Origin of the sequence: Mycobacterium sp. 1245805.9, assembly GCF_001672915.1 — a bacterium.
Lineage (GTDB): Bacteria > Actinomycetota > Actinomycetes > Mycobacteriales > Mycobacteriaceae > Mycobacterium.
In genome coordinates this window covers 1-57,671 of sequence record NZ_LZKR01000029.1, presented here as the reverse complement: position 1 = coordinate 57,671, position 57,671 = coordinate 1, and the positions used below count along the sequence as shown (strand labels likewise).

Here is a 57,671-nt window from a genome sequence, read left to right as displayed (position 1 = left end):
GCCGGTCGTGCCCTCTGCGTCGGAGCCGACGTCAACAAGGCCGCCGACCACGACATGGAGAACGCGGCGGGAATCGACAATCAGGGCGAGCCCATCCTCAGCTCGATGCGGCAATGGGACGCACCGCAGGAGGCGACGCCGCCGTGGCTGCAGATGACCAAGCCGATCATCTGTGCGGTCAACGGCATCGCGTGCGGTGCCGGGATGGACCTCGTGACCACCGCGGACATCACCATCGCCTCGGAGCGCGCGACATTGATGGATCCGCATGTCAGCATCGGCGTCACGTCCGGACGCGAAGGGGTCAGGCTCGCGAGGATCCTGCCGCTGCCCGTCGCGATGAGACTGATCTTGATGGGCAAACACGAACAACTCGACGCGCAGCGCGCCTATGACCTGGGTGTCTTCACCGAGGTGGTCGCGCACGACGCACTGATGCCGCGAGCCTGGGAAATCGCCGACATCGTGAACTCCAATGCGCCGCTTGCGGTCCGGGGCTCACGGATGGCTGTGCGCAAGGGCCTGACGCTGCCCATCTACGAGGCCGAACTGCTCGCCGAGAACTACCGCATGAAGGTCGCCCTGACGAAAGACGCCGTCGAGGGGCCGCGTGCCTTCCTCGAGAAGCGCAAACCGGATTGGAAAGCTCGGTAGCGCTACGTGAGGCCGAAGAACCTTTTCGCGTTGGTGGACAACACCTTACGCTTGGTCTCCTCGTCCAAGCCTTCCGTCGCCTTATTGGCCACTTCGAGGCTTCTGGGCCAGTTGGTGTCGTTGTGAGGGTAGTCGGTCTCGAACATGAGCTGGTCGGGCCCCACGAGATCGAGGATGCGGAAGGCGACCGGGTCGCCGAAGGTGGAGAAGTAAACGCGCCCGGGCACCTGGCTGCTTGGCGGCTCGGTCAGCAGGGGATGGATGCCACCCCAGGCCCGACGGTCCTCCCAGACCTCGTCCACACGCTGCAGGTAGTAGGGGATCCAGCCGGCCTGCGCCTCGGCGAATGCGAGCTTGAGGTTGGGAAATTGGACGAGCTTGGCGGAGAACAGCCAGTCGACCAGCGCGATCGTGCAGTTGACGGCCATGAGCGCGCTGGTGACCACGTGCGGAGAGTCGGGGGAGGACTTGGTGAGCGAGGAGCTCGACCCGATGTGCAGCATGATGCCGACGTGGTTTCGCTCGCAGGCGGCGAAGAACGGATCCCAGTAGCCGCTGTGGATGGACGGTAGGTCGAGGCGGCTGGGCAGCTCCGAGAAGCACACGGCGCGCATGCCTTTGGCGGCGACCCGTTCGACCTCCTTGGCCGCGAGTTCGACGTCCCAGAGCGGGATGATGCCGAGGGGGATCAGCCGACCGTTTGAGCTGGCGCCCCATTCGTCGATCTGGAAGTCGTTGTAGGCCTCGACGCAGAGTTTGGCGAGCTCCTTGTCCTTGCCGTACAGGAAACGTTGGCCGCAGAATCGGACGAGGGTGTTGGGGAAGCACGCTGAGGCCTCGATGCCGGCGATATCCATGTCGGCGAGCCGGTCCGCGGGACGAAAGCAGCCTGGGCGCATCTCGTCGTAGGTGATGGGGTCGGTGGTCAGCTCGTCGAGGTCGTAGCCGGCGGCCGCGCTGATGAGCGGGATCGGGATGACCGCATCCTCGTAGCGCCAGATGTCGGCTTCTCGGCCCTCGTCGTCCTCGACGAACGCGACATCGGACGTGACGCTGGGGTCCATGCGCCCGCGGGTGCGAACGATTCGCGGCCCGATGCCCTGATAGCGCTGGGGCAGGCGGCTCGTCCACAGATCGGCGGGCTCCACCAGGTGGTCATCCGGGGAGACGATCAGAATGTCTGCACTCAAGGCTGTACCCCTTCGGCGGCCGCCTGGGGCTTCAGCTGGCGGCACACTGAGACGGAAAAGAGAATCACCGTTTACACCGTACCCCATCAGCTCGCTGAGGCGCACTCGCGCCCCAACTGCTCGACATGCGGTAGGTCGAAATCCAAACGCGCCGTTGGCCGTGCGGCGCGGGCCAGGAATTCCGCAGGACGGTCACTCCGGTGCCGAGGGGGTGCGTCGACAAGCTAATCCGCTGGAAATCCTGACTTGCCGCAGATGGCAATCGACATACACGTGTAGGTAGATACCACGCGTCGAGCGTCGAGGGCGTATTCTAAACGCACTATGGCTGCGAAGAAGACCGCCGGTCGCGACAGCGAAACCGGCTTGGAACTTGTTGAAAACGACCTCGAGGCGCCCAGCACGTGGCAGCAGCGCACGATCGAGCGGCGCCTGAGCACCGCGAGAGCGCGTGCTCTCGCCCGCAGTTCGCGGTTTCTTGCCACCGCGCTGGAGCTGGTAGAGGAGTCAGGCAAGGCTGACTTCACGATCCAGACGCTCATCGACAGATCGAATCTGAGCCTGCGGGCGTTTTACCAACATTTCGCGGGCAAAGAAGAACTGATGTTGGCGCTTTATGAGAACGTCACGAGTCAGTTCACCGAGGACATCCGGCAAGACGTTGCCGCGGCCGACGGTCCGATGGAACAGCTCGAGGCCTTTTGTCGCGGCGTGTTGTCCCGCGCCGAGTCGTCGGAGGCCGTCGGTGGCCGGGTCGTGACGATCTACAACCTCAGCTTGGAGATCGAGCGGCCGGACGACTTCGCCAAGGTGTGGGAGCCTCACCTGAAGCTGCTGACGAAGATCCTCACGTCATGTGCCCGGGAGGGACTGGTGCGCACGGATCTGACGCCCGCACAGCTGACCACGTTGCTCAACACCACGCTCACCGCACTTGCCCAGATCGGGGTCTTCCATCTGGGTGGCAAGAGCCCAAGGCTCACCGAGGACCAGTTGTGGGCGTGGTGCAAGCAGGCCGTCACACCGCCGGCCACCGACGTCGAGGTCAAGCCGGCGCGCAAGGCAGCGCCCCGCGGCGCATCGGGGCGCAGGACCAAGAAGCTAACGGGGTAGGCCGAGCCCGCGCTGGGCGATGATGGTGCGGTGGACTTCGCTGGTCCCCGCATAGATCGTGGTGCCCAGCGAGAACCGCAGTGAGTGCTCGAACCGTCCGCGTTCGGGTGCGGTCGGCTCGAGATAGCTGCGCAAGCCGTCCGCGCCGACGAGCTCTACGACGTCCTGGCTGGCGCGTTCGAGCGCCTCGGTGCTGAATACCTTCGACATGGAACCCTCGGCCACCGGTGTGTCGCCCTGTTCGAGCATCCACACGCACCGCCGCTGCAAGAGCATCGATACCTCGGCCTCCATCGCGACCCGGGCGAGCCGGCGCCGGACGTCGACATTGGCGATGGGCAGTGAGCCATCGTCGGAAATGGTGGTGGTGGCCCAATGTTCGGCATGCTGTAACAGCCTGATCAAGTGTGGACCCCAGCCCGAGGCGTGTTCATCGCGCAGGGACAGCCCAAGCACCGCCCAGCCCCCGTCGACTTCACCGATTCGCCACTCATCGCCGACGCGGACGTCGCTGTAGAAGGTGATGTTGGTGCGCTCGCCAGAAAGGGTCCACACGGCTTGTGCCTCAAACCCGTTGGAGTCACGCGGCACCAGAAACATCGTCAGCCCCTTGTGTTTCGGCTTTTCGGGGCTGGTGCGCGCCAGCAAGAACACGAAGTCGGCGATATGACCGTTGGTGGTGAACATTTTGGAGCCGTTGATCACCCAGTGGTCGCCGTCGCGAACGGCTCTGGTGGCGGCCGCCGCGACGTCGGACCCGCATTCCGGCTCGGTGAAGCCAAAGGCAATGGTGATGTCGCCATTGATCGCGCCGGGAAGGATGCGGTCCTTCAACGCTGGGGTGCCGATCTCTCGGATGATCGACGCGACCATTCTGGTCGTCTCGGAGAGGTACACCGGCGCATCGAAGCGCATCAGCTCCTCTTTGACGACCTGCTCGTCCCACGCGTTGCGGTTCTGCCCGCCGAGCTCGACCGGCCAGCCGGGCGCGAAATAGCCTTTGTCGACTAGGCCTTTGGCGAACTCGTCGTCGTGCGAGACGCCGCTGCGGTAGATGCGTTCCTCGAATTCAGAAGTCAGCACGTCTTGGAGGTGGGCGCGCACCTCGTTGCGGTAGGCCACCGTATCTGCGTCGAGCTGAAAATGCATCTATGCATGCCAATCTGTCGTCGCGCACGCCGGCCGGGCCGGTCGGTAATGATACTCTCAATTTCGAGAGTAACCATATCCGCACGTGATGGGACCGGCGATCGTGGACCTGAGCTTGACCGGCGAGCAGCGACAGTTGGTGGACTCGTTCGGCGCGCTCTTTGCGCGAGAGTCAACCCCCGAGCGCGTCCGGGCGGCCGAGCCGGTGGGGTTCGACCCCAAGCTCTGGAAGGCGCTGCTGGATATCGGGGCGGTGCAAATGGCAGTCGACGAGGCGACCGGAGGTTGGGGCGCCTCGGAACTGGAACTGGCGCTGATCGCAGAACAGTTCGGCCGCACCGTCGCTTCCGCACCTGTCATTGAAGCGCAAGTCGCCGCCCGGCTGCTGGCCGAGTCAGGCGAGTCTGGAGCGGGGTTGTTGAGCACCGTCCTCGCGGGAGAACGGCTGGTCGCATTCGCACCTCGCGTGGGACATGGCCGGCGAGTGGGGCTGGCGCCCGCAGGGGCGGTGGCAGAGGACGTCATTGTCCTGGCGGAGGGGCGGCTGCTCGCAGTGCCGATCGGCAATAACCGCACAGTGGTGGCAAACCTCGCATCAATGCCCTTGGCGGACATCACAATTGGCAATGACGCTGTGGTGCTCGCCGACGGAGTGCGGGCGCTCGAGATGTTCTCCGGTGCGCTTGACCTGTGGCTCGCCCTGACCGCTGTCGCGTTGGCGGGTGCGGCCAAGAAAGCCGTCGAGATCGGCGTTGACTATGCCAAACAACGGCACGCGTTCGGAACCGCGATCGGCTCTTTCCAGGCGGTGTCGCATCCACTCGCCGACAGCGCCACCGCCGCCGACGGGGCCCGCCTGCTCGGACTGAAGGCGGCGTGCGCATTCGCCGACGAGCCCGATCGCGTTCGCGAACTGGCCGCCATGGCCTTTGGGTTCGCCTACGAAACGGCGCGGGACGCGACGCGGCGCAGCCTGCACATCCACGGCGGCTACGGATTCGGTATGGAGGGTGACATTCAGTTGTATTACCGCCGGGTCCGGGGCTGGGCCATGGTCTTCGGTGATCCCGTCGGCGCTTTGGACCGCGTCGCCGATGCGCGCTACGGGCCGGTGGCCGGGTGATCGCGGGTTACTGGCTGTTGTGTGGCGTCGATTGCCCGGACGACGCGACAGCGGTCATGCGCCGGACCGGACCTGGTCTTTGACCGCCAGGACAACCGGGGGCGCGGTGCGCCAGTTGGGGACGCCCTGCTCCTCGCCGGCGGTGGGAAGTTTGTCGTCGCGGATCTGGGCCCAATGGGAGTGATTGAGTTGGTGCAACGCGAAACATGATTGCAGTGCGTTGTAAAAGCCCATGTTGTCGACGGACTGGTTCACGGATTCCTTGATCAGCAGGGCCGCCATCGTCGGCACTTTGGCGATTCGCCGGGCCAGCTCGAGGGTGCGCTCGGCGAGTTCGTCGCGCTTGAAGATCTTGCTGACCATGCCGAGCCGGTAGGCCTCTTCGATCCCGATCGCGTCGCCGGTCAGCATGAGCTCCTTCGTGCGCCGCGGCCCGAACTCCCAAGGATGGCCGAAGTACTCCATTCCGCACATCCCCAATCGCGTACCGACGACGTCGGCGAAGCGCACCTCTTCGCTTCCGACGATGAGATCACACGCCCAGATCAGCATGAGTCCTGCCGAGAACACGTCGCCGTGTACCTGTGCGACGGTGATCTTGCGAAGGTTGCGCCAGCGCAGGTTGTTCTGGAAAAAGTAGTGCCATTCCTGCAGCATCGTTCTCTCCGCGCCGTCGCGCGTGCCGCCGTTGATCGTCACAGTCCGGTGCTGTTCCGGGCCCGGGCTGAACTCGGCGCGCGCCTGTTTGGAGCCGATATCGTGGCCGGACGAGAACATCGGCCCCTCGCCGGCGAGGATGACGACGCGGACGGTGTCATCGGCCTCGGCGCGGGCAAACGCTTGATCGAGTTCGACAAGCATGCCGCGGTTTTGGGCGTTGCGCTGGTCGGGCCGGTTGAGCGAGATCCGAATGATCATGCCGTCGTCGAAGGTCTCCCACTTCAAGAATTTGTAATCGCTCACCACTGACTCCTGCTTTCTCGGCCGTGTCCGGTAATGGAGTTATCCCTATATGAGAAGATATGTTCTCACGGCTGTGGCCGATGACGGCTGGAAGGGGTGCGGATGGCGGTCGGTCAGCGAAAGCCGCAGGTAATTCTTTGGGGTCCGGGGCAGGTCGGTGTTGGGGCGTTGCGCGCGCTCATCGCACACCCGGGCCTGGCGTTGGCCGGGGTGGTGGTGCACTCGGAAGCGAAGGACGGCAGGGACGCGGGGGAGTTGTGCGGGATGCCGGCGACCGGCATCATCGCCACGCGCGATATCGATGCCGCGTTGTCGACGGACGCGGACGTGGTGGCCTATTTCGCCTCGGGTGACTATCGCTACCGCGAAGCGGCGCAGGACATAGCGCGCTGCCTCCGCGCGGGAAAGGACGTGGTCTGTACCTCCTTGGTGCCCATGTGTTACCCACCGGCGGCCGACAAGGAAACCGTCGAACTGCTTGAGGCGGCTTGTGCTGTGGGCGGCGCCAGCTTCTTCAATAGCGGCGTCGACCCGGGTTGGGCGAATGACGTGATCGCGCTGACCATGACCGGGTTCAGCAGCCGTGTCGACAGCATCACCATGCTCGAGATTCTCGACTACGGCCCGATCAACCAACCCGACATCATGTTCGATTTCATGGGGTTTGGACATGCGCCGGACCATCCGGCGCCTCTATTCGACCCGTCGCGCCTGGCCGCGTTGTGGGCGCCCGTCGTCCATCTGGTCGCCGACGGCGTCGGACTTCCGCTGGACCACGTCGACACATGCATCGAGAAATGGCTGGCCACTGAACGATACGAGGTGGCGTCGGGCTGGATCGAGCCGGGCACGATGGGAGGTATGCGTTTCAAGCTTGCCGGCATCGTAGGAGGCGAGGAGCGTGTCGTGCTGGAACACATCACTCGCATGGGCGAAGCTTCCGCGCCGGATTGGCCGCGGCACCCATCACCGCACGGTGGCTACCGGGTCGTCGTCGACGGTCTGCCCACCTACACCGTCGACATCGACATGCATGGCCGTGGGAACAACATGCGCGGCCTGACCTACGCGACTGTCATGCGCGAACTCAACGCCATCCCCGCCGTGATGGCCGCCCCACCCGGTTTGCTCTCCTCCCTCGATCTGCCTCTGGTCACCGGTCCCGTGCGCGGCGGAACCTGGCGGGGTGTGCCGCCTGCGCGGGTGAGCCCGTGAGCGCGCAGCACGTCGCGCGGACGTCGGCGGACCTCTGGGAGGTCATGCGTACCGCGTCGGCCGTCCGGCGTTATCGCGACGAACCCGTCTCCGACGAAGTGATCGATGCCTGTCTACGCGCGGCGAGTTGGGCTCCGTCCGGCGGTAATCAGCAGCCGTGGAAGTTCGTCGTACTCCGATCAAGTAGCGTGCGCGACGTGATCACGGCAGCGGCCCACCGGACGTGGGACGTGATGACCGAGTTCTATCGGTTTTCGATGCCGGAGGACGAGGCCGACGACCCCAAGTCGCGCGTGCTGCGAACGATGGCCGAGCACATGCGCGTCGGTGGGGCCGCGCCGGTGCTATTGCTGTTCTGCGTACAGCCGCAGCGAGGAACCACCGAACTACAGCAGGGCGGCTCGATCTTTCCCGCCGTGCAGAACTTTCTGCTGGCCGCCCGCGCGCAAGGCCTCGGGGCGGCGATCACCCTGTGGCACGGGTCCTGCGAGGACCAGCTGCGGGCGATGGTCGGAGTTCCCGACGACTGGAAGATCGCGACGTTGCTTACGGTGGGCTGGCCCAAGGGCCGGCACCACCCCGTGCGGCGCAAGCCGCTCGACCAAGTAGCGGCGACCGATCATTGGGATCAGCCCTGGAGGAAGACGACAGGATGAGGACCCGCAGCCCGGAGATCTCCCTCTATCTCCGAACTTTCACCGATGGCCCGCAACATGATTGGCGCGCGATGCTGGCATCGGCACAGGCGATGGACATTGCCGGCATCGACCGTGTCGTGGTTTCCGATCATGTGGTGTTCGGCGAGAACTTGGGGGCCTACGCCGACCCGTCGGTGGGCGGTGCGACCGGCGGTCGCCAGCCCACCGGCCCGGACGGAAGCTGGCTGGAACCCCTTGTGGTCCTGACGGCGATTGCGGCAACCACCAAGCGAATCAGGCTCGGGACGTCGATACTGCTGGCAGCCCTGCGGCGGCCCGCGGTCCTCGCCAAACAGCTCGCGACACTGGACGTGCTTTCCGAGGGCCGCGTCGATCTCGGGGTCGGGGTGGGTTGGCAACGAGAGGAATACGTCGCCGCCGGACTGTCTTTCGCTCGTCGCGGGCGACTGCTGGATCACACGCTCGAGGTCTGCACGACGTTGTGGACCGAGCAACGCGCGTCCTATCAGTCGCCCGAACTGTCCTTCGACGCGATCCACCAGATGCCGAAGCCGGTGCAACCCGGCGGCGTGCCGTGTTGGATCAGCGGAACGGTGAACGACGCAGTCGCACGGCGAATTGCGCGGTTCGGCAGCGGTTGGATTCCTTGGGGCTCGGCGTTCGCCGACCTACCAGCCGCAATCGTGGCGATGAAAGACAAGGTTATCGCCCACGGTGGCGACCCTAGCGATCTCCAGATTCAAGGCGCCGCGCGCGCCGTGAAGGCCGATGACGGCACACTCGACTATTCCGCATCGGTCGCGTCGGTGCCGGCACTGGTCGCCGCAGGCGTCACCGATGTCCGCTTCACCGTCGCGGTGCCAGAGGACGGCGATCGAGCGGTCGAGGTGCTGTCGCCGCTTGTGAAGGCCTTCCGCGACGTCACCCGGTGATGCAGTCGCGGCGCCGCCTGTTCGCACGGAGGTTAAGGATCCGGCATGCAGTTGCGTGATCACGCAGGTTCCGCGAAACCTGCTGTGATTCTTTATCCTTCCGGAACCGTCGTGAGCTTCGCGGGCCTCGAGGCGGGCGCGAACAGACTCGCCCATTTCCTGCGACGGTCCGGTCTCGTCGCCGGTGACACCTTGGCTATTTTGATGGAGAACAACGAACACATCCACGCCGCGATGTGGGCGGCCAAGCGGAGCGGGCTGTACTACACGCTGGTCAATACGCATCTGAGCCACGCCGAGATCGCCTACATCGTGGCGGACAGTGCGGCCACGGCCATCATCTCCTCACGGGCGATGCGGGATGTCTGCCGGGAACTGTCCAACCACCTCGCGGCCGGCCTGCCGCCGATCGCGCTGCTAGCCGACGACGACCTCGGCGGCTGGCGGCGCTATCCCGAATGCGTCGCCCGGGAGCCGTCGACACCTGTCACCGATGAGTGCGACGGGCAGCTGCTGCAGTACTCCGCGGGCAGCACCGGCCGTCCGAAGGGGATCCGCCGCCCGCTGAATCCACCAGGCTCCGGTGTGTCGAGTTCGTCGACACCCGTCTTTGAGGCGCTCGGGGTGAGAAACGACTCGGTGTACTTGAGTCCCGCACCTACCTACCACACCGCGCCCGCCATGTGGACCATGGCCGCGCAAGCCGCCGGCGCGACAACGGTTCTCATGCAGAAGTTTGATGCCGAACATGCCCTGGACTGCATCCAGCGCTACGGTGTGACGCACGCCCAGTTCGTGCCGACGATGTTTGTGCGGATGTTGCGGCTGCCTGAAGAAACCCGGAGCCGCTACGACCTATCGACGTTGCAACGCGTCGTCCACGCCGCCGCGCCATGTCCACCGGAGATCAAACGTCAGATGATCGACTGGTGGGGGCTGATAGTCGACGAGTACTACGGGTCATCGGAAGGGGCGGGTATCTCGTTTATCCGCGCCGAGGAGTGGCTTGCCCACCCGGGTTCGGTGGGCAAGCCCATGCTTGGTACACCCCACATTCTCGATGACGCCGGCGTCGAGCTCGGACCCGGCCAGATCGGTGAAATCTATTACGAGGGCGGCTATCCGTTCGAATACCTCAACGACGAAGCGAAGACCGCGGCGGCTCGAAATCCACGCGGCTGGGTCACCGTTGGCGACATCGGCTATCTCGACGACGAGGGCTACCTGTATCTGACCGATCGCCGCAACCACATGATCATCTCCGGCGGGGTGAACATCTATCCGCAGGAGACCGAGAACCTTCTCGTCAGCCACCCGCTCGTGGTGGACGCCGCCGTGTTCGGCGTGCCGGATCCGGTGATGGGTCAGTCGGTGACTGCCGTGGTGCAGTTGGCGGATCCTCCCCTTGCCTCCACCGCACTGGCCGAAGAGCTAGTAGCGTGGCTTCGCGATCGCCTGGCGCACTACAAGTGTCCGCGGGCCCTGCATTTCGAGGCCCAGTTGCCGCGGACTGATGCCGGCAAGCTCTACAAGCGCCAGCTCATCGCGAAATACGCTCCCGCCGACAGCAAGTCGTAGGCCCAGGGGTGTTGCCGCGCTTGACAATTGGGCGCGGCCGATATCGCTAGTGAAGAGTCGGTAATCGACGCGGGCGTGCCCAAGGGGTACGTTTTCGCCCATGACGTCGCTGCACGGCAAAGTCGTGTTCATCACCGGTGGCGCACGGGGAATCGGGGCCGAGGTCGCCCGCCGGTTGCGCAACAAGGGCGCCAAGCTGGTGCTGACCGACCTCGACAGGCCCGGACTGGCGGCGCTCGCCGCCGAACTCGGCGACGAGCGAGTGCTCACCGCGGTGGCCGACGTGCGCGACCTGCCCGCCATGCAGGTCGCGGCCGCCAAAGCCGTCGAACGCTTCGGCGGCATCGACGTCGTCGTGGCCAACGCCGGCATCGCCAGCTTCGGCTCGCTGTTGCACGTCGACCCGGAGGCGGTCAAGCGGGTGCTGGACGTCAACCTGCTCGGCGTCTTCCACACCGTGCGGGCCACGCTGCCCGCGGTGATCGACCGGCGCGGCTACCTGTTGGTGGTTTCGTCGTTGGCCGCATACGCGGCGGTCCCGGGGTTTGCGCCGTACAACGCGTCGAAGGCCGGCAACGAGATCCTCGCCGACGCGCTGCGGCTCGAGGTCGGCCGCCTCGGTGTCGGTGTCGGCTCGGCGCACATGTCGTGGATCGACACCGCCCTGGTCCGCGATAGCAAGGCCGACATACCCTCTTTTGGCGAACTCATCGCGAAGCTGCCGTGGCCGCTCAACCAGACCACGACCGTCGATCGGTGTGCGGACGCGCTCGTCAAGGGCGTCGAGGGCCGCCAGAGCCGCATCTACTGCCCCCGTTGGGTGCCTCTATTCCGGTGGCTCAAACCGGTCCTGCCCAGGGTCACCGAACTTCTTGTCGGCAAGACCATCGCGGAGCTGTTGCCCCGGATGGACGCCGAGGCCGGCGCGCTCGGCCGCTCGCTCTCCGCGTTCAACGTCGAGTCGCTGCGCGAAACGCGCGATTCGGTGGCTGAGTAGCGCGACTAGTCAGGGGACTATTTGCGACGCCGGCGCAGGTAACGCTCGAACTCGGCGGCCAGCGCGTCGCCGTCGATCTTGCCCAGCGCCTCGTTCATGTCGACCTCGGCGTCGCCGCGCTGCTCCAGCGACGACACGTATTCGGCCAGGTCCTCGTCCTCGGCGGCCATCTCGGTGATCGCCTGTTCCCACTCCTCGGCCTGCGCCGGCAGGTCACCCAGCGGGACCTCGATGTCGAGGACGTCCTCGACGCGGCGCAGCAGTGCCACCGTCGCCTTGGGGTTCGGGGGGTTCGACACGTAATGCGGCACCGCGGCCCAGAACGTCACCGCCGGGATCCCGGCGGCCACGCAGGCGTCCTGGAACACCCCGGCGATGCCGGTCGGTCCCTCGTAGCGGGTCTCCTCGAGGCCGAAGCGTTTCGCCGACTCCGGGGAGTACGCCGCCCCCGAGACGGGCACCGGCCGGGTGTGCGGCGTGTCGGCCAGCAGCGCCCCCAGGATCACAACGGTGTCGACGTTGAGCTTGTCGGCGATGGCCAGCAACTCCGCGCAGAACGTCCGCCAGCGCATGTTGGGCTCCACGCCGTGCATCAGGACGACGTCGCGGTCGCTGCCCGGGGGCCGGCAGTGGGTGATCCGCATCGCCGGCCACACCAGCTCCCGGGTGACCCCGTCGATTTGCCGGATGACCGGGCGATTGACCTGGTAGTCGTAGTAGGCCTCGTCGTCGATCTCCACGATCGGGTCGGCCTCCCAGATGGCGTCCAGGTGTTCGATCGCGTCGCTGGCCGCGTCGCCGGCGTCGTTCCAGCCCTCGAACGCCGCCACGACGATGGTGTTGTGCAGTTCGGGCAGCGCACGGGCTTCCGGGCCACGATCCGGCAGAGTCACAGAAATCAGCGTACGGCCTGCCGCAAACCGCCCGCGCCGTTCCGCCAGGCTTGCCTGGCAGAGACTTTTCAACCGCTGGGCGTATTGCATAGGGCGACTATCCTTATGGCGTGAGTGCCGCCAACGAACACACCTCAGAAATACGTTCGGCTGCAAACTGGTTAACCTGGGTAACTATCACGTCGCCGACGAATTCTGCGAGCTGTCAATCGCGGCGATGAGTTGGGCGTCCAGACGTCGATCGGGTGACGACGTAGACTTTCCTGGTCGAGAGGCGTTGCAACGGCTATTTAGGGGCCCCGGGGCCCCTGGTATCCGCCACGCTCGGCAGAGTCAAGGACGCCTTCCGCTACGGAAGGAATGCACGTGAACTCCTCTGAGCCGAAAACCTTCGCGCCGAACATCCGCCCCGACTGCACCGACGCACTGACGGCCGCTCTGCGCCAGCGGATCGTGGTGATCGACGGCGCGATGGGCACGGCGATCCAGCGGGACCGCCCGGACGAGGCCGGCTACCGCGGCGACCGGTTCACGGAGTGGCCGACCGCCCTACAGGGCAACAACGACCTGCTCAACCTGACGCAGCCGCAGATCATCGCCGGTATCCACCGCGAGTACCTCGAGGCGGGCGCCGACATCCTGGAGACCAACACCTTCAACGCGAACGCGATCTCGCTCTCCGACTACGGCATGCAGGAACTGGCCTACGAGCTGAACTACGCCGGCGCCGCCCTGGCCCGCAAGGCCGCCGACGAGTACAGCACCCCGGAGAAGCCCCGCTACGTGGCCGGGGCGATCGGGCCGACGACACGGACCGCGTCGATCTCGCCGGACGTCAACGACCCTGGGGCCCGCAACGTCACTTACGACCAGCTGGTCGCCGCCTACCTCGAAGCCGCCAACGGCCTGGTCGACGGCGGTGTTGACCTGCTCATCATCGAGACGATCTTCGACTCACTGAACGCCAAGGCGGCGGTGTTCGCCGTCGAGACGCTGTTCGAGGAGCGTGGGCGCCGCTGGCCGTTGATCATCTCGGGCACCATCACCGACGCGTCCGGGCGGACGTTGTCCGGGCAGGTCACCGAGGCGTTCTGGAACTCGATCCGGCACGCGAAGCCGCTCGCGGTCGGCCTCAACTGCGCCCTGGGAGCCCCGGAGATGAGGCCCTACATCGCCGAAGTGTCGCGGATCGCGGACACCTTCGTCTCCTGCTACCCGAACGCCGGCCTGCCCAACGCCTTCGGCGAGTACGACGAGACCCCGGAGCGTCAGGCCGGCTACATCGCCGACTTCGCCGACGCCGGCCTGGTCAACCTGGTCGGTGGTTGCTGCGGGACGGCGCCGCCGCACATCGCCGAGATCGCCAAGGTGGTCGAGGGCAAGCCGCCGCGCGAGGTGCCGAAAATCGAGGTGGCCACCCGGCTTTCGGGCCTGGAGCCGCTCAACATCACCGACGACTCCCTGTTCGTCAACATCGGTGAGCGCACCAACATCACCGGCTCCGCGCGGTTCCGCAACCTGATCAAGGCCGAGGACTACGACACCGCGCTGTCGGTCGCCCTGCAGCAGGTCGAGGTCGGTGCGCAGGTCATCGACATCAACATGGACGAGGGCATGATCGACGGCGTCGCCGCGATGGACCGGTTCACCAAGCTGATCGCGGCCGAGCCGGACATCAGCCGCGTCCCGGTGATGATCGACTCCTCCAAATGGGAGGTCATCGAGGCGGGCCTGAAGAACGTGCAGGGCAAGCCGATCGTCAACTCGATCTCCATGAAGGAGGGCGAGGAGAAGTTCGTCCGCGAGGCCCGGCTGTGCCGCAAATACGGCGCCGCCGTCGTCGTGATGGCCTTCGACGAGCAGGGGCAGGCCGACAACCTGGAGCGCCGCAAGGAGATCTGCGGGCGGGCCTACCGGATCCTGACCGAAGAGGTCGGCTTCCCGCCCGAGGACATCATCTTCGACCCGAACTGCTTCGCGCTGGCGACCGGCATCGAGGAGCACGCCACCTACGGGATCGACTTCATCGAGGCCTGCGCCTGGATCAAGGAAAACCTGCCCGGCGTGCACATCTCCGGCGGTATCTCGAACGTGTCGTTCTCGTTCCGCGGCAACAACCCCGTCCGCGAGGCGATCCACTCGGTGTTCCTGTTCCACGCCATCAAGGCCGGCCTGGACATGGGCATCGTCAACGCCGGCGCGCTGGTGCCCTACGACTCGATCGATCCCGAGCTGCGGGACCGCATCGAGGACGTCGTCCTGAACCGTCGCGAAGACGCGGCCGAACGACTGCTGGAGATCGCCGAGCGGTTCAACAGCAAGGGCACCGACGAGGACCCCAAGGCGGCCGAGTGGCGCAGCCTGCCGGTCCGGGAACGGATCACGCACGCCCTGGTCAAGGGCATCGACGCCCACGTCGACGCCGACACCGAGGAGTTGCGCGCCGAGATCGCCGCCGCGGGTGGTCGTCCGATCGAGGTGATCGAGGGCCCGCTGATGGACGGCATGAACGTCGTCGGTGACCTCTTCGGCTCGGGCAAGATGTTTTTGCCCCAGGTGGTGAAGTCGGCCCGAGTAATGAAGAAGGCCGTCGCGTACCTGCTGCCGTTCATCGAGGCGGAGAAAGAAGAGTCCGGCGCGGCTGACTCCAAGGACACCAACGGCACGATCGTCATGGCGACCGTGAAGGGCGACGTGCACGACATCGGCAAGAACATCGTCGGGGTTGTCCTGCAGTGCAACAACTTCGAGGTGATCGACCTCGGTGTGATGGTGCCCGCCGAGAAGATCCTGCACGCGGCCAAGGAGCACGACGCCGACATCATCGGGCTGTCCGGACTGATCACCCCGTCGCTGGACGAGATGGTCAACTTCGCCGTGGAGATGGAGCGCGAGGGTCTGGAAATTCCGCTTCTGATCGGTGGTGCGACAACCTCGCGCGCCCACACGGCCGTGAAGGTGGCGCCGCGTCGCAGCGGTCCGGTGGTCTGGGTCAAGGACGCGTCGCGTTCGGTGCCGGTGGCCGCCGCGCTCCTCGACGACAAGCAGCGTCCGGCCCTGCTGGAGGCCACCGAGAAGGACTACGCATCGCTGCGCGAACGGCACGCCCAGAAGAACGAGCGGCCGACGCTGACGCTCGAGAAAGCCCGTGCGAACCGGACGCCGATTGATTGGGACGGCTATACGCCGCCGGTCCCGGCTATCGGTGTGGGAGTGCGGGAGTTTCAGGACTACGACCTCGCCGAGTTGCGCGAATACATCGACTGGCAGCCGTTTTTCAATGCCTGGGAGATGAAGGGCCGGTTCCCCGACATCCTCAACAACCCCACCTCGGGTGAGGCGGCCCGCAAGCTCTACGACGACGCCCAGCAGATGCTCGACACCCTGATCAAGGAGAAGTGGCTCACGGCCAACGGGGTCATCGGCTTCTTCCCGGCCAATTCAGTCCGGTCGGGTGTTGAAGACATCGAGGTCTACACCGACGACACCCGCACCGAGGTGCTCACCACGCTGCACAACCTGCGCCAGCAGGGCGAACACCGGGACGGCATCCCGAACCGGTCGCTGGGCGACTACATTGCGCCCAAAGAATCGGGGCTCCGGGACTACATCGGCGCCTTCGCGGTCACCGCGGGGCTGGGCAGCCAGGACAAAATCGCGGAGTTCAAGGCCGCCCTCGACGACTACAGCGCGATCCTGCTGGAGTCGATCGCCGACCGGCTGGCGGAGGCGTTCGCCGAACGGATGCACGAGCGGGTGCGCAAGGAGTTCTGGGCATATCAGCCGGACGAGCAGCTGGACAACGAGGCACTCATCGACGAGAAGTACGTGGGGATCCGCCCCGCGCCGGGCTACCCGGCCTGCCCGGAGCACACCGAAAAGGTGACGCTCTGGAAGTTGATGGACGTCAAGGAGCGGACCGGTATCGAGCTGACCGAGTCGATGGCGATGTGGCCCGGTGCCGCCGTCAGCGGCTGGTACTTCTCGCACCCGCAATCGCAGTACTTCGTGGTCGGGCGGCTGGCCCAGGACCAGGTCGCCGACTACGCCAAGCGCAAGGGCTGGACCCTGCAGGAAGCCGAGCGCTGGCTCGCCCCCAACCTCGGCTACAACCCGGAGGACTGACGCACGACGTTCAGGACGGCCGTCCCGGTGGCCGACCGGAGGTCCACGTGACGTGCATGGCTGTCCGGGCGATGCGCCAGCCGGCGGGTTCGCGGACGAACTCGGCCTCACACCAGGTGCCGCTGGTGAACAGATCGCCTTCGGGGTGAACGTGATGGTTGACCTGGTTCCAGCGCGCCGATGCTCCACTGCCGCCAGGGTCCGCGTCGACGAGATAATTCAAGCCGAGGTGTTGGGTGCGGGCGAACTGCAGCACGCCGCGGCGTGTGTTGGCGACGATCGAATCAATCCCCTCGGCGTTCCCGATGGGAAACGTGACGACCGCATCCTCGGTGAAAAACCCACGCGCCCAGTCCTCGTCGAATTTGCGCTCGTCCAGTGAGCACAGGTATCGGTCCACCAGTTCGGCGATTTCGCTCTTGATGCCAATGTCCATGAGGGCGAGGCTAAAACTTCAACAATGCTTTAGGTCAAGTCGCTACTGAGGTGCTTCGTCACTCCACGTCTGCGGCAGCATCGGCTCCCGCACGGCGTCGCCGAGATCGCCGCCTTGCAACCGGGTGAGTCCTTTCGCTTCCGCCGCAACCGGATTCGGGACGGTTCCGGCGAAGCCCAGCGTCCCCGAGCCGGCTGCGGAGACGACGACGGCCTCGGCTTCCGGCGGGTCGGCCGATAACGTCCCGCGCCCGTCGTCGTCCAGGTATTCAAAGCGGTACTTGCGGGCCTGCCGGCGTGCGGTGGCGGTTCGCTTCGCCCTCGCCTGGTCGCTGTCCGTCGCAACAGAGGCGGCGGCCGCGGCGGCGCCCGCGCTGAGGGCGGCAGCGGCTCCGGTCCTGGAGACCGGAGTGAAGCCCTCGCCGTCGGGGCCGCCGCCGACCACATAGCAGCCTTCGGCGGCCGGCAGGCCCGCGGGCGTGGGGGAGGCCGGCACCGCGGAGCTGCCCGACGCACCGGTCGGGGCCTTGGCCGGCGCGCCGGTTTCCGCGCCCGCCAGCGTGAATCCGGTCGTCGCCGGCCAGCTTTGGCGCGCGGCGGAGCCCATGGCCAGCGGCCCGGAAGCGCCCGTGGCGTCGAGGCCGGCAAGGCCGGCCAGCCCGGCGAGCCCGACGGGCAACAGAAAGGGCCCGAGCGCCGGGGTGAACGGTCCGAAGTAGATCAGCGGGTCCAGCACGGAGTACGCGAGGATCGTGAAGACTTCGCTGGACACCAGGGAGATCAACGCGTCGAGCGCCTGGGTGACGACGCCGCCCAGCGGACCCGGCAAGATTTGCCCGGCCACGCTTTGCAGGCCGTTGAGCAAATCCTTGAGGAACTGGAGGATCAACTTCGTCGGGTCCGGGAAGCTGCCGGCGCCGGACGTCGCGGCAGCGCTGACGATCCGCGGCGCAGGTGAGGTTGCGGGCGTCGCCGCGAGGCTTTCCGCCGAGACCGCTTGATAGGCGCTCATTGCGGCGGCCGCCTGCACCCACATGCGCAGGTAGTCGGCTTCGTTGAGCGCGATCGGGATGGTGTTGACCCCGAAGAAGTTCGTGGCGACCAAAACGGCGTGCACCGCGTGGTTGGCCGCCAGCTCGGCGAGCGTGGGCATCGCGGCCAACGCGGACGTATACCCGGCGGCCGCCGATTCGTGCCCGGTTGCCGCTGCCGTCGCCACCGCGTTCGCCTCACTCAGCCAAAACAGGAACGGTTGGTGGGCCGCGACGAATCGCTCGGCGCTGGGCCCCGCCCACGCGGCGCTCCGCACCGCCGCCAGCAGCCCGGTGAGCTCGGTTGCGGCGCAGTCATATTCGGTGGCCAAGGCGCGCCATGCCGCGGCCGCACCTAGCAGCGGCCCGGGACCCGCGCCCGTCGAGAGCAGCGCCGAGTGCACTTCAGGGGGAAGGGCGAACCACATCGGGAAGGTCACGGCCGACCAGCTCCTTCGACATGCGGACAATATGGTTAGGCTAACCTACATTAGGTTGCCCTAACTTGTCGCGCGTCCGCGTGAAACCGCCGTGACTTCGCCGGCCGGCACGTGGAACAATCGCTGGCCGTGAAGACCTTCGAGGATCTGTTCGCCGAACTCGGCGATCGCGCCCGTACCCGACCGGCAGGCAGCGCCACGGTCGCGGCGCTGGACGGCGGCATACACGGGCTGGGCAAGAAGATCCTGGAGGAGGCCGGCGAGGTGTGGCTGGCCGCCGAACACGAACCCGACGACGCGCTGGCCGAAGAGATCAGCCAGTTGCTGTACTGGACGCAGGTGCTGATGATCGCGCGCGGACTGACCCTCGACGACGTCTACCGGAAGCTGTGAGCATGCTGCGCGTTGCGGTTCCCAACAAAGGCACGCTGAGCGAGCCGGCCAGCGAGATCCTCTCGGAGGCCGGCTACCGTCGCCGCACCGATTCCAAGGACCTCACCGTCATCGACCCCGTCAATCAGGTCGAGTTTTTCTTCCTGCGGCCCAAAGACATTGCGATCTACGTGGGTTCGGGGGAGTTGGACTTCGGCATCACCGGTCGGGACCTGGTGCGCGATTCCGACGCACCGGTGCGCGAACGCCTGGCGTTGGGTTTCGGGTCGTCGAGCTTCCGCTATGCCGGTCCGGCCGGGCGTGACTGGACGACGGCCGACCTGGCCGGCAAACGGATCGCCACCGCTTACCCGAACCTGGTCCGAAAAGACTTGGCGGAAAAGGGCATTGAGGCCACCGTCATCCGGCTCGACGGCGCGGTGGAGATTTCGGTGCAGCTCGGCGTGGCCGACGCCATCGCCGACGTCGTGGGCTCGGGGCGCACCCTGAGCCTGCACGACCTGGTGGCGTTCGGTGAGCCGCTGTGCGATTCGGAGGCGGTGCTGATCGAGCGCGCCGACGACGACGGACACGGCGAGACCAAGGCCGTCCGCGATCAGCTGGTGGCGCGGGTCCAGGGTGTGGTGTTCGGCCAGCAATACCTGATGCTCGACTACGACTGCCCGCGTTCGGTGCTGGACAAGGCCACGTCGATCACGCCGGGATTGGAATCGCCCACGATCGCGCCGCTCGCCGATCCGGATTGGGTGGCGATCCGCGCCCTGGTGCCGCGCCGTGGCGTCAACGAGATCATGGACGAACTCGCCGCCATCGGCGCCAAGGCGATTCTGGCGTCCGACATCAGGTTCTGCCGGTTCTGAGCATCGTGCCGCGCCCGCGGCTGTGTTAGCGTCCGCTCTGGGGCTGATGAATAACCAACGCCCGTTTTCTCCGTGGGCTGTCATCCCTTACCGTTGCCGCGCTGTTCGTCCCCCAGGAGGGTCCTCGTGACACATGCGCTTATTCTGCTGCTGGCTTTAGGGATTGGTGTCGTCGCCGGGTTGCGTTCGCTGACGGCTCCCGCCGTCGTCGCCTGGGGTGCGTACCTCGGGTGGCTCGACCTGCACGGCACGTGGGCGTCGTGGATGGGCAACATCATTACCGCGATCGTCTTCACGGTGCTCGCCGTCGGGGAACTCGTCAACGACAAGCTGCCCAAGACGCCGGCCCGCACGGCGCCCCCGATCTTCGCCGCCCGGATCATCACGGGCGGGCTGGCCGGCGCGGTGCTGGGCGCGTGGCCGCACTGGACCTTCTCCGCGCTCGGCGCCGGCATCATCGGGGCGGTGCTCGGCACCTTCGGCGGCTATCAGGCGCGCAAGCGGCTGGCCGCCGTGGCCGGCAAGGATCTGCCGATCGCGCTGCTCGAGGACGCGGTCGCGATCTTCGGCGGGTTCGCCATCGTGGCGGTGACGGGTCACGTTCTGACGGAATACATCCTGACGGCGGTTAAGTGACGGAGCGCTTCGACGCGATCATCGTCGGCGCCGGGCAGGCCGGCCCCCCGCTGGCGGGCCGGCTGACCGCGGCCGGGCAGCGCGTCGCGGTCATCGAGCGCAAGCTCGTCGGCGGCACCTGCGTCAACACCGGATGCATCCCGACCAAGACCCTGGTGGCCAGCGCGCACGCCGCCCACTTGGCCCGGCGCGGCGCGGAATACGGCGTGGGGACGGGGTCGATCAGCGTAGACATGGCGAAGGTCAAGGCGCGCAAGGACGACATCATGCTGGCCGACCGCAAGGGCGTCGAGAGCTGGCTGGAGGGCATGGCGGGCTGCACCCTGATTCGCGGTCACGCCCGCTTCACCGACCCGCACACGATCAGCGTGAACGGCGACCCTCTGCACGGCGAGCGGATCTTCCTCAACGTCGGCGGCCGCGCCGTGGTGCCCGACATCCCGGGACTGTCCGACGTCGACTACCTCACTAACGTGTCGATCCTCGAACTCGACACGGTGCCATCGCATCTCGTCATCGTCGGCGGCAGCTACATCGCGCTGGAGTTCGCGCAGATGTACCGGCGCTTCGGGGCCCGGGTGACCGTGGTCGAGCGCGGGCCGCGGCTGGCGTCCCGCGAGGACGAGGACGTCTCCGCCACGGTCCGGGAGATCCTCGAGGCCGAGGGCATCGACATCGTCGCCGGCGCCGACGACGTGCGAATCACCAAGACGGACAACGGTTTTGAATTGACGCCCCGAGCCGGTGCCGAGCCCATCGCCGGCAGCCATCTGCTGGTGGCGGTGGGGCGGCGACCCAACACCGACGACTTGGGCCTCGAGGCGGCCGGGGTGCAGACCGACCGCGGCTACATCGTCGTCGACGACCAGCTCAAGACCAACGTCGACCACATCTGGGCGATGGGCGACTGCAACGGCAAGGGCGCCTTCACCCACACCTCGTACAACGATTTCGAGATCGTGGCCGCCAATCTTCTCGACGACGATCCCCGCCGCGTGAGCGACCGCATCACCACCTATGCGCTCTACATCGACCCGCCGCTGGGTCGTGCGGGCATGACCGTCAGCCAGGTCCGCGCGTCCGGGCGCAAGGCGCTGGTCGGCAAGCGGCCGATGACCCGCGTCGGCCGGGCGGTGGAAAAGGGTGAGACGCAAGGCTTTATGAAGGTGGTGGTGGACGCCGAGACCGACCAGATCCTGGGGGCCGCCATCCTCGGCGTCGGCGGCGACGAGGCGATCCACGCCATCCTGGATGTCATGTCGGCCAAGGCGCCGTACACGACGCTGTCGCGCACCATGCACATCCACCCGACGGTCAGCGAGCTGATTCCCACGATGCTGCAGGAGATGTCGCCGCTCGACTAGCCGAATGAGTTAAGGCGCTTTTGCGTACCTGCGCACGACGTCGTCCTCGCCGAACGAGCTCGTGTACTGCTGGCCGTGAGCGTCGCGGCCGAAGAAGGTCCAGCGCTGTGGGCTGGTCTGCGGTCCGCTGATGATCTTGACCGTGTAACGAAGCTCAGTGCGGTTCGCCGTACCGATGACGTCACCGACGCGAACCTTGGACGGATGAATTTGCTGTTCGGCCATGATTTCCCTAACGGTGGGTAGTCGTTGCGGGGCGCCGAGAGCGGCGGCGTCTGCTACGCGCCGCGGGCGGACGGTTGGAGGGCGCCGCGACGGGCGCGACGGCCTTGCGGGGCCCGGCCGGGCCGACCAGGGCGTGGATGGCGGGGGAGGCCGCGCTGACCCGCTGCGGCACCGCACGAATGGCCGCCTTGCGCATCATCGACTCGGTGTCCCGGCGCTGCTCGGGCAGCACGATGGTGACGACGTCACCGGAGGCGCCTGCCCGGGCCGTGCGGCCGGATCGGTGGAGGTAGGCCTTGTGCTCGGCGGGCGGGTCGACGTGCACGACCAGTTCGATGTCGTCCACGTGCACGCCGCGCGCGGCGATGTCGGTCGCCACCAGCACCCGGGCGTGGCCGGCGGCGAACGCCGCCAGGTTTCGGTCGCGTGCGGGCTGGGAGAGGTTGCCGTGCAGCTCCACCGACGCGATGCCCGATTGGGTGAGCTGGCGGGCCAGCTTTCGCGCCTGGTGCTTGGTCCTCATGAAGAGGATTCGCCGGGACTCTCCCGAGGCCAACCGGTGCACCAACTCCCTCTTGGCGTCGATCCCGTCGACGCAGAAGATGTGATGCGTCATCTCGGGGACCGACGACGTCGCCTCCACCACCGACCGCGTCACCGGATCGGTGAGGAATCGCTTGACCAGGGTGTCGACGGCGGCGTCCAGGGTGGCCGAAAACAGCATGCGCTGGCCCTTGGCGGGCGTGGCCGCCAGGATGCGGGTGACGGTCGGCAGGAAACCGAGGTCGGCCATGTGGTCGGCTTCGTCGATGACCGTGACCTGAACGGCGTCCAGGCTGATCACGCGTTGCTTCATCAGGTCGTCAAGGCGGCCGGGGCAGGCCACGACGATGTCGATGCCCGCCCTCAGCGCCGCGGCTTGCCTGTTCTGCGAAACCCCGCCGAAGATCGTGGCAACCCGCAGGCCCCGCACCTTGGCGAGGGGCTCGATGGTCGCGGCGATCTGGGTCGCCAGCTCCCGGGTGGGTGCCAGGACGAGCCCGGTGGGACGGCCCGGTCGGCGGTCAGCCGGGTCGAGCCGACTGACCAGCGGGATCGAGAAGGCGAGCGTCTTGCCGCTACCGGTCTTGCCGCGGCCCAGCACGTCGCGGCCGGCCAGCGTGTCCGGCAGCGTCTGCACTTGTATCGGGAACGGGTGGCGGACGCCTCGCGCGACGAGCGCGTCAACCACCGGCGGGCTCACGCCGAGGTGAGCAAAACTATTGTCTTCCAGCATGTTTCAGTGTTCCTAAAGCTTCGGTGGGGACGACATTGCCCGTCTGGCAATATCGGTCGCCGCGACTCGAGCTTCCGCAGGCGCGCCTGGTCCTCTTGGACTCGGCGCCCCGGCAGGGATCTGAGCAAAGAAAACAAAGAATCGATCACGACTCGCCGGCCACCTGCTCGGCAGCCGACGCTGTTGACAGACTACCGCACTCCCGGGTGGATTCGCCCCTTTATGGGCTTTCCGTGCAGCCGATGCATCACGCCGCCGGTTCGGTGGGATGTGAGATATCTTGCGCCGCAACGGCATCCGGCCATCCCGGGTACGGTGGCGGGGTGCCGCCGAACGCCGGGCAGAGCTGCTGGTGGGGACACCAGTCGCACAACCGCGACGGGCTGGGGCGGAAATCGCCCGTGGGCGCCGCGGACCGGATGGCGCGCCAGATCGCCATCAGCGTTTTCTCGAATCGCAGCAGCTCGTCACGGTCGGGCGCGTAGTCCAGCACCTGGCCGTCGGCCAGGTAGATGATGCGGAGTCGAGTGGGTAGCACGTCGCGGGAACGCAGCAACGCCACCGCGTAGAACTTCATCTGAAACATCGCCTTGAACTCGGCCAGGGCCCGCGCTTCGGGTGGCGCCTTGCCGGTCTTGTAGTCGACCACCCTCAGCTCGCCGGTGGCCGCGACGTCGATCCGGTCGATGAAGCCCCGCAGCAGCGTGCCGTCGGCGAGTTCGACCTCGATGCGCTCTTCGCAACTGTGCGGGTCGAACCGGGTCGGGTCCTCCAGCCGGTAATAGCCGGTGAGCAGCGCGCGGGCCTCCGACAGCAGTTCGGTTTTCGCTTCAGGATCCACGTCTGCGACCAGGTCGGGCTCGGCCGTGATCACCCGGTCCCAGGCCGGCTCGACCAGCGAGGCGGCGGTGTCGGGGCCGCGCATCCCGGCGGGCAGGCCATAGAGCTGTTCCAGGGCGGCGTGCACCACCGAACCCCTCAGCTGCGCGGTCGAGGGCGCCTCGGGCAGCCGGTCGATCGCCCGGAAGCGGTACAGCAACGGGCATTGCTTGAAGTCCGCCGCGCGCGACGGTGACAGCGCAGGTCGGCTGCGCTCCACCGGCTGGTCCGTCATGTCCGCAGCGTAGGACCGGGCGCCGACAACCCCCAAGCACCCGCTGCGGCGAGTCGGCTGGCACGCTAGACGGCGTGTCCGTGACCGGCCCATTCACCGTTGGCGAACGTGTCCAACTCACCGACGCCAAGGGTCGGCACTACACGATGTCCCTCACGCCGGGCGCGGAGTTCCACACCCATCGCGGGTCGATCCCCCACGACGCCGTGATCGGACTGGAGCCGGGCAGCGTGGTCAAGTCCAGCAACGGCGCCGATTACTTGGTGCTGCGCCCGCTGCTGATCGACTACCTGATGTCGATGCCCCGCGGCCCGCAGGTGATCTACCCGAAGGACGCCGCCCAGATCCTGCACGAGGGCGACATCTTCCCGGGCGCACGGGTGCTGGAGGCCGGGGCCGGTTCCGGCGCGCTGACCTGCTCACTGCTGCGCGCCGTCGGGCCCGGAGGGCGGGTGGTCTCCTACGAGCAGCGCGCCGACCATGCCGAACACGCCCGCCGCAACGTCTCGGTGTTTTTCGACGGAGAGCCGGACAACTGGCAACTGATCGTCAGCGACCTGGTGGACTCCGACCTGCCCGACGGCTCCTTCGACCGCGCCGTGCTCGACATGCTTGCGCCGTGGGAGGTGCTCGACGCTGCGGCGCGCCTGTTGATAGCCGGCGGGGTGTTGATGATCTACGTCGCCACGGTCACCCAGCTGTCGCGAACCGTGGAGGCGCTGCGGGCCCAGCAGTGCTGGACCGAGCCGCGGTCGTGGGAGACCCTGCAGCGCGGCTGGAACGTGGTCGGGCTGGCCGTGCGGCCGCAGCATTCGATGCGCGGGCACACGGCGTTCCTGATCTTCACGCGACGGCTCGCCCCGGGCGTCGTCGCCCCGGCGCCCCTGGGCCGCAAGCGCCCGGGCCGCGACGGATAGGACTAGTCGTCACTCGTGGTGAGGCCCCGTCGCACGGACAGCAGCTCGAACTCGGGATGCGCCGCCACCAGGCGTTCGGCCGCGTCCAGCACGTCGACCGCGTGGCGGCGGTCTCCGGACACCACGGCCACGCCGATACCCGCCCGCCGGTGGAGGTCCTGCGCACCGGTTTCGGCGGCCGACACGCCGAACTTGCGTTGCAGCTCCGCCACGACGGGACGAATGACCGACCGCTTCTGTTTGAGTGATCGCACCCCAAGCTCCGGGCCCAGCAACACGTCGAACTCGAGCCAGCCGATCCACATCGGCGGCTAGCCCGTGGGAGTCGGCGGCGGCGGGGCAGGAGCCGGGCCGGGGGCAGGCGCGGGTGGCGTCGTGCCGGTGGCCGAGTTGCCCAGCGCCAGCAGCATTTCCGCGGTCCGGCGGGAGAGCTGCCATCCGCCTTGGAATGGGGTGAACTCCATCGGGAAGGTGAAGTTGCCGTTGTTCGGCTGGGCGGTCTTGACGGTCACGGTGGCCGTCACGTGGGACGGATTCTTGTCCGACCAGGCGACGTCGTTGGCCGCGAAGGTCATCGGGAGATACCCGTTGTCCCGCAGCGCGTTGGTGAACTTGTCCAGGGTGCCCGCGCTGTCGGGGGTCGCGCCCTCGACGAGGTCCACCTTGTTGACGCCCGGCACGTTCGGGTCGGCGAGCCGGTTCAGGACGTCGATCAGGGCGTCGGGCGGGGGCAGCGGAGCGCTCGGGGGAGCCGCGACGATCAACGGGGTCGACGTCACCGGGACCGCCGACGAGGACGACGACACCACCTTGGTTCCGGTGTGCGCGCAGCCGGCCAGCCCGACCGCCGCCAACGTGGTGACGGCACTCAGCGCAATGGTCAAGCGTCGGTGCATAGAGTTCGTTCTGTGTCTAGGCGATCGGGCCCGCCGTCGGGCCAACGGGTGCAACGGAAGTCACACCGGGCCCGGCACGCCGGAGGAGAAGGGGCCGGCGGAGCCGGTGGCAAGGGCTTTTGGGGCCACGGCTGTCCTTTCGCTCGGCAAGATTCGTGGCAGAGATTACCAGTGGAACCAAAGTCTTAACTTTTCGTGAGCATTTGACTCCGCACATCAACCGGCAATCGCCGGTAGCGTTGAAGTACCACCGCACATTTCGGGGCGGGAAAGGAGCGCAACATGGGTGACTCAGAGCGTTCTGAAGCATTCGGCAATGCCCGTGAAACTGGCATGTCCAGCGGCGATGCTGCCGAATTGGAACAGTTACGCCGTGAGGCAGCGGTGCTGCGCGAGCAACTGGAGCATGCGGTCGGGTCGGCGGGCGGCACACGGTCCGCGCGCGACGTGCATCAACTCGAGGCTCGCATCGACTCCCTCGCGGCGCGAAACTCAAAGTTAATGGAAACCCTCAAAGAGGCCCGTCAGCAACTGTTGGCGCTCCGCGAAGAGGTCGACCGGCTGGGTCAGCCGCCCAGTGGCTACGGCGTGCTGTTGGGGGCGCACGAGGACGACACGGTCGACGTGTTCACCTCGGGTCGCAAGATGCGCCTGACGTGCTCGCCCAACATCGAGGTCGGTTCGCTGCGCAAGGGCCAGACGGTGCGGCTCAACGAGGCCCTGACCGTCGTCGAGGCCGGCACGTTCGAATCGGTCGGCGAGATCTCCACGTTGCGCGAGGTGCTCAACGACGGCCACCGCGCGTTGGTCGTCGGCCACGCCGACGAGGAGCGCATCGTGTGGCTGGCCGAGCCGCTGGTCGCCGAGGACCTGCCGGACGGCGTTCCGGACGCCCTCAACGACGACACCAAGCCACGCAAGCTGCGTCCGGGTGACTCCCTGCTGGTCGACACCAAAGCCGGCTACGCCTTCGAGCGCATCCCCAAGGCCGAGGTCGAAGACCTGGTCCTGGAAGAGGTGCCCGACGTCAGCTACCAGGACATCGGCGGCCTGACGCGCCAGATCGAGCAGATCCGCGACGCCGTCGAGCTGCCGTTCCTGCACAAGGAGCTCTACCGCGAGTACGCGCTGCGCCCGCCCAAGGGTGTGTTGCTCTACGGCCCGCCCGGTTGCGGCAAGACCCTGATCGCCAAGGCGGTCGCGAACTCGTTGGCCAAGAAGATGGCCGAGGTGCGCGGCGACGATGCCCGCGAGGCGAAGTCGTACTTCCTCAACATCAAGGGCCCCGAGCTGCTGAACAAGTTCGTCGGTGAGACCGAGCGGCACATCCGGCTGATCTTCCAGCGGGCCCGCGAGAAGGCGTCGGAAGGGACGCCGGTGATCGTGTTCTTCGACGAGATGGATTCGATCTTCCGCACCCGCGGCACCGGGGTCTCCTCGGACGTCGAGACGACGGTGGTGCCGCAGCTGCTCAGCGAGATCGACGGCGTTGAAGGCCTGGAGAACGTCATCGTCATCGGCGCCTCCAACCGCGAGGACATGATCGACCCCGCGATCCTGCGGCCCGGGCGCCTCGACGTGAAGATCAAGATCGAGCGCCCGGATGCCGAAGCGGCGCAAGACATCTTCTCGAAGTACCTGACCGAGTCGCTGCCGCTGCACGCCGACGACCTCACCGAGTTCGACGGCGACCGCACCGCCTGCATCAAGGCGATGATCGAGAAGGTCGTCGAGCGGATGTACGCCGAGATCGACGACAACCGCTTCCTGGAGGTCACCTACGCCAACGGTGACAAAGAGGTCATGTACTTCAAGGACTTCAACTCCGGGGCGATGATCCAGAACGTCGTCGACCGGGCGAAGAAGAACGCGATCAAGTCGGTGCTGGAGACGGGCCAACCGGGTCTGCGCATACAGCACCTGCTCGACTCGATCGTCGACGAGTTCGCCGAGAACGAGGACCTGCCCAACACCACCAACCCCGATGACTGGGCGCGGATTTCGGGCAAGAAGGGCGAGCGGATCGTCTACATCCGCACCCTGGTCACGGGCAAGTCGTCGAGCGCGTCCCGGGCCATCGACACCGAGTCGAACCTGGGTCAGTACCTGTAGGCGCTTGGGTCGCGTGTCGCGACACTGAAACTACGCACACGACACGCCGGGCGGGGTGTGCGTAGTTTCAGTGTCGGCGGCGCTAAGCCGTCAGTCAGGTCTCCAGCGAGTAGCTGTTGGTGAGGTTGTCCTGCAGCACTTGGGCGGCTTCGGTTCTGGTGTCCACCCGCAGTTCCTCGGTGAGCACGCGCGACTGGTAGCTCCACCCGTCGGGCAACTCGAGCCGGCTGGCCAACCCGGGCAGGTCTTTCCGCTCCAGGTTGGGGTCGGTGACCTGGCTCCAGGTCTGCATGACCCAGCGTTTCCCGTGCGGATCGATGAGCTCGTAGACCTCTTCGCCCGCGTTGAACACGAAAACCGTATGACGGCTCACGCTGTTCACGCTGAAGGGCGCCGGATTCATCGAGGACAGCAGGACGGTGGCCTGCAGGATCATCTCGATGCCCCCGAAGGTCTTCGTCACTTGCGGGCCCTGCCGCTCCTTTTCGATGGAGTTCATCAGCCAATAGCGAGGGCCGTTGAGCAGCGCCGCGGCCGCGCCGTTCTCGGCGGCGATCGCGTGCGGGTCCAACGCCGACCACAGCTCGGCGGGGCAGTCGTTGAGCGGGAAGCTGTTGTAAACCGACGCCTGCGGGCCGGCCTCCCCGGGAGTCACGAGAAGCACCTCCCCGTAACGCTTCCCGGCCAGGTCAGTCACCGGTTCATCCACGTCTTCTTCGGCGCGATGGCGAGACACCCTGTGAAATTAATCACTGCCCTGGTCGGCGTCAACTTCACACGCCGTAGCGACCACGGCGCCGCGGTAGCGGTTGCGCGCGATCAGCGTCGTGTGCAAGTCGTCGATGAGCGGGTCGAGGAACGTCGACCGGTACTCGGCGTCGCCGGCCGCGCGTGCGCTGATGTACATGAACGTCAACGCGCCGAGGAACAACGTCATGTGGATCAGCGAATCGGGCACCGGCAGCGTGAATCCCAGCACCGTCGCGGTGCTCGTGTAGGTGTGGGTCCATTCGTTGAGCAGCGACGGGCTGAGCACGATCAGCCCCAGGATCAGGTAGATGGCGGCCGTGACCACCGCGACCACCAGAATCTGCGCAAGCTGCGACGCGGCCAGCACGAAGATGACGTTGAGGCGCTCGGCTCGTTTCAGCGGTGCGCAGTCGGGCGTATCCGGCATGGCCGCGAAGGGCGTCTCGGCAAGGCCCGCGGTGTCGGTGGGCAGCGCCGCAGTCGAGCGCAGCATGGGCCGGGCCCGATCATGGGTGGCAGAGACTACGAACGCCGCGGCGATCGAGACCAGGAACGCCATCGCCAGCCCCAGCCGTTCCCCGCTGATCGTCGCCGCCATGAGCCAGACGTAGGTGTTGAAGAACACCAAGGCGGTCAGCAGCACCACGGGCAGCGCCCGCACCGCCAGGGCACCGACCGTCGTCAGGTGCGACAGCATCATGCGCACCGCCCACCCGACGACCGACCCGACGCCGCAGCCGGTCAGGACCAGCACCGCCAAGACCACGATCGACTCCTGCGCCAGTTGCCCGAGCCCGCCGACGGTGGCCGCGACGCACGCCACGAGGACGACCGCGACGGTCGACACGGCCGCGCGGGTGCGGCCGCTGTGCGACCGCGACACCAGCCAGCCCACGAGGGCCATCAGCGGAAGGGCGAGCCCGATGATCGCCAGGAGAATCACTTCGGAGGTTGTCGGCTCGCCGCTGATGTGGACGTCGCGCCCGCCAGTGATCAGGTAGACAGGCAGGACACAGGCCTGCAATGTCGCGTAGGCCGCCAGCATGGGGGCCGACCGCGGCCAGAGCCGTCGCCAGCGCGAGCGCCTCGTCAGCACCGACGGCAAACCCCGGTTCAGGAACCAGCTTTCGGCCGCGGCATTCGCCGTCCCGCGCGCGGGGCGAAGGGAAAGCTCCATGCGGGCAAACCTAGCCGTACCGCGCCGCCGGATGGCGCTTATCGCACCCGATTCGGCTCTCATTGTCGCTGGCCCGGGCTCGATCGCCCGGCCGGTGATAGCCCCGCCTCGGGGTCTACATCGTCACCGGGCCTATCTTGAAGTAATGCAAAGGATTATCGGGACGGAGGTCGAGTACGGCATCTCGTCGCCGTCGGACCCGACCGCCAACCCGATCCTCACCTCGACGCAGGCAGTCCTGGCCTACGCGGCCGCCGCCGGCATCCAGCGCGCCAAGCGCACCCGCTGGGACTACGAGGTGGAATCGCCGCTGCGCGACGCCCGCGGCTTCGACCTGAGCCGCTCGGCCGGGCCCCCGCCGGTCGTCGACGCCGACGAGGTCGGCGCGGCCAACATGATCTTGACCAACGGGGCGCGGCTCTACGTTGATCACGCGCACCCGGAATACTCCGCCCCCGAGTGCACCGACCCGCTGGACGCGGTGATCTGGGACAAGGCCGGTGAGCGCGTGATGGAGGCCGCCGCCCGACACGTCGCCAGCGTGCCCGGCGCCGCGAAACTGCAGCTCTACAAGAACAACGTCGACGGCAAGGGCGCCTCCTACGGGTCCCACGAGAACTACCTGATGTCGCGGCAGACGCCGTTCTCGGCGATCATCGCCGGCCTGACCCCCTTTCTGGTGTCCCGCCAGGTGGTCACCGGTTCCGGCCGGGTCGGCATCGGGCCCGCCGGCGACGAGCCCGGCTTCCAGCTGTCGCAGCGCTCGGACTACATCGAGGTCGAGGTCGGGCTGGAGACCACGCTCAAGCGCGGCATCATCAACACCCGCGACGAGCCCCACGCCGACGCCGACCGGTATCGCCGCCTGCACGTGATCATCGGCGACGCCAACCTGGCCGAGACGTCGACCTATTTGAAGCTGGGCACCACGGCGCTGGTGCTCGATCTGATCGAGGACGGCCCCGCGCACGGGATCGACCTGAGCGACCTGGCGTTGGCGCGGCCGGTGCACGCGGTCCACGCCATCAGCCGCGATCCGTCGCTGCGGGTGGCGGTGGCCCTGGCCGACGGGCGTGAACTGACCGCCCTTGCGCTGCAACGGATTTACCTCGACCGGGTGGCTAAGCTGGTCGACGGCCGCGACCCCGACCCGCGCGCGGCCGACATCGTCGAGACGTGGGCGGACGTGCTGGACAAGCTCGAGCGCGACCCGATGGACTGCGCCGAGCTGCTGGACTGGCCGGCCAAGCTGCGCCTGCTCGAGGGCTTCCGACAGCGGGAGAACCTGAACTGGTCGGCGCCGCGGCTGCACCTGGTGGACCTGCAATATTCCGACGTGCGGCTGGACAAGGGCCTGTACAACCGGCTGGTCGCGCGCGGTTCGATGAAGCGCCTCGTGAGCGAACACCAGGTGCTCGACGCGGTCGATAATCCGCCGACGGACACGCGCGCGTACTTCCGCGGCGAATGCCTGCGCAGGTTCGGCGCCGACATCGCCGCGGCCAGCTGGGACTCGGTGATTTTCGATCTCGGGGGCGATTCGCTGGTCCGCATCCCGACGCTGGAGCCGCTGCGCGGCAGCAAAGCCCACGTCGGGGCGTTGCTCGACTCCGTGGACAGCGCGGTCGAACTGGTGGAACAACTGACCAGCTAAGCGGCGTTGGAGCGAGCAACGTCGGGGTTGACCGGTACTGTAGGAGAGACCGGCGGGCGTGTGACGCCGGTTAACACGAGCCGATAACAAAGCAGGAGGCGGCGATGGCTCAGGAGCAGACCAAGCGTGGTGGTGGCGGCGGCGACGAAGACGATTTCGCCGACGGCACGGCCGCGGGCCAGGAGCGTCGCGAGAAGCTTGCCGAAGACACCGACGACCTGCTTGACGAGATTGACGACGTCCTTGAGGAAAACGCCGAGGATTTTGTCCGCGCGTATGTCCAAAAGGGCGGACAGTGACCTGGCCGTTCGCCGATCGACTGTCCTTTAACTCCCCACTTCCCGGGAATCCGGCTGTAGACCTGTCCTCGTTCGCCGACCACCTCCGCCGCCACGCGCCGGAGTTGCTGCCGACGAGTCTTGGCGGCGGCGCGCAGACCGTCGCCGCCGGCGACCAGCTGCCGCACGGGACGACGATCGTCGCGTTGAAGTACCCGGGCGGCGTCGTCATGGCGGGTGACCGGCGCTCGACGCAGGGCAACATGATCGCCGGGCGCGACGTGAAGAAGGTGTACATAACCGACGACTACACCGCGACCGGCATCGCCGGGACCGCCGCGATCGCCGTCGAGTTCGCCCGGCTGTACGCCGTCGAACTCGAGCACTACGAGAAGCTCGAGGGCGTGCCGCTCACGTTTGCCGGCAAGGTCAACCGGCTCGCGATCATGGTGCGCGGCAACCTGGCCGCGGCGATGCAGGGGCTGGTCGCCCTGCCGTTGCTGGCCGGGTACGACATCCACGCGCCGGAACCCGAAAGCGCGGGCCGGATCGTGTCTTTCGATGCTGCGGGCGGCTGGAACATCGAGGAAGAGGGCTACCAGGCGGTGGGATCGGGCTCGATCTTCGCCAAGTCGTCGATGAAGAAGCTGTATTCGCAAGTGTCCGACGTCGATTCCGCGCTGCGGGTGATCGTGGAGGCGCTCTACGACGCCGCCGACGACGACTCCGCCACCGGCGGACCGGACTTGGTCCGCGGCATCTATCCCACGGCGGTCACCATCGGTGCCGAGGGGGCGGCCGAGGTGCCGGAGAGCCGCATCGCCGAACTGGCCCGGGAGGTCATCGAAAGCCGCTCGCGGGCGGACACTTTCGGGCCCGACGCCGAACCGCGGGGTAAGAAGAAGTGAGCTTCCCGTATTTCATCTCGCCCGAACAGGCGATGCGCGAGCGCAGCGAGCTCGCGCGCAAGGGCATCGCCCGGGGCAAGAGCGTGGTGGCGCTGGCCTACGCCGACGGCGTGCTGTTCGTCGCCGAGAACCCGTCGCGGTCCCTGCAGAAGATCAGCGAACTCTACGACCGCGTCGGCTTTGCGGCCGCGGGCAAGTTCAACGAGTTCGACAACCTGCGCCGCGGCGGCATCCAGTTCGCCGACACCCGGGGCTACGCGTACGACCGGCGCGACGTGACCGGGCGGCAGCTGGCCAACGTGTACGCGCAGACCCTGGGCAGCATCTTCACCGAGCAGGCGAAGCCCTACGAGGTCGAGTTGTGCGTCGCCGAGGTCGCCCACTACGGCGAGACGAAACCGCCTGAGCTGTACCGCATTACCTATGACGGCTCGATCGCCGACGAGCCGCATTTCGTGGTGATGGGCGGCACCACCGAGCCGATCGTCACGGCGCTCAAGGACTCCTACGCCGAAAACGCCCACCTGCGTGAGGCTTTGGGCATCGCGGTTGCGGCGCTGCGGGCGGGCAGCGCGGAGACGTCCAACGGCGATCAGCCCGCCCTCGACGTGGGCAGCCTGGAGGTGGCGATCCTGGACGCCAACCGGCCGCGGCGGGCGTTCAAGCGGATCAATCGCCCCACCCTGGAAAACTTGCTGAAGAAGTCGGACGGCGCGAAGTCCAAGGACGCAAAATCCGGCGGAGAAGAGCCGGACGCGGAGGGCAAGTCGTCGGACTAGATCCGCCCGATAACACCCCTGGGCGCGGCTTCTGCACCTTTGCGGCCTGACAACCAGTACCCTCGATTACGTGCAGCGACGAATAATGGGCATCGAGACCGAGTTCGGTGTCACCTGCACGTTCCACGGCCACCGCCGCCTGTCCCCGGACGAGGTCGCCCGGTACCTGTTCCGGCGCGTGGTGTCGTGGGGCCGCAGCTCCAACGTCTTCTTGCGAAACGGCGCCCGCCTCTACCTGGATGTGGGCAGCCATCCCGAGTACGCCACCGCCGAGTGCGACAGCCTGGTGCAACTGGTCACCCACGACCGCGCCGGGGAATGGGTGCTGGAAGACCTGCTGGTGGACGCCGAACAGCGGCTCGCCGACGAGGGCATTGGCGGCGACATCTACCTGTTCAAGAACAACACCGACTCGGCGGGCAACTCCTACGGCTGCCACGAGAACTACCTCATCGTGCGGGCCGGCGAGTTCTCCCGGATCTCCGACGTGCTGCTGCCGTTCCTGGTCACCCGCCAGCTGATCTGCGGGGCCGGCAAGGTGCTGCAGACCCCCAAGGCCGCGACGTTCTGCCTTTCCCAACGCGCCGAGCACATCTGGGAGGGCGTCTCGTCGGCCACCACGCGCAGCCGCCCGATCATCAACACCCGCGACGAGCCGCACGCGGACGCCGAGAAGTACCGGCGCCTGCACGTCATCGTCGGCGACTCCAACATGTGCGAGACGACCACCATGCTCAAGGTGGGCACCGCGGCGCTGGTGCTGGAGATGATCGAGGCCGGTGTCCCGTTCCGCGACTTCTCGCTGGACAACCCCATCCGCGCGATTCGCGAGGTCAGCCACGACGTGACGGGCCGACGGCCGGTGCGGCTGGCCGGCGGGCGGCAGGCCAGCGCGCTGGACATCCAGCGCGAGTACTACAGCCGCGCCGTCGAGCACCTGCAGACCCGGGAACCCAACGCTCAGATCGAGCAGGTCGTGGACCTGTGGGGCCGGCAGCTCGACGCCGTCGAGAGCCAGGACTTCGCCAAGGTGGACACCGAGATCGACTGGGTGATCAAGCGCAAGCTGTTCCAGCGCTACCAGGACCGCTACAACATGGAGCTGTCGGATCCGAAGATCGCCCAGCTGGACCTGGCCTACCACGACATCAAGCGCGGCCGCGGCGTCTTTGACCTGCTGCAGCGCAAGGGCCTGGCCACCCGGGTCACCACCGACGAGGACATCGCGGAGGCGGTCGACCACCCGCCGCAGACCACCCGTGCCCGGCTGCGCGGGGAGTTCATCAGCGCCGCGCAGGCGGCGGGCCGCGACTTCACCGTCGACTGGGTGCACCTCAAGCTCAACGACCAGGCGCAGCGCACCGTGCTGTGCAAGGACCCGTTCCGGGCGGTCGACGAGCGGGTCAAGCGACTCATCGCCAGCATGTAGCGGCGGTCGGCCGAATCCTGCGACGCGGCCGCCCGGCGGAAGCGCCGCGCGGGGACCATCGAATAACCTGGGACAAATGGCGACCTCGAAAGTCGAGCGGCTGGTTAATCTCGTGATCGCCCTGCTGTCCACCCGCGGCTACGTCACCGCCGAAAAGATCAGGTCCAGCGTCGCCGGCTATTCCGACAGCCCCAGCGCCGAGGCGTTTTCGCGGATGTTCGAGCGCGACAAGAACGAATTGCGCGACCTCGGCATCCCGCTGGAGGTCGGCCGGGTGTCGGCCATGGATCCCACCGAGGGCTACCGGATCAACCGCGACGCCTACGCGCTGGCGCCGGTGGACCTCACCCCGGACGAGGCGGCCGCGGTGGCCGTCGCCACGCAGCTGTGGGAGTCGCCCGAACTGATCACCGCCACCCAGGGCGCCCTGCTCAAGCTGCGCGCCGCCGGCGTGGACGTCGACCCCGACGCGCCGGTGGCCATCGCGTCCCCGGCGGGCGTGCCGGGCCTGCGTGGGTCGGAGGAGGTGCTGGGGATCCTGTTGTCCGCCATCGCTTCCCGTCAGGCGGTGCAGTTTCCGCACCGGCCGTCGCGGGCCGAGCCCTACACGACGCGCACCGTCGAGCCCTGGGGCGTGGTCACCGAGAAGGGCCGCTGGTATCTGGTCGGCCACGACCGCGACCGCGACGCCACCCGCACCTTCCGGCTGTCCCGGATCGGGCCGGACGTCGCCGCGATCGGCCCGCCCGGCGCGGTCACCGTGCCCGACGGCGTGGACCTGCGCAAGATCGTGGCCCAGACGGTCAGCGAGTGGCCGGCCGGGGGACAGGCCCGGGTGTGGGTCGCCGACGGGCGGGCCACCGCGCTGCGCCGCGCCGGCAAGTCGGCGGGTGCGCAGCAGCTGGCCGGCCGCGACGGCGAGGTGATCGAACTCGGCATCGGATCCAGCGACCAGCTGGCCCGCGACATCGCCGGCTACGGGGCCGACGCGGTCGTGCTCGAGCCGCAATCGCTGCGCGACGAGGTGCTGGCCCGGCTGCGCGCGCACGCGGGAGTCCAAGGCTGATGACTCCCGTCTCCACCCGGCTGGTTCGGCTGCTCAACATGGTCCCGTATTTCCAGGCCAACCCGAAGGTCACCCGGGCCAAGGCCGCCGCCGACCTCGGGGTCTCGGAGAAGCAGCTGGAAGAGGATCTCAACCAGCTGTGGATGTGCGGTCTTCCCGGCTACTACCCGGGCGACCTCATCGACTTCGAGTTCTCCGGCGACACCATCGAGGTGACGTTCTCGGCGGGCATCGACCGGCCGCTCAAGCTCACGTCGCCTGAGGCCACCGGCCTGCTGGTGGCGCTGCGGGCGCTGGCCGACATCCCGGGCGTCGTCGACCCGGAGGCGGCGCGCAGTGCGATCGCCAAGATCGAGGCCGCCGCCGGCGCCGTCGGGCACGACGCTTCGGCGGCGGTGGCGGCAGTGCACGAGCCCGCCCCCGTCGAAAGCCGCGCCGCGGCCGCCGTCCGCACGGCGGTGCAGTACAAGCGCGCGCTGGCCATCGACTATTACTCCGCCTCGCACGACACCCTGACCAGCCGGGTCGTCGACCCCATCCGGGTCCTGCTGATCGGCGGCCACAGCTATCTGGAGGCCTGGTCGCGCGAGGCCGAAGGCGTTCGGCTGTTCCGCTTCGATCGGATCGTGGACGCCACCGAGCTGGGCGAGCCGGCGGCCCCGCCGGAACCGGCGCTGCACGCGCCGCCGGACACGTCGCTGTTCGACGGCGATCCGTCGCTGCCGTCGGCGCGGCTGTGGGTGGCGCCCGCGGCGTCGTGGATGTTCGAGTACTACCCGATGCGGGAGGTGCTCGAGCTGCCCGACGGGTCGTGCGAGGCCGTCATGACCTACGCCTCCGAGGACTGGATGACGAGGCTGGTGCTGGGCTTCGGCGCGGCCGTGCGGGTGCTCGAACCGGAGTCGCTGGCTCATCGTGTACGGGATGCCGCCGCGGCCGCCCTGGAGTCCTACCAGGTCGCGGCGCGGCCACAATAGCCGCGACCGTCGCTGCGGTAGCATCGGGTGGACGTCTGGAGGTAATCAAAGTGGGCAGTCTTAGTCCGTGGCACTGGGCGATCCTCGCTGTCGTAGTGATCCTGCTGTTCGGTGCCAAGAAGCTCCCCGATGCCGCGCGCTCGCTGGGCAAGTCGATGCGCATTTTCAAGTCCGAGATGCGTGAAATGCAGACCGAGGGCAAGTCCGACGCGCCTGCGATCGAGACCCCCCAGCCCGTGCAGTCGCAGCGGGTCGACCCGCCGGCGACCACCGAGCAGGGGCACACCGAAGCGCGCCCGGCCTAGCCGCGTCCCCGCGGTGCCCGAGCGCAACTGATCGACCGCAAAGACCACCGTGAAAGGTTTCAAGGTTTCAGCGCGCACCGCGGGCCTGCTGAAACGGCTCAACCCGCGTAACCGGCGCAGCCGCACCAACCCCGACGCGACGATGTCGCTGGTCGACCACCTGACCGAGCTGCGCACCCGGCTGCTGATCTCGCTGGCCGCCATCCTGCTGACGACGGTTTTCGGGTTCTTCTGGTACTCGCACGGGATCTTCGGGCTGGAGAGCCTCGGCGAATGGCTGCGCCATCCGTACTGTTCGCTGCCCCAATCGGCGCGCGCGAGCATCAGCGCCGACGGGCAGTGCCGGCTGCTGGCCACCGCCCCGTTCGACCAATTCATGTTGCGCCTCAAGGTCGGGCTGACGGCCGGGCTGGTCCTGGCCTGCCCGGTCTGGCTCTATGAGCTGTGGGCGTTCATCACGCCCGGGCTCTACCAGAAGGAGCGCCGCTTCGCGGTCGGGTTCGTGGTGCCCGCCGCGGTGCTGTTCGTCGTCGGCGCCGTGCTGGCCTACTTCGTGCTGTCCAAGGCGCTGGGCTTCCTGTTGACCGTCGGCAGCGACGTGCAGGTAACCGCGCTGTCCGGGGACCGGTATTTCGGCTTCCTGATCAACCTGCTGGTGGTCTTCGGGGTCAGCTTCGAGTTCCCGCTGCTGATCGTCATGCTCAACGCGGTGGGCGTGCTCAGCTATGAGCGGCTCAAGTCCTGGCGGCGAGGCCTGATCTTCGGCATGTTCGCCTTCGCCGCCATCTTCACGCCCGGATCCGACCCGTTCTCGATGACGGCGCTCGGGATCGCGCTGTCGGTGCTGCTCGAGCTCGCCATCCAGATCGCCCGACTGCACGACCGGCGCAAGGCCAAGCGCGAAGCCCGGGTCACGATTCCCGACGACGAGGCGTCCGTCATCGAGCCGCCCGAACCGATACCGGAGCCGTCATTCACCGCCGGGCAACATGACGACGTCACCTAGCCTCCCTTCTCGCGAGCGTGCGTGTTTGTGCACCGACACGCCGATGCTGGCGTACATTTGCGCACCCTCGCGCGATCTGGCAGTGGCGTGACCGAGCTGCCCGAGCTGGCGCGGTTCGCCGCCGAACTGAGCTTCTCGCTCGACGACTTTCAGCGGCGGGCGTGCGAGGCGCTGGAACGAGGCCACGGCGTGCTGGTGTGCGCGCCGACCGGCGCCGGAAAGACCGTCGTCGGCGAGTTCGCCGTGCACCTGGCCCTGGCGTCCGGCGGCAAATGCTTCTACACCACGCCGCTGAAGGCGCTGAGCAACCAGAAGCACACCGACCTGAGCGAGCGCTACGGCCGCGACCGGATCGGGCTGCTGACTGGCGACATGTCGGTGAACGGCGACGCGCCCGTCGTGGTGATGACCACCGAAGTGCTGCGCAACATGCTTTACGCCGATTCGCCTGCGCTGCAAGGGCTTTCCTACGTGGTGATGGACGAGGTGCATTTCCTTGCCGACCGGATGCGGGGCCCGGTATGGGAGGAGGTGATCCTGCACCTGCCCGACGAGGTGCGGCTGGTCAGCCTCTCGGCGACGGTGAGCAACGCCGAGGAGTTCGGCGGCTGGATCCAGACCGTCCGCGGCGACACCACCGTCGTCGTCGACGAACACCGGCCCGTCCCGCTGTGGCAACACGTGCTGGTCGGCAAGCGGCTGTTCGACCTGTTCGACTACTCGCACGCCGAGCCGGACGCCGGCGACAAGCCGCGCGTCGACCCGGACCTGGTGCGCCACATCGCCCATCGCCGCGAGGCGGACCGCATGTCGGACTGGCAGCCTCGCCGGGGGCGGCGCGGAGGCCCTGGCCGCCCGCGCTTCTACCGGCCGCCCGCGCGCCCGGACGTGATCGGGATCCTGGATTCGCAGGGTCTGCTGCCCGCGATCACCTTCGTGTTCTCCCGGGCCGGCTGCGACGCCGCCGTCCAGCAGTGCCTGCGATCGCCGCTGCGGCTGACCACCGAGGAGGAGCGCGCGCAGATCGCCGAGGTCATCGAGCACCGCTGCGGCGACCTGGCCGACGCCGACCTGGCCGTGCTCGGCTACTACGAGTGGCGCGAGGGGCTGCTGCGCGGGCTGGCGGCCCACCACGCCGGGATGCTGCCGGCGTTCCGCCACACCGTCGAGGAGCTGTTCACCGCGGGCCTGGTCAAGGCGGTGTTCGCCACCGAAACGCTGGCGCTGGGCATCAACATGCCCGCCCGCACGGTGGTGCTCGAGCGGCTGGTCAAGTTCAACGGCGAGCAGCACATGCCGCTCACGCCGGGGGAATACACGCAGCTGACCGGGCGCGCCGGGCGGCGCGGCATCGACGTCGAGGGCCACGCGGTGGTGCTGTGGAACCCCAGCGAGGAGACCACCGAACCCTCCGCGGTGGCCGGCCTGGCCTCGACCCGCACCTTTCCGCTGCGTAGTTCGTTCGCGCCGTCGTACAACATGACGATCAACCTCGTGCAGCAGATGGGCCCCGAGCAGGCGCACCAACTGTTGGAGCAATCGTTCGCCCAGTACCAGGCGGACCGCTCGGTGGTCGGCCTGGTCCGCGGCATCGAGCGGGGCCAGCGAATGCTCGACGAGATCGCCGCCGAGCTCGGCGGACACGACGCGCCGGTCTTCGAATACGCGCGGATGCGCGCGCGGATCTCCGAGATGGAGCGCGCGCAGTCCCGCGCGTCGCGGCTGCAGCGACGGCAGGCGGCCAGCGATGCGCTGGCCGCGCTGCGCCGCGGCGACATCATCACGATCACGCACGGCCGGCGCGGCGGGCTGGCGGTGGTGCTGGAGTCGGCGCGTGACAGCTCCGACCCGCGCCCGCTGGTGCTGACCGAAAACCGTTGGGCGGGAAGGATTTCCTCGGCCGACTATTCGGGCGCGACGGCACCCGTCGGCTCGATGCCGTTGCCCAAGCGCGTCGAGCACCGCCAGCCACGGGTGCGCCGCGACCTGGCGTCGGCGCTGCGGTCGGCGGCCGCCGGGCTGGCTGTTCCGGGAACGGGCCGCAGCGGTCGCGGCGACGGGAACGGCGCGTTTCACGACCCGGAGCTCGCGTCGCTGCGGGCCGAGCTGCGCCGGCACCCCACGCACAGCGCCCCCGACCTCGAGCCGCAGATGCGCCAGGCTGAGCGGTACCTGCGCATGGAACGCGACAACGCGCAACTGGAGAAGAAGGTCGGCGCCGCCACCAACTCGCTGGCCCGGACCTTTGACCGGATCGTCGGGCTGCTCACCGAGCGCGGCTTCATCCAGGGCCCGGCGACCGATCCCCACGTCACCGACGATGGCCGCCTGCTGGCCCGCATCTACAGCGAGAGCGACCTCCTGGTCGCCGAATGCCTGCGCACTGGCGCATGGGCGGGTTTGAAGCCGGCCGAGCTGGCGGCGGTGGTCTCGGCCGTGCTGTACGAGTCCCGGGGCGGTGACGGCGCCGGCGCCGCCTTGGCGGCCGAGGTGCCCACCCAGCGGCTTAGGCAGGCGCTGCAACAGACCTCGAGGCTGTCGATGGCGCTGCGCGCCGACGAGCAGGCGCACCGGATCGCCCCGAGCCGCGAGCCCGACGACGGCTTCGTCAACGTGATCTACCGGTGGGCCCGGACGGGGGACCTGGCCGCGGCGCTGGCCGTCGCCGATGTGGCCGGCGCGGGGTCCCCGTTGTCGGCGGGGGACTTCGTGCGCTGGTGCCGCCAGGTGCTCGACCTGTTGGACCAGGTGCGCAACGCCGCGCCCGATCCGGAGCTCCGCGCGGCCGCCAAGCGCGCCATCAATGACGTGCGGCGCGGCGTCGTCGCAGTTGACGCCGGGTAGGCTGGGCGCGAGCTACCGTTACATGGCGCTAATGGCGCGAGACACAAGGGAACTGAGGAGCAGGAATGAGCGGACCGCAGGGGTCGGACCCGGGTCACCAGTGGCAACCGCCCGGTCAGAGCGGCGATCAGTCCTCGGAGCCCACCCAGGTGGCGCCAACGCACTGGCAGCCGCCGCAGCAGCAGCCCGGCCAGGAGCAGACGTGGCAGGCCCCGGCCTACACGCCGCCCGCCGAATACCCGCAATACCAGCAGCCGGCCGAGCCGGCATACCCGCAGCAGTACCCCCAGCAGCCGGGCTACGGCCAACCGCCGCAATACGGTGAACAGCCCCAGCAGTACGCCCAGCCCGGCCAGTACGGCCCGTACGGCCAACCGGGCCAGTACGGCCAGCCGGGGCAGCCGGGCCAGTACGGCCAATACGGTCAGCCGGGTCAGTACGGTCAGCCCGGCCAATACCCGCAGCAGTACTCGCCCTACGACCAACAACAGCCGGCGAAGAAGCGCTCGATGGCGCTGATCGGCGGCGTCGTCGGCGTGATCGCCTTCCTGGTGATCGCCGTCGTGCTGGTGCTCGGCTTCTGGCAGCCCGGGTTCTTCGTCACCACCAAGCTGGACGTCAACAAGGCGCAGGCCGGGGTCCAGCAGGTGCTGACCGACGAGACCAACGGCTACGGCGCGAAGAACGTCAAGGACGTCTCCTGCAACCACGGCCAGGATCCCGTCGTCAAGAAGGGCGCGACGTTCGACTGCGACGTCAGCATCGACGGCGCCAAGAAGCGCGTGACGGTGACCTTCCAGGACAACAAGGGCACCTACGAGGTCGGCCGGCCCCAGTAGCCGCCGTCAACCGGGCAGCGCGTCGAGCGCCTTCTGCAACCGGGCCACCGGCGACCCGACCCCCAGCTCGGTCGCCAGCTTGGCGGTGCGTCGCGGATGGGCCGCGGTCAGCGGCAGCGCGTCGGTGGGCGTCGACAGGGTGACCGGCGCGTCGGTCACCACCCGCACCACCTTGCCGGCGGCCTCGATGTAGTCGGTCGCGCCCAGCAGCTTCGCCCGTAAACCCTTGGCCATCTTGGACTTTGGGCCATGTGCGGCGGCCAGGATCCCGTCCAGCGAACCGTGCTGGGCCAGCAGCGTGGCCGCCGTCTTCTCACCGACGCCCGGGACGCCAGGCAGGCCGTCTGACGGATCGCCGCGCAGCAACGCGAGCTCGGCGTAGGCCGGACCCGCCCGCTCCCGTGGCACGCCATACTGCTCGGCCACCTCGGCCGGCCCGAACAGCGTGGCCTTGGTCAGCCCGCGGCCCAGGTAGAGCACCCGAACCGGGACGGGGTTGTCGGCGACCACCTGCAGCAGGTCTCGGTCCCCGCTGACCACGACGACCGGGTCGGTGCGCTCCCGCGCCGCCAGCGTGCCCAGCACGTCGTCGGCCTCGAAACCCTCCGCCCCCGCCGTCGGGATCCCGAACGCGTCGAGCAGCTCCATGATCATGTCGATCTGCGGTGTCAGGTCGTCGGGCACTTCCTCGATGTCGGGTTGACCTGGCGGCTCGGGCTCGGCGACCCGGTGCGCCTTGTACGACGGGATGAGGTCGACCCGGAACTGTGGCCGCCAATCCAGGTCCAGGCACACCACCAGCCGGCCGGGCCGCTGCTGGCTGATCACCACGGCCATCGAGTCGAGGAAGCCGCGCACGGCGTTGACGGGCCGGCCGTCGGGCGCGGTGATCGACGACGGCACCCCGAAGTAGGAGCGGAACCACATGCTGGCGCCGTCGAGCAGCAAGACGGGTGCGGGCATGCGGGCTATCCTGCCAGCGCCGTTAATCTGGCTGCCATGGACTCGCATCGATTCGACGCGGGGGTGTACGCGCGCCGGCTGGCCGCGGCGGCCGCGGCGACCGCCGACGCCGAGCTGGCCGGCCTGGTGATCACCCCCGGCTACGACCTGCGCTACCTGGTCGGCTCGCGGGCGCAGACCCTCGAGCGGCTCACCGCCCTGGTGTTGCCGGCCACCGGCGACGCGACGATCGTCGTGCCCCGGCTGGAGCTGGCCTCCCTCAAGGGGTCGGCGGTCGCGGAACTGGGCCTGGCGGTGCGGGATTGGGTCGACGGCGAGGACCCGTACCGGTTGGTGAGCGCCGCTCTGGGTGGCGCACCCGCCGCCACCGCCGTCACCGATTCCATGCCCGCGCTGCACTTATTGCCGCTGGCCGACGTGCTCGGGGTGCTGCCGGTGCTGGCCACCGACGTGCTGCGCGAGCTGCGGATGGTCAAGGAGGAATGCGAGGTCGACGCGCTGCGCAAGGCCGGCGCGGCCATCGACCGGGTGCACGCCCGCGTGCCGGAATTCCTGCGCCCGGGCCGCACGGAGGCCGACGTCGCCGCGGACATCGCGGAAGCCATTGTCGCCGAGGGGCATTCGGAGGTGGCGTTTATCATCGTCGGCTCGGGCCCGCACGCGGCCGACCCGCACCACGGCTATTCGGATCGGGAATTGCAGGTGGGCGATGTGGTCGTCGTCGACATCGGCGGAGCCTATGAGCCCGGCTACCACTCCGATTCGACCCGCACCTACAGCATTGGTGAGCCCAGAGACGATGTGGCGCAGCAGTATTCGGTGCTGCAACGGGCCCAGCGCGCCGCGCTCGACGCGGTCCGCCCCGGCGTCACCGCCGAGCAGGTCGACGCCGCCGCCCGCGACGTGCTGGCCGAGGCCGGACTGGCGGAGTTTTTCGTGCACCGCACCGGGCACGGCATCGGGCTTTCGGTGCACGAGGAGCCGTACATCGTCGCCGGCAACGGCCTGACGTTGGCGGCGGGCATGGCCTTCTCCGTCGAGCCCGGCATCTACTTTCCCGGTCGGTGGGGCGCCCGGATCGAGGACATCGTGGTCGTCACCGAGGACGGCGCCGTGGCCGTCAACAACCGGCCGCACGAACTGATCGTGGTGCCCGCGCCCTAGCTGGCATGACGGTGCCCCCGCGTAGGTTGGGCGACGTGTCGATCCTGGACCTCGCGCTGCTCCCGCTTCGCATCGCCCGCCATGTCGCGGACGCGGTGCTGCACCCCGTGGCGCCCGCGCCGGCGCCGCCCGGCGAACTCGTCGTCGTCGACGGGATGCCCGAGGGCGTGCCGCCGGCCGCGCTCCGTCCCGAGCCGCGCCTGCCCGTGCCCCCGAATTGGCCGTTCGGAGAAGACTTTCCGCGCACCTGCGGCGCGGGACGGGTGGCCGGCGGCGCGTTGTTCTGGACCGACTTCCTCTACGACGACCACGGCGCGACCGGCATCCCGGTCGGGGATCTGAAAATCCAGGCGCCGCCGCGGGGCACCTACGTCTATCCCCACGGGCCGGCCGCCCGCAACGGCGCCGACATCTTCCGCGTCGCCATCGGGCTCACCGACACCTACACCTGGTGGCGGGTCGACTGGAACACGCTGCTGGACGCCTCGGTGCCCATCGCGCTGTTCACCTTCGACACCGACCCCGCCCGCCAGGCCGCTCCGGACTGGCCGGCGGGGGCCGGCGTGCGCTCGGCCGGCATCGACATGGCCCTGCTGGTGTCGGCGAGTGGGGCCGCGTTGATCGACCTGACGACCCAGGTGACGACGCCGGTCGAGCACAGCGTCGACATGCCGTCGCGGTCGTTTCTGGCGCAGGTCCCGCGGTCGCTGGTGGAACCTGTTGGCAGCTGGACGGTTCGGCTGGCCGCCGGGCTGGCCAACGCGGCGGGAGACGGGTTCGCCGACGTGCCCGCCGAGCGGGGCGCGCTGCCCGGGCAGCCCAACGTGTACAACGTCGCGTTTCGCACCAACGCGCAGGAGCCGCCGCGCCTGAACTTCTGGTCGGACTCGGCACAGGCCGCGGCTTTGACTCATGGCGACGTGTCGGCGTTCGCGGTAACGGTGCCGTGGGCCCGGCTCGCCGCGCGCGAAACCGAGCCCGAGCCGGTGCTCACCGGCCCGTCGACCCGCTGGTACGTGTCCTCGGTCGAGCTCGGGCAGGGGATCGCGGCCGACGACATCTTGAGCACCAAGCCACAGTTCCTCGGCCGCGTGCAGCCGTATTCGATCTGCCTGCCGTCCACCTACACGCCGGGCCGCGCGCTGCCGCTGACGCTGTTGCTGCATTCGCTTGCGCTGGGGCAGAGCCAGTTCGCGGCGATCGACCCCCGGCTGCTGCACGAGGTCTGCGAGGGCCGCGACTCGGTGGTGGTCACCCCGCTGGCCCGGGGCCCGTCGACCTGGTACTTCGACACCGGCGAACTCGACGTGTGGGAGGTGTGGGCGCGGGTCGCCGAGCAGCTAGGCACCGACCCCAATCGCACTGTCATATCGGGCTATTCGATGGGCGGGTACGCGGCCTACAAGCTCGGGCTGAGCTATCCGCAGGTGTTCTCACAGGCGGTGGTCCTGGCCGGCCCGCCCTCGTGCGGTGTGCGGCTGCTTCCCAACGTCGACATCCCGGCCGACCTCGACCTGGACTCGCCCTGCGCCCGGGAGGGCGACACCTGGAAGCTGCTCGTCAATGCCCGCTGGCTGCCATACGTCATCGCCCACGGCTTGGTCGACGAGCTGGTCCCGTTCGCGTCGGCCGCAGAGCAGGTGCTCGAACTCGACCGGCTGGGCTACCGCCACCGGTTCACCGTCTATCCGCTCGAGGATCACATCGCCTGGGTGCTGCAAGACAAGTTCGAGGACCCGATCGCGCACATGGAAACCGGCCTGCGCCAAGCCGATCCGGGGCACATCACGTTCGCGTGGTACCCGCAATTGGTGCGCGAGGACTTGGGTATCGGGCCGCACCAGGTCTGGTGGCTCTCGGGGCTGACCGCCGATCCCTCGGTAACCGCGCGGCGCGGGGCCGTCGCCGAGGTCGACGCGCGCTCGTATGCGCGTCCGGACCCGGCGCACACGATTCGGCACCACCGCGGCGTGGTGTTGAACTTCGAGCCGACGCCGGGGCTGTACAGCGAGCTGGACTGGCAAGTCGGGCGGCCCGTCGCGCCGCTGCCGTATCTGACGCTGCGCCTGATCGGGGTCGCCGGGCTCACCGTCGACGTCGCGCGTGCGGGCCTGGCGGCGTTGCCGTCGTCGACCATCACGGTGGCCACCAGCACGGCCGCGCAGATCACGCTCGGGGGGTTGCCGGCCGGGGCTTCGGTGCAACTCGACGGTGAGCCGGCCGGGGCGACCGTCGCGGTCCCGGTGGGGCGGCACCGGATCACGTTGCGCGCCGCTGGGTGAGGTCTTTGGCGCCGCGACCTGGGTGAATGGCGGCGCGGGTCACGCTCAGCGAGAATTTGGCGCGTGGTGCCCTTGGTCGTCGATCCTCAGGCGCTGTTCGCCGTGGGCAGCGCCGTGGCCGCCGCCGGAGACGGTCTGGCCGCCAATCTGACGGTGTTGACGGCGGGTTTTGCGGCCAACACCGGCCATGACGCCGCCGGCGAGGTGTTCGGCCTCGGGTATCAGGACGCGGCGGAGAAGCTGTTGCAGGCCGCGGCCGCCGCGGTCAACGCCTGTCGGCAGAGCGGCGCCAAAATTCAGCAAGGGGCGGCGAATTATTCGAACGCCGAAGCCGCATCGAACATTCGCGGCGGTGACAGCGTCTTACAGGCGCCACCCGAACCGGCCAACATCTCGCCGCCTGGGCCTCCCGGGACGCTCGGGCCGGGTCAGCCGCCGCCGCTGTTGTGGGCGGTGGTGCAGTCGTTCGTCGACGACGTGTGGCCCGACGGTGACGTGGCGGGGATGCATGCGGCCGCGGCTCGGTGGCGGGGCTTCAGCGCGGCGACCGCAGGGATGCGCGACTCCCTCAACGCCGCCATGGTGCTAATGGATGCGCATCAGATTCCCGAAGGCGGCAAGATCGACGTCGCTTTGTCGCAGATCCGCGACTGCATTGTCAAGATCAGCGACGCCAGCGGGGAGTTGGCCGCGGGCCTCGACAATTTCGCCAACAAGGTGGGTAAGGCCCAGAATGCGATCCGCGACCTGCTGAACCGGCTGGGGTCACTGACCGACCTCGGGCACGACCTGATGTTGATCGTCAAAGGCGACGCGCTCGAGGAGATCAAGAAGATCGCCAGGGACGTCAACGACGTCCTTCACCACCTGGGACAGGAAGCCCGGGCCTCCGAACAGGCGATCAGGCTGGGTTTGGGGGTCGTCGACGGCCTGGTCGTCAAGCTCGAGCACTACGTGCGCGGCGAGCTCAAGCAGTATCTGGGCGATGCCGTCGGCAACCAGGTGGCAACGGTATTCGACGTCTTTGCCAATGCGAACGAGGGGGTATTGAAGGGCGCCGTCGGGATGGCGCTGTCGATTGGCGACCTCGACCCGCGGTGGTTCGCGCTCGATCCCAAGGGCGCGGCCGACACCTGGGCGGGCCTCGGGAAGGGCATGTGGAAAGGCAGCGTGATCAATGGCTTGGCCAACCCACAGGAGTTCGTTGAATCGAATTGGCAGCAGCTCAAAGGCCTTCTGCACCTTGATGATTGGAGTACGGCCCGGCCGGGATTAGGCCTGGGGGAGAACATCTTCGACGTCGGGACGTTGCTGATACCGGGAGGTGGCGAAGCGGCCGCTGCGGTCGATGGAGCCGGGGCCGCCGCACGCGGTGCCGAGGCCGCAGCGCAGGCGGAGCGTGCCGCCGGGCGGGCGGCGGATGGGTTTGCCGGTGTCGTGGGTCCGCGCGGTGCGCTGGCCGATATCGCAGGGAAGGGCAGCAGCCTCACCAAAGACCTCGAAGGCGTGACCGGGAAGCTGCCCACGATCGAGCCTCCGGTCGGTGGCAAGCCCGTGCCGTTGCCCCCGAAGCCGCTGGACGCGCCGGTCGCGCCGGCGCCGCGTGCGCCGGAAGCCGCGCCCGGTGCGCCTCACGAGCCAGGTGCCGCACCAGGGCCGGACGAGGCAGGCGGTCCGCACGAGCCGGCGGGTGGCGCGCCCGCACCGGCGCATGCTTCGCCGGGCGGTCCGCACGATCCCGCGGGTGGTCCACCGCATGAACCGGGGCCCGTGCCGGCGAGTGGTCCGCATGAACCCGGTTCGGTGCCCGGCGGCGGTCCGCACGGACCTTTGTCCGTGCCGGGGGGCGATCCGCATCAGCCGGCCCCGGCATCAGTGGCCGCCCCGCACGAGCCGCTACCCGCGACCGCACCCGGTTCAGCTCTCCCAACCGTGCCCGCCGGAATCGGCGATCGCCTGCTGTCGGCGACCCCCACCCCCGGCGAGCTGGTGCCCCGTATTCCGGTAACGCCCGGCGGCGCTCCTGCTGAGCTGGCGCCTGCCGCTGCGCACGCAGTACAGCCGGCGCCAGCGTTGTCGACCGCGACACCCCACTCCATGCCGCCGGCTGGTCGCCCGACCGAACTGCCAACGCCGGGCGACGGCGCTGGCCACGGGACTGGCGATGGCGGTTCTGCGGGCGGGCCGCCAGATGGAAAGCCACCGCACGGTAGCGGACCGCATGAGCCCGGTGGACGCGGCACTTCGGATGGTGGCGGTCCGCACGGGCCCGGTGATAGTGGCCCGTCGGGTGGTCGCGGCGACGGACCCCCCGAAGATGGCGATGGTTCGCGTGGGCATGAGAACGGCGGCTCCCCGGGCGACGGACGCCCGGATCCCGTGCATTCCCACGCGCCTTCTGGCGACGGATGGCATCGGTTACCTGATGGTGCACTTGACCCGCATTACGGAGAACCGCTGCCTGAGCACTGGGACTTTACGGATAATCCGGTTGATCCAAGTCATATCAAGCAGTCGGTTGCGAATCTGATTACGGATCCTGAGGCACCCTTCGGCCGCGACCCGCAGGGGCACGCGTATACGGAGCAGCAATATGCCGAGCGTTTTAACAGCCTGAGCAAGGATGGCGATCATTGGATGAATTTCCCGGGGAATGGCGGGGCCGTACCGGGGACGAAAGTTGCGTTTACGGACCCTGACCAATTTACTAAAATTTACGGTAATCAGGTCGACAGGGTGGGAATGGAAAGCGGAAAATATCTAGCTGTCATGGAAGATGGCTTGCCTGCGTCTTGGGAAGCGCGTGCACTGCATGTGAACAACCTTGCCGACCCGTATAATTCCTATGTTCTAAAGTCACTCCCAGACGGCTGGCAGATCGAAGTATCCGAAGTCGCTCCAGGGGTTGGTCAACCAGGTGGTTCGCTGCAAGTACGGATTCTCAACTCAGAGGGCAGAGCTATGACGGTCGAAGAATTAACTGATCCCGAAATCGGCGTGCTGGAATGACAGATCACATAGAAATATCTCCGCAGCTTGAGCAATGGGCCAAGCAGGCTGATTACGCGCTGACTCCTGCGTCCAGTACCAGCGACGGACGCGCGGTGTTCTGGGCCTCCCTCGGCGAGATTCGGCTACTGATTGGGAAAAATCACGGCGGCTGGTTCGTCGTAACCGATTCTGACCGCATGGGATCAGAGCACTTTATATTGGCTGCTCCGACGATGACCACGATCGAAAAGTATTTTTTTGGAAGGTTCGCGCTGTCTATCAGAAGTATCCGGGGTCTGCCTCGTGTACGGGTTGCAATACCTCCCGAAGAAAAATCGGCGGGCTTTAGTATCGATACACGTTCCTTCGACGGCGTTCAGCGCTTCGCACTAATCGCTTCCGATGGCGCGACGGTGGCTGTCAGCAGCTCCGACAAAGTAACCGCGAGAGCAGAACTAACCAAGCTCGCGGTATATCTCACGGCGACAATAGAGGAGATCGAAGCCTCGGCCGTCGATCCCGACGGGAAACCGCTATTCGGCCAGAGATAGCGAGACGTAGGCTCACAGTGGCTCCCGCGCCGTCGATCCCACAAAGGGTCGCCGCCGAGAAACTACTCACCCCGGTCCAGCAAATCCGACGAACCAAGCACCCGCTCCACCTGCACCTCGATCACCACGCGGCGCGGGTTGGGCCTGGGGGTCCGATACCGCTGGGCATACCGAAGCTCGGCGTCACGCACGGCGTCGGCATCGCTGTTGACCTTGGACCGACCCTCCAGCGACAGCCACCGCGCCCCGTCGACCTGGCTTAGCACGGCCACCCCGGCGCGGTCGGCATTGACCGCCTTCTGGGAGCCGCCGGTGGTGATGACCCGCGCGATGTGGGTCTTGGGATCGAAGGTGAAACCCACGGCCACCACATGCGGTGAATTGTCGGCCCGCAGCGTGGTCAACATGGCCAGGTGACGTTCTGACAGGAAGGCCAGCGCATCGTCGGTCAGCCTCGTAGTGGTATTCGCCATCACCGCTCACGCTAGCGCAGGTGATAATCGCAGCCGTGGACGACACGGGCGCGGGTCCGGTACTAATCCTGGGCGGCCGCAGCGAGATCGGCATTGAACTCGCGCGGCGACTGGCACCCGGAGCGACGGTGGTGCTGGCGGCGCGCAGGTCCGATCAGCTCGACGATCAGATCACTACCCTCAAAGCCGCCGGCGCTGCTGCGGTGCACACGATCGAGTTCGACGCAGACGACCTTGCCTCGCACGGCCCCCTCGTCGCCTCGATCATCGCCGACCATGGGCCCATCGGCACCGCGGTGCTGGCCTTCGGGATCCTCGGCGACCAGGCCCGCGCCGAGACCGACGCCGCCCACGCGGTCGCGATCGTGCACACCGACTATGTCGCCGAAGTCAGCATGCTCACCCATCTGGCCGCGGCCATGCGCACCGCCGGCCGCGGCTCGCTAGTGGTGTTCTCCTCCGTCGCCGGGGTTCGCGTGCGCCGCGCCAACTACGTCTACGGCTCGGCGAAGGCCGGACTGGACGGCTTCGCCAGCGGGCTGGCCGACGCCCTGCACGGAACCGGCGTAAAACTGCTCATCGCGCGCCCGGGCTTCGTCATCGGACGCATGACCGAGGGCATGAGGCCCGCGCCGCTGTCGAGCACCCCAGAACAAGTGGCCGCCGCGACCGCGCGGGCGCTGGCGAAGGGTCGGCGCACCGTGTGGATCCCGTGGTCGCTGCGGCCGATGTTCTTCGTGATGCGGCTGCTGCCGCAGTTCGTCTGGCGCAGGATGCCGCGATGATCGTCGTTGTCGGCATCGGCGCCGACGGCATGGCCGGACTCGCCGAAACGTCGCGTGCCGAATTACACAGGGCCACAGTTATTTATGGGTCCAAGCGCCAGCTCGACCTACTCGACGACACGGTGGCAGCACCGCGGCGGGAGTGGCCCTCACCGATGCTGCCCGCCCTGCAAGCACTACCCGTAGACGACGAAATCCACATCGTCGCCAGTGGCGATCCGCTCCTGCACGGCATCGGCGGCACACTGATCCGCTTGTACGGGCCCGAAAAAGTGAGGGTGCTGCCGCACGTGTCGTCGGTAACGCTCGCGTGTGCGCGGATGGGCTGGAATGCCCACGACACCGAGGTGATCAGCCTGGTCACCGCGCAGCCGCACACCGCGGTCCGCCGCGGCGGTCAGGCGATCGTGCTGTCGAAAAACGCATCCACCCCCACGGAACTGGCCGTCCTGCTCAGCGCGCACGGCCGCGGCGACTCCAAGTTCAGCGTGCTCGAAAACCTCGGCGCCCCAACCGAACGCCGCCGCGACGGCACCGCGCGTCAATGGGCCGACAACCCACCGCAAGACATCGACGACCTCAACGTGATCACCGTGAGATACCTGCCCGACGAACGCATGTCGCCTTATCCCGACGACGCGTTCGTCCACGACGGCCAGATCACCAAACACGAGGTCCGGGCGGCGACCCTGGCCGCGCTCGCGCCGCGACCGGGGGAGCGACTGTGGGACGTCGGCGCCGGCTCGGGCAGCATCAGCGTCGAATGGTGCCTCAGCTGGCGGGGCTGCAGCGCGGTCGCGTTCGAGCGCGACGAACGGCGCCGCCGCAACATTGCCTCCAACGCCGCGTCCTTCGGCGTCGACATCGACGTCCACGCCGAGGCACCGCAGGCGTTCGACGGCGCCGAAGCACCCGCCGCCATCTTCATCGGCGGCGGCCTGACCGAACCCGTCCTGCTCGACGCGTGCCTCGACAACCTGCCCCAAGGGGGGCGCCTCGTCGCCAACGCGGTCACCGCAGAATCGGAAGCCCTTCTGGCGCAGTCTTACTCACGGTTTGGGGGCCAGCTGCGGCGCTTCCAGCACTATCAGGCCGAGCCACTCGGCGGCTTCACGGGATGGCGCCCTCAATATCCGGTCACCCAGTGGACGATGACGAAATGACCGTGTACTTCATCGGCGCGGGCCCCGGCGCCGCCGACCTCATCACCGTCCGCGGCCAGCGGCTCCTCGAAAGCTGCCAGACGTGCCTGTACGCCGGCTCCATCATGCCCGACGACCTGCTCGCGCTGTGCCCATCCGACGCGAAAGTCGTTGACACAGGCCCGCTTACGCTCGAGCGGATTGTCACCGAAATCGCCGACGCCGACGCGGCCGGCCATGACGTGGCCCGGCTACACTCCGGTGACCCGTCGCTGTACAGCGCTTTGGCCGAGCAGTGTCGCCGACTCGACGCTCTGGGCATCGACTACGAAATCGTACCGGGTGTACCGGCTTTCGCCGCAGCCGCGGCCGTGTTGAAGCGCGAGCTCACCGTCCCCGGTGTGGCGCAGACGGTGACGTTGAGCCGGGTCGCGACCCTATCGACGCCCATGCCGGAGGGCGAAGAGCTGCGAGCCCTCGCCCAAACCGGCGGTACGTTGGTCCTACACCTGGCGGCCGCCCAGATCGACGCCATCGTCCCGCAGTTACTCGATGGCTATCGACCCGAAACACCCGCTGCGGTAGTCGCTTTCGCGAGCTGGCCCCAGCAGGTGCTGTTGCGCGGCACGCTGGCCGACATCGCCGGCCAGATGCACGACGCCAACATCACCAAGACCGCCGTGATCATCGTCGGCGATGTCCTGGCCGCCGAGGGGTTCACCGACAGCTACCTGTATTCCACCGGGCGGATCCGGGGGAGCCGGCACTGATGCGGGTCCTGCTGCTCGGTGGCACCGGCGAGGCCCGCGCGCTGGCCGAGACCCTGCACCCGCGCGTCGACATCGTCAGCTCGCTGGCCGGCCGCGTCCCCGATCCCGCCCTTCCCGTCGGCCCGGTGCGCATCGGCGGTTTCGGCGGCGTCGACGGACTAAAACGCTGGTTGCGAGACGAACACATCGACGCCGTCGTCGACGCCACCCACCCGTTCGCGGCGACCATGACCGCGCACGCCGCCGAAGCATGCGCCGCACTGCGAATACCACACTTGGTGCTGGCCCGCCCGGCGTGGGAGACCGGCGAGGCCCTCGTCGTCGACTCGGACACCGAGGCAGCCGAAGCCGTGGCGAAGCAACAATATTCACGGGTATTTCTCACCACCGGCCGTTCAAGCGTCCGAGCCTTCTGCGATAGCGACGCTTGGTTTCTGATCCGTGTGGTCACGGCGCCGGACGCCGCGTCGCTACCGCGTCGCTACCAGTTGCTGCTGTCGCGCGGGCCGTATCGCTACGACGACGAGCTCTCCCTGCTGCGTGAACACCGCATCGACGCGTTGGTCACCAAGAACAGCGGCGGCGACATGACCCGCGCCAAGCTGGACGCGGCCGCCGCGCTCGACATTCCGGTGGTAATGGTCGCGAGACCGAAACCTCCGGCCGGCGTGGCAACCGTCGGCACCGCGGAAGAGGCCGCCGAATGGGTTGCGGCGCTTGATTAGCCGGTCAGGTCCTCGCGCTCCGCGTCGGCCAACAGTGCGTCGCGGGCCCGGGCGACGCGGGATCGGATGGTGCCCACCGGGCAGCCGCAGACCGCCGCGGCGTCGGCGTAGGGCAGCCCGAGCAGCTGCGTGAGCAACAGCGCCTCCCGCTGCTCGGTGGTGAGGTTCGCGATCATCGTGGTCACCTCGACCAGGTCTTCGAATCCCCGGGCGTGGCGATCGCCGCTTAGGAAGTGAGCCGGGTCGGCGCCGGATGCGGTCCGCGGCCGCGATTGAGCGTGCCGGATGTGATCGGCCACGACACGGCGTGCGATGGCCAGCAGCCACGTCCGGGCGCTGGATCGTCCGGAGAACCGTTCGATCGCCCCGATCGCCCGCAGGAAGGTTTCCTGCGTCAGGTCGTCCGCGGCGCTCGCGTCGGACAGGTAGGTGACGAAACGCCACACGTCTTGCTGGGTCGCCTTGATGAAAGCCTCGAGCGCTCGCTCGTTCCCGCGTGCGGCGGCCAACGCGAGGTCGGTGACGGCCTCGTCGTCGCTTGACGCGGTCATAGCCATCCACCTTAGTTGGGCGGGCACGGCTCGTCTACGACGGGTCGTCGTAGAGCCGGCGCTGTGGGTCCTGGCGCGCTCGCGCGGCTGGCGACCGAAGGCCAGACCCGCAGCGGGGGCTCTGGAGGATCGTCAAACCTGACTGCGTCCAATCTACAAACCGGACTGTGTCCAATTTATAAAGCCGACTGCGTCCACTTTATAAACCCGATCATGTCCAATTTATAAACTCGACTACATCCATTTTATAAGTCGACTGTATCCAATTTATCTATTCAAAATCCGACCGTGTCCAAACAATAAATCCGACCGTTTCCAGTCTATAGAAAGCTGTATCGAATGACCGATCTTCCGAGGTACTGTCTCGATTCGATCGCTCTATTGCAGTTCTGGAATTAGGCCCTTTAGACGGGGCTAGCGATGAATATGGGGTGCCCTGCCATGACCTCTCCGCTGTACGTCTCCCCGGCCGCCGTCCAGTGGGTGGCTGCGAATCTTGACAGCATCGGCGCGAGCTTGGCGGCCGCCACCGCGGCGGCGGCCGGTCCGACGACCGGGGTGCTGGGCCCGGCGGCCGATGAGGTGTCGACCGCGATCGCTTCGCTGTTCGCCCAGTACGGGGAGGATTATCAGGCGCTGGTCGCGCGGGCAGTGGCATTCCATGACCAGTTCACCCGCAACATGTCCGCCGGCGGGGCGGCGTATGTGGGCGCCGAGGCGGCCAATGCGGCGCAGATGGTTGACGCCGCGGTGCGCGCGCCGGGTGCTGCGATCAATGGAGCTGTAGCGGCGGCGACGGGGCGTCCGCTGATCGGTAACGGCGCGAATGGGACCAGCGGGGCGCAAGGCACCGCCGGCGATCCCGGCGGGTGGTTGTACGGCAGTGGTGGCTCCGGTGGTAACAGCACGGCACCGGGCAATATCGGCGGTGCTGGTGGCTCGGCAGGGTTGATCGGTAACGGCGGCATGGGCGGCATGGGCGGCGCCGGTGCTGCCGGTGGCGCCGGCGGTCATGGTGGGTGGCTGTATGGCGCCGGTGGTGCCGGTGGTGCCGGCGGAGCGAGCGCTATCGGCAATGGCGGTGTCGGTGGTGCCGGTGGCGCTGGCGGCTTCTTCTTCGGCCATGGTGGTGCCGGTGGCGCCGGTGGAGCGACCAGTGCCGTTGGTGCCACTGGTGGCGCCGGTGGTGCGGGTGGCGCCGGCGGGTTCTTCTTAGGTCACGGCGGCGCCGGCGGTGCCGGCGGCGCGGCCACTGGCTTCGGCGGTAACGGAGGTGCCGGTGGTCATGGTGGCGCTGGCGGGTTCTTCCTGGGCTCCGGCGGTGACGGCGGTGCCGGCGGAGCGGGCGCCCCGGGCGCGCCGGGCGTTGGCCCTAACGGAGCCGGCGGTGTCGGCGGCGCCGGTGGCGCTGGTGGTGCCGGTGGTGCTGGTGGCTTCCTCTTCGGTCATGGTGGTGACGGTGGCGCCGGCGGGGCCGGCGGCGTGGGCGGTACGGGCGCCGGCAGTGGTCCCGGCGGTCCCGGCGGCTTAGGCGGTCTAGGCGGTGCCGGAGGACACGGCGGATTGTTCGGCCAGGATGGACACGATGGCCAAAACGGTCAGTCCGGCGGCGGTGGCGGCGGCGGTGGCGGCACCGGCTCCACCGGTCCGATTGGCCCGACCGGTCCGATTGGGCCGACCGGTCCGACTGGGCCGATTGGCCCGACGGGCACCACAGGACCGACCGGCTCCACAGGGCCGACGGGCTCTACCGGGCCGACGGGCTCCACTGGGCCGACCGGCTCGACCGGGTCCACTGGGGCGACTGGTCCGACCGGACCGACTGGTTCCACTGGCTCGACTGGGGCGACTGGTCCGACCGGCGCGACCGGTTCGACTGGGGCGACTGGTCCGACCGGTGCGACCGGTTCGACTGGTGCGACTGGTCCGACTGGGGCGACTGGTCCGACCGGGGCGACCGGTTCGACTGGTGCGACTGGTCCGACCGGGGCGACTGGTCCGACCGGGGCGACCGGGGCGACCGGGGCGACCGGTCCGACGGGAGCGACTGGTCCGACCGGGGCGACTGGGGCGACTGGTCCGACGGGAGCGACTGGTCCGACCGGCGCCACCGGAGCGACTGGCCCGACGGGAGCGACTGGTCCGACCGGGGCGACCGGGGCAACTGGTCCGACCGGGGCGACTGGTCCGACCGGTGCGACCGGTTCGACTGGTGCGACTGGTCCGACCGGCGCCACCGGAGCGACTGGCCCGACGGGAGCGACTGGTCCGACCGGCTCGACCGGGGCAACTGGTCCGACCGGGGCGACTGGTCCGACCGGCTCGACCGGGGCGACTGGTCCGACCGGCGCCACCGGAGCGACTGGCCCGACCGGAGCGACTGGTCCGACCGGAGCGACTGGTCCGACCGGCGCCACCGGAGCGACTGGCCCGACCGGAGCGACTGGTCCGACCGGGGCGACTGGTCCGACCGGCGCCACCGGAGCGACTGGCCCGACCGGAGCGACCGGTCCGACCGGGGCGACTGGTCCGACCGGCGCCACCGGAGCGACTGGCCCGACGGGAGCGACTGGTCCGACGGGAGCGACTGGTCCGACGGGAGCGACGGGTCCGACCGGTGCGACCGGGGCGACTGGTCCGACCGGCGCCACCGGAGCGACTGGCCCGACCGGGGCGACTGGTCCGACCGGAGCGACTGGTCCGACCGGCGCCACCGGAGCGACCGGAGCGACGGGCCCGACCGGAGCGACTGGCCCGACCGGGGCGACCGGAGCGACTGGCCCGACCGGGGCGACTGGTCCGACCGGGGCGACTGGTCCGACCGGGGCGACTGGTCCGACCGGCGCCACCGGAGCGACTGGCCCAACGGGAGCGACTGGTCCGACGGGAGCGACGGGTCCGACCGGCGCCACCGGAGCGACTGGCCCGACGGGAGCGACTGGTCCGACGGGAGCGACTGGTCCGACCGGAGC

General features: G+C 68.1%; 50 protein-coding genes and 2 pseudogenes (1 of these 52 running past the window's edge). 35 read left to right on the top strand and 17 right to left on the bottom strand.

Going from position 1 to position 57,671, the window contains the following annotated elements; translation table 11 throughout:
- On the top strand, positions 1-654 hold the 3' portion of the coding sequence (locus A9X00_RS04610; protein WP_067149687.1) for an enoyl-CoA hydratase/isomerase family protein. It extends 171 nt beyond the left edge of the window; only the last 654 of its 825 coding nucleotides appear in the window; the start codon falls outside the window, past its left edge; the stop codon is at positions 652-654.
- A 2-nt stretch (positions 655-656) separates the two neighbouring features.
- Here A9X00_RS04610 and A9X00_RS04605 read toward each other — a convergent pair whose 3' ends face one another.
- A complete protein-coding gene (locus A9X00_RS04605; RefSeq protein WP_067149681.1) occupies positions 657-1,844 on the bottom strand; it encodes an amidohydrolase family protein in 1,188 nt (395 codons plus the stop codon).
- A 324-nt stretch (positions 1,845-2,168) separates the two neighbouring features.
- Here A9X00_RS04605 and A9X00_RS04600 point away from each other — a divergent pair, with 324 nt between their 5' ends.
- Positions 2,169-2,957, top strand: a complete 789-nt coding sequence (locus A9X00_RS04600) for a TetR/AcrR family transcriptional regulator (RefSeq protein ID WP_067149679.1) — start codon at positions 2,169-2,171, stop codon at positions 2,955-2,957.
- Here A9X00_RS04600 and A9X00_RS04595 read toward each other — a convergent pair.
- A complete protein-coding gene (locus A9X00_RS04595) occupies positions 2,946-4,106 on the bottom strand; it encodes an acyl-CoA dehydrogenase family protein (protein ID WP_067149677.1) in 1,161 nt (386 codons plus the stop codon). The two genes, A9X00_RS04600 and A9X00_RS04595, sit on opposite strands and share 12 nt — an antisense overlap.
- A gap of 103 nt (positions 4,107-4,209) precedes the next feature.
- On the opposite strand from A9X00_RS04595, the gene A9X00_RS04590 reads away from it, so the two are divergent.
- Positions 4,210-5,229, top strand: coding sequence for an acyl-CoA dehydrogenase family protein (locus tag A9X00_RS04590; RefSeq protein WP_067149924.1), 1,020 nt, complete (start codon positions 4,210-4,212; stop codon positions 5,227-5,229).
- A gap of 54 nt (positions 5,230-5,283) precedes the next feature.
- On the opposite strand, the gene A9X00_RS04585 is transcribed toward A9X00_RS04590, so the two are convergent.
- The gene (locus tag A9X00_RS04585; protein WP_067149675.1) at positions 5,284-6,192 is read right to left on the bottom strand and encodes an enoyl-CoA hydratase; all 909 of its coding nucleotides are present in this window, start codon (positions 6,190-6,192) and stop codon (positions 5,284-5,286) included.
- Between the two features lie 102 nt (positions 6,193-6,294).
- Here A9X00_RS04585 and A9X00_RS04580 point away from each other — a divergent pair, with 102 nt between their 5' ends.
- The 5 genes from A9X00_RS04580 to A9X00_RS04560 all read left to right on the top strand — a co-directional run bounded on the left by A9X00_RS04580 (position 6,295) and on the right by A9X00_RS04560 (position 11,573).
- Complete coding sequence (locus tag A9X00_RS04580; RefSeq protein ID WP_067149673.1) at positions 6,295-7,407, top strand: dihydrodipicolinate reductase; 1,113 nt, start codon at positions 6,295-6,297, stop codon at positions 7,405-7,407.
- Between the two features lie 44 nt (positions 7,408-7,451).
- Positions 7,452-8,063 (top strand): nitroreductase family protein, encoded by a 612-nt coding sequence (locus A9X00_RS04575; RefSeq protein ID WP_067149921.1) that lies wholly within the window; start codon positions 7,452-7,454, stop codon positions 8,061-8,063.
- Entirely contained in the window at positions 8,060-8,998 is a 939-nt protein-coding gene (locus tag A9X00_RS04570) for a TIGR03619 family F420-dependent LLM class oxidoreductase (protein ID WP_067149671.1), read from the top strand. Before A9X00_RS04575 ends, A9X00_RS04570 begins: the two co-directional genes overlap by 4 nt.
- Before the next feature lie 45 nt (positions 8,999-9,043).
- Entirely contained in the window at positions 9,044-10,576 is a 1,533-nt protein-coding gene (gene fadD4, locus A9X00_RS04565) for a fatty-acid--CoA ligase FadD4 (protein WP_067149670.1), read from the top strand.
- Between the two features lie 100 nt (positions 10,577-10,676).
- Complete coding sequence (locus A9X00_RS04560) at positions 10,677-11,573, top strand: SDR family oxidoreductase (RefSeq protein ID WP_067149667.1); 897 nt, start codon at positions 10,677-10,679, stop codon at positions 11,571-11,573.
- Between the two features lie 17 nt (positions 11,574-11,590).
- On the opposite strand, the gene A9X00_RS04555 is transcribed toward A9X00_RS04560, so the two are convergent.
- A complete protein-coding gene (locus A9X00_RS04555; RefSeq protein ID WP_232006674.1) occupies positions 11,591-12,460 on the bottom strand; it encodes a PAC2 family protein in 870 nt (289 codons plus the stop codon).
- Between the two features lie 372 nt (positions 12,461-12,832).
- On the opposite strand from A9X00_RS04555, the gene metH reads away from it, so the two are divergent.
- Entirely contained in the window at positions 12,833-16,591 is a 3,759-nt protein-coding gene (gene metH / locus A9X00_RS04550; protein ID WP_369830712.1) for a methionine synthase, read from the top strand.
- A 10-nt stretch (positions 16,592-16,601) separates the two neighbouring features.
- Here metH and A9X00_RS04545 read toward each other — a convergent pair whose 3' ends face one another.
- On the bottom strand, positions 16,602-17,027 hold the full coding sequence (locus A9X00_RS04545; RefSeq protein WP_067149654.1) for a nuclear transport factor 2 family protein: 426 nt from the start codon (positions 17,025-17,027) through the stop codon (positions 16,602-16,604).
- A gap of 42 nt (positions 17,028-17,069) precedes the next feature.
- Positions 17,070-18,497, bottom strand: coding sequence for a PPE family protein (locus A9X00_RS04540; RefSeq protein WP_067149653.1), 1,428 nt, complete (start codon positions 18,495-18,497; stop codon positions 17,070-17,072).
- 111 nt (positions 18,498-18,608) lie between these two features.
- On the opposite strand from A9X00_RS04540, the gene A9X00_RS04535 reads away from it, so the two are divergent.
- The 4 genes from A9X00_RS04535 to A9X00_RS04520 all read left to right on the top strand — a co-directional run bounded on the left by A9X00_RS04535 (position 18,609) and on the right by A9X00_RS04520 (position 21,750).
- The gene (locus A9X00_RS04535) at positions 18,609-18,890 is read left to right on the top strand and encodes a phosphoribosyl-ATP diphosphatase (protein WP_067149652.1); all 282 of its coding nucleotides are present in this window, start codon (positions 18,609-18,611) and stop codon (positions 18,888-18,890) included.
- Between the two features lie 2 nt (positions 18,891-18,892).
- Complete coding sequence (gene hisG / locus A9X00_RS04530) at positions 18,893-19,750, top strand: ATP phosphoribosyltransferase (RefSeq protein WP_067149647.1); 858 nt, start codon at positions 18,893-18,895, stop codon at positions 19,748-19,750.
- A 126-nt stretch (positions 19,751-19,876) separates the two neighbouring features.
- Positions 19,877-20,386 carry a DUF4126 domain-containing protein gene (locus A9X00_RS04525; RefSeq protein ID WP_067149643.1) on the top strand — a complete coding sequence of 170 codons (510 nt, stop codon included), beginning with the start codon at positions 19,877-19,879 and terminating at the stop codon, positions 20,384-20,386.
- Positions 20,383-21,750, top strand: a complete 1,368-nt coding sequence (locus tag A9X00_RS04520) for an FAD-containing oxidoreductase (protein ID WP_067149642.1) — start codon at positions 20,383-20,385, stop codon at positions 21,748-21,750. The genes A9X00_RS04525 and A9X00_RS04520 overlap by 4 nt, the downstream gene beginning before the upstream one ends.
- Positions 21,751-21,759: 9 nt before the next feature.
- On the opposite strand, the gene A9X00_RS04515 is transcribed toward A9X00_RS04520, so the two are convergent.
- The 3 genes from A9X00_RS04515 to A9X00_RS04505 form a co-directional block, all read right to left on the bottom strand.
- On the bottom strand, positions 21,760-21,975 hold the full coding sequence (locus A9X00_RS04515) for a hypothetical protein (protein WP_066937475.1): 216 nt from the start codon (positions 21,973-21,975) through the stop codon (positions 21,760-21,762).
- Positions 21,976-21,982: 7 nt separating this feature from the next.
- The gene (locus tag A9X00_RS04510; RefSeq protein ID WP_067149641.1) at positions 21,983-23,251 is read right to left on the bottom strand and encodes a DEAD/DEAH box helicase; all 1,269 of its coding nucleotides are present in this window, start codon (positions 23,249-23,251) and stop codon (positions 21,983-21,985) included.
- A 247-nt stretch (positions 23,252-23,498) separates the two neighbouring features.
- Entirely contained in the window at positions 23,499-24,365 is an 867-nt protein-coding gene (locus tag A9X00_RS04505) for a RecB family exonuclease (protein ID WP_067149640.1), read from the bottom strand.
- Between the two features lie 74 nt (positions 24,366-24,439).
- Between A9X00_RS04505 and trmI the strand changes: the two genes are divergently transcribed.
- Positions 24,440-25,282 (top strand): tRNA (adenine(58)-N(1))-methyltransferase TrmI, encoded by an 843-nt coding sequence (trmI, locus tag A9X00_RS04500; protein ID WP_067149639.1) that lies wholly within the window; start codon positions 24,440-24,442, stop codon positions 25,280-25,282.
- 2 nt (positions 25,283-25,284) lie between these two features.
- On the opposite strand, the gene A9X00_RS04495 is transcribed toward trmI, so the two are convergent.
- Both A9X00_RS04495 and A9X00_RS04490 read right to left on the bottom strand, forming a co-directional pair.
- Entirely contained in the window at positions 25,285-25,587 is a 303-nt protein-coding gene (locus A9X00_RS04495) for a DUF503 domain-containing protein (RefSeq protein WP_067149638.1), read from the bottom strand.
- Between the two features lie 6 nt (positions 25,588-25,593).
- Positions 25,594-26,178, bottom strand: coding sequence for a hypothetical protein (locus tag A9X00_RS04490; RefSeq protein WP_067149636.1), 585 nt, complete (start codon positions 26,176-26,178; stop codon positions 25,594-25,596).
- Between the two features lie 282 nt (positions 26,179-26,460).
- Between A9X00_RS04490 and arc the strand changes: the two genes are divergently transcribed.
- Positions 26,461-28,290 carry a proteasome ATPase gene (arc, locus tag A9X00_RS04485; RefSeq protein ID WP_067149634.1) on the top strand — a complete coding sequence of 610 codons (1,830 nt, stop codon included), beginning with the start codon at positions 26,461-26,463 and terminating at the stop codon, positions 28,288-28,290.
- A 94-nt stretch (positions 28,291-28,384) separates the two neighbouring features.
- On the opposite strand, the gene A9X00_RS04480 is transcribed toward arc, so the two are convergent.
- Together A9X00_RS04480 and A9X00_RS04475 are read right to left on the bottom strand one after the other, a co-directional pair.
- Positions 28,385-28,999, bottom strand: coding sequence for a hypothetical protein (locus A9X00_RS04480; RefSeq protein WP_197515055.1), 615 nt, complete (start codon positions 28,997-28,999; stop codon positions 28,385-28,387).
- Positions 29,000-29,035: 36 nt separating this feature from the next.
- On the bottom strand, positions 29,036-30,217 hold the full coding sequence (locus tag A9X00_RS04475) for a hypothetical protein (RefSeq protein ID WP_082974685.1): 1,182 nt from the start codon (positions 30,215-30,217) through the stop codon (positions 29,036-29,038).
- Positions 30,218-30,362: 145 nt separating this feature from the next.
- On the opposite strand from A9X00_RS04475, the gene dop reads away from it, so the two are divergent.
- From dop to A9X00_RS04420, 11 genes are all read left to right on the top strand, one after another.
- The gene (gene dop, locus A9X00_RS04470; RefSeq protein ID WP_067149630.1) at positions 30,363-31,871 is read left to right on the top strand and encodes a pup deamidase/depupylase; all 1,509 of its coding nucleotides are present in this window, start codon (positions 30,363-30,365) and stop codon (positions 31,869-31,871) included.
- A gap of 104 nt (positions 31,872-31,975) precedes the next feature.
- Positions 31,976-32,170, top strand: a complete 195-nt coding sequence (locus A9X00_RS04465) for a ubiquitin-like protein Pup (protein ID WP_066913345.1) — start codon at positions 31,976-31,978, stop codon at positions 32,168-32,170.
- Positions 32,167-33,057: a proteasome subunit beta gene (gene prcB, locus A9X00_RS04460; RefSeq protein ID WP_067149625.1), complete on the top strand. Its 891-nt coding sequence runs from the start codon at positions 32,167-32,169 to the stop codon at positions 33,055-33,057. The genes A9X00_RS04465 and prcB overlap by 4 nt, the downstream gene beginning before the upstream one ends.
- The gene (gene prcA / locus A9X00_RS04455) at positions 33,054-33,836 is read left to right on the top strand and encodes a proteasome subunit alpha (protein ID WP_067149623.1); all 783 of its coding nucleotides are present in this window, start codon (positions 33,054-33,056) and stop codon (positions 33,834-33,836) included. The genes prcB and prcA overlap by 4 nt, the downstream gene beginning before the upstream one ends.
- Before the next feature lie 70 nt (positions 33,837-33,906).
- Complete coding sequence (pafA, locus tag A9X00_RS04450; RefSeq protein WP_152531269.1) at positions 33,907-35,265, top strand: Pup--protein ligase; 1,359 nt, start codon at positions 33,907-33,909, stop codon at positions 35,263-35,265.
- Between the two features lie 76 nt (positions 35,266-35,341).
- A complete protein-coding gene (locus A9X00_RS04445) occupies positions 35,342-36,331 on the top strand; it encodes a YafY family protein (protein WP_067149617.1) in 990 nt (329 codons plus the stop codon).
- A complete protein-coding gene (locus tag A9X00_RS04440; RefSeq protein WP_067149609.1) occupies positions 36,331-37,308 on the top strand; it encodes a YafY family protein in 978 nt (325 codons plus the stop codon). The genes A9X00_RS04445 and A9X00_RS04440 overlap by 1 nt, the downstream gene beginning before the upstream one ends.
- Before the next feature lie 50 nt (positions 37,309-37,358).
- A complete protein-coding gene (tatA, locus tag A9X00_RS04435; RefSeq protein ID WP_067149598.1) occupies positions 37,359-37,613 on the top strand; it encodes a Sec-independent protein translocase subunit TatA in 255 nt (84 codons plus the stop codon).
- Positions 37,614-37,662: 49 nt separating this feature from the next.
- The gene (gene tatC / locus A9X00_RS04430; RefSeq protein WP_156771922.1) at positions 37,663-38,619 is read left to right on the top strand and encodes a twin-arginine translocase subunit TatC; all 957 of its coding nucleotides are present in this window, start codon (positions 37,663-37,665) and stop codon (positions 38,617-38,619) included.
- Positions 38,620-38,706: 87 nt separating this feature from the next.
- Positions 38,707-41,463, top strand: a complete 2,757-nt coding sequence (locus tag A9X00_RS04425; protein WP_067149597.1) for an RNA helicase — start codon at positions 38,707-38,709, stop codon at positions 41,461-41,463.
- A gap of 65 nt (positions 41,464-41,528) precedes the next feature.
- Positions 41,529-42,302: a DUF4333 domain-containing protein gene (locus tag A9X00_RS04420; protein WP_067149596.1), complete on the top strand. Its 774-nt coding sequence runs from the start codon at positions 41,529-41,531 to the stop codon at positions 42,300-42,302.
- Between the two features lie 6 nt (positions 42,303-42,308).
- Here the strand turns inward: A9X00_RS04420 and A9X00_RS04415 are convergent, their stop codons facing one another.
- Positions 42,309-43,265, bottom strand: a complete 957-nt coding sequence (locus tag A9X00_RS04415; protein ID WP_067149595.1) for a 5'-3' exonuclease — start codon at positions 43,263-43,265, stop codon at positions 42,309-42,311.
- Positions 43,266-43,301: 36 nt separating this feature from the next.
- Between A9X00_RS04415 and A9X00_RS04410 the strand changes: the two genes are divergently transcribed.
- The 4 genes from A9X00_RS04410 (at position 43,302) to A9X00_RS29550 (ending at position 50,253) form a co-directional block, all read left to right on the top strand.
- Complete coding sequence (locus A9X00_RS04410) at positions 43,302-44,429, top strand: Xaa-Pro peptidase family protein (RefSeq protein ID WP_067149594.1); 1,128 nt, start codon at positions 43,302-43,304, stop codon at positions 44,427-44,429.
- 5 nt (positions 44,430-44,434) lie between these two features.
- The gene (locus A9X00_RS04405; RefSeq protein ID WP_369830711.1) at positions 44,435-46,711 is read left to right on the top strand and encodes an alpha/beta hydrolase-fold protein; all 2,277 of its coding nucleotides are present in this window, start codon (positions 44,435-44,437) and stop codon (positions 46,709-46,711) included.
- 63 nt (positions 46,712-46,774) lie between these two features.
- A complete protein-coding gene (locus tag A9X00_RS04400) occupies positions 46,775-49,720 on the top strand; it encodes a glycohydrolase toxin TNT-related protein (protein WP_067149592.1) in 2,946 nt (981 codons plus the stop codon).
- A complete protein-coding gene (locus tag A9X00_RS29550; protein ID WP_082974684.1) occupies positions 49,717-50,253 on the top strand; it encodes a TNT antitoxin family protein in 537 nt (178 codons plus the stop codon). Before A9X00_RS04400 ends, A9X00_RS29550 begins: the two co-directional genes overlap by 4 nt.
- A 62-nt stretch (positions 50,254-50,315) precedes the next feature.
- Here A9X00_RS29550 and A9X00_RS04395 read toward each other — a convergent pair whose 3' ends face one another.
- Positions 50,316-50,726 (bottom strand): F420-dependent biliverdin reductase, encoded by a 411-nt coding sequence (locus A9X00_RS04395; RefSeq protein ID WP_066913250.1) that lies wholly within the window; start codon positions 50,724-50,726, stop codon positions 50,316-50,318.
- Positions 50,727-50,761: 35 nt separating this feature from the next.
- On the opposite strand from A9X00_RS04395, the gene A9X00_RS04390 reads away from it, so the two are divergent.
- Genes A9X00_RS04390 through A9X00_RS04375 form a run of 4 tightly spaced genes read left to right on the top strand, consistent with a single transcriptional unit; the run spans position 50,762 to position 54,148 of the window.
- Complete coding sequence (locus A9X00_RS04390; protein ID WP_067149591.1) at positions 50,762-51,511, top strand: SDR family NAD(P)-dependent oxidoreductase; 750 nt, start codon at positions 50,762-50,764, stop codon at positions 51,509-51,511.
- Positions 51,508-52,674, top strand: a complete 1,167-nt coding sequence (locus A9X00_RS04385) for a bifunctional cobalt-precorrin-7 (C(5))-methyltransferase/cobalt-precorrin-6B (C(15))-methyltransferase (RefSeq protein ID WP_067149589.1) — start codon at positions 51,508-51,510, stop codon at positions 52,672-52,674. Before A9X00_RS04390 ends, A9X00_RS04385 begins: the two co-directional genes overlap by 4 nt.
- A complete protein-coding gene (cobM, locus tag A9X00_RS04380) occupies positions 52,671-53,423 on the top strand; it encodes a precorrin-4 C(11)-methyltransferase (protein WP_067149587.1) in 753 nt (250 codons plus the stop codon). The genes A9X00_RS04385 and cobM overlap by 4 nt, the downstream gene beginning before the upstream one ends.
- The gene (locus A9X00_RS04375; protein ID WP_067149585.1) at positions 53,423-54,148 is read left to right on the top strand and encodes a cobalt-precorrin-6A reductase; all 726 of its coding nucleotides are present in this window, start codon (positions 53,423-53,425) and stop codon (positions 54,146-54,148) included. The genes cobM and A9X00_RS04375 overlap by 1 nt, the downstream gene beginning before the upstream one ends.
- Here A9X00_RS04375 and sigC read toward each other — a convergent pair.
- Complete coding sequence (sigC, locus tag A9X00_RS04370) at positions 54,145-54,699, bottom strand: RNA polymerase sigma factor SigC (protein ID WP_067149583.1); 555 nt, start codon at positions 54,697-54,699, stop codon at positions 54,145-54,147. The two genes, A9X00_RS04375 and sigC, sit on opposite strands and share 4 nt — an antisense overlap.
- Positions 54,700-55,140: 441 nt before the next feature.
- Here sigC and A9X00_RS32680 point away from each other — a divergent pair.
- Positions 55,141-56,466: pseudogene (locus A9X00_RS32680) on the top strand (PE family protein); the annotation flags it as partial.
- On the opposite strand, the pseudogene A9X00_RS32675 reads toward A9X00_RS32680, so the two are convergent.
- Positions 56,421-56,810 (bottom strand): annotated as a pseudogene (locus tag A9X00_RS32675) (DUF4573 domain-containing protein); the annotation flags it as partial. The pseudogenes A9X00_RS32680 and A9X00_RS32675 overlap by 46 nt on opposite strands.
- Between the last annotated feature and the right edge of the window lie 861 nt (positions 56,811-57,671).

Coding starts and splice junctions, on each gene's coding strand:
- A9X00_RS04415 (WP_067149595.1), bottom strand. CDS start 43,265: ATGCCCGCACCCGTCTTGCTGCTCGACGGCGCCAGCATGTGGTTCCGC.
- A9X00_RS04385 (WP_067149589.1), top strand. CDS start 51,508: ATGATCGTCGTTGTCGGCATCGGCGCCGACGGCATGGCCGGACTCGCC.
- A9X00_RS04545 (WP_067149654.1), bottom strand. CDS start 17,027: ATGGACATTGGCATCAAGAGCGAAATCGCCGAACTGGTGGACCGATAC.
- A9X00_RS04570 (WP_067149671.1), top strand. CDS start 8,060: ATGAGGACCCGCAGCCCGGAGATCTCCCTCTATCTCCGAACTTTCACC.
- cobM (WP_067149587.1), top strand. CDS start 52,671: ATGACCGTGTACTTCATCGGCGCGGGCCCCGGCGCCGCCGACCTCATC.
- A9X00_RS04375 (WP_067149585.1), top strand. CDS start 53,423: ATGCGGGTCCTGCTGCTCGGTGGCACCGGCGAGGCCCGCGCGCTGGCC.
- hisG (WP_067149647.1), top strand. CDS start 18,893: ATGCTGCGCGTTGCGGTTCCCAACAAAGGCACGCTGAGCGAGCCGGCC.
- A9X00_RS29550 (WP_082974684.1), top strand. CDS start 49,717: ATGACAGATCACATAGAAATATCTCCGCAGCTTGAGCAATGGGCCAAG.
- A9X00_RS04495 (WP_067149638.1), bottom strand. CDS start 25,587: ATGTGGATCGGCTGGCTCGAGTTCGACGTGTTGCTGGGCCCGGAGCTT.
- A9X00_RS04490 (WP_067149636.1), bottom strand. CDS start 26,178: ATGCACCGACGCTTGACCATTGCGCTGAGTGCCGTCACCACGTTGGCG.
- A9X00_RS04395 (WP_066913250.1), bottom strand. CDS start 50,726: ATGGCGAATACCACTACGAGGCTGACCGACGATGCGCTGGCCTTCCTG.
- arc (WP_067149634.1), top strand. CDS start 26,461: ATGGGTGACTCAGAGCGTTCTGAAGCATTCGGCAATGCCCGTGAAACT.
- A9X00_RS04595 (WP_067149677.1), bottom strand. CDS start 4,106: ATGCATTTTCAGCTCGACGCAGATACGGTGGCCTACCGCAACGAGGTG.
- A9X00_RS04600 (WP_067149679.1), top strand. CDS start 2,169: ATGGCTGCGAAGAAGACCGCCGGTCGCGACAGCGAAACCGGCTTGGAA.
- A9X00_RS04515 (WP_066937475.1), bottom strand. CDS start 21,975: ATGGCCGAACAGCAAATTCATCCGTCCAAGGTTCGCGTCGGTGACGTC.
- A9X00_RS04405 (WP_369830711.1), top strand. CDS start 44,435: ATGACGGTGCCCCCGCGTAGGTTGGGCGACGTGTCGATCCTGGACCTC.
- dop (WP_067149630.1), top strand. CDS start 30,363: ATGCAAAGGATTATCGGGACGGAGGTCGAGTACGGCATCTCGTCGCCG.
- A9X00_RS04510 (WP_067149641.1), bottom strand. CDS start 23,251: ATGCTGGAAGACAATAGTTTTGCTCACCTCGGCGTGAGCCCGCCGGTG.
- A9X00_RS04505 (WP_067149640.1), bottom strand. CDS start 24,365: ATGACGGACCAGCCGGTGGAGCGCAGCCGACCTGCGCTGTCACCGTCG.
- A9X00_RS04420 (WP_067149596.1), top strand. CDS start 41,529: ATGAGCGGACCGCAGGGGTCGGACCCGGGTCACCAGTGGCAACCGCCC.
- A9X00_RS04410 (WP_067149594.1), top strand. CDS start 43,302: ATGGACTCGCATCGATTCGACGCGGGGGTGTACGCGCGCCGGCTGGCC.
- A9X00_RS04580 (WP_067149673.1), top strand. CDS start 6,295: ATGGCGGTCGGTCAGCGAAAGCCGCAGGTAATTCTTTGGGGTCCGGGG.
- A9X00_RS04445 (WP_067149617.1), top strand. CDS start 35,342: ATGGCGACCTCGAAAGTCGAGCGGCTGGTTAATCTCGTGATCGCCCTG.
- A9X00_RS04465 (WP_066913345.1), top strand. CDS start 31,976: ATGGCTCAGGAGCAGACCAAGCGTGGTGGTGGCGGCGGCGACGAAGAC.
- A9X00_RS04475 (WP_082974685.1), bottom strand. CDS start 30,217: ATGGAGCTTTCCCTTCGCCCCGCGCGCGGGACGGCGAATGCCGCGGCC.
- A9X00_RS04560 (WP_067149667.1), top strand. CDS start 10,677: ATGACGTCGCTGCACGGCAAAGTCGTGTTCATCACCGGTGGCGCACGG.
- A9X00_RS04440 (WP_067149609.1), top strand. CDS start 36,331: ATGACTCCCGTCTCCACCCGGCTGGTTCGGCTGCTCAACATGGTCCCG.
- A9X00_RS04575 (WP_067149921.1), top strand. CDS start 7,452: ATGCGTACCGCGTCGGCCGTCCGGCGTTATCGCGACGAACCCGTCTCC.
- sigC (WP_067149583.1), bottom strand. CDS start 54,699: ATGACCGCGTCAAGCGACGACGAGGCCGTCACCGACCTCGCGTTGGCC.
- fadD4 (WP_067149670.1), top strand. CDS start 9,044: ATGCAGTTGCGTGATCACGCAGGTTCCGCGAAACCTGCTGTGATTCTT.